We start from the raw sequence: 55,879 nt of genomic DNA, 5'->3' as shown, positions 1-55,879 counted from the left end.
GCAGAACCTGTACATCGCCACCTGGATGAAGACCAACGGCAAGGACGTCAAGTACGACCAGGAAAACACCGGCTACGGCTGGCGGCTCGATAAACGCATCGACGCGTATGTCGCCAACCAGCCGACCTCGTGCCAGATGAAACGGCCCAGCCTGTAAGCGAGGGCGCCGGCGGCGTTGAAAATCAAGCCAAGGCACAGCGCCGGGGTCGGACCTTCTCGCCTTGGCGCGACGGTTTGCCCCCGGGTTGCCCCCCTTGGTTTTGATTGCCTCAACGCCGAAGCCGCTCGCGCATTGATCTATTTTCTACTCGGATCGGCCTTCCAATGGAATTCATCCTGTTTACCCTGCTCAACGGGGTCAGCTATGGACTGCTGCTGTTCATGCTGTCCTCCGGCCTGACCCTGATTTTCAGCATGATGGGCGTGCTCAACTTCGCCCACGCCAGCTTCTATATGTTGGGCGCGTATCTGGCCTACACCATCAGCGCCAGCATCGGCTTCTGGCCGGCGCTGGTGCTGGCCCCGTGCGCGGTCGGCCTGCTGGGCGCGCTGGTCGAACGCTACGGCTTGCGCCCGCTGCACAAGTACGGCCACATCCCCGAGTTGCTATTCACCTTCGGCCTGTCCTATCTGGTGGTCGAACTGGTGCAACTGATATGGGGCCGCGCCGCGGTCGCCTATCCGATCCCGAAAGAGCTGGACGGCCCGCTGTTCACGCTGTTTTCCACCAGCTTCCCGATCTACCGCGGCTTCATGATGCTGGTCGCGCTGGCGATGTTGGCGTCGATCTGGCTGGTGCTCACGCGCACCCGCGCCGGCCTGGTGATCCAGGCGGCGCTGACGCATCCCGAAGCGGCCGAGGCGCTCGGCCACAACGTGCCGCGGCTGTTCATGTGGGTGTTCGGCGGCGGCTGCGCGCTGGCCGGTCTTGCCGGCGTCATCGGCGGCAACGCCTTCGTCACCGAGCCGGCCATGGCGGCCACCGTCGGCAGCATCATTTTCGTGGTGGTGGTGGTCGGCGGCATGGGGTCGCTGGCCGGCGCCTTCCTCGCCTCGCTGCTGATCGGCGTGCTGCAAACCTACGCCGTGGCGCTCGACTATTCGCTGCTGAGCCTGCTCAAGCTGCTGGGCGCCGCGCCGGGTCCCGCCACGCCCGGCTACGCGGTGCTGAAGGTGACGATCGCCCAAAGCGCCGCCATCCTGCCGTACCTGCTGCTGGTGCTGGTGCTGATATTTCGTCCGAAGGGTTTGATGGGGACACGCGAATGAAAACGCTCAGCTCGATTAGTTTTGCGCCGATGAACCTGCCGCGTTACCTGGTCTGGGGCGGCTACGCGCTGGCCCTGGCCGTGGCGCCGCTGCTGTTCAGCAAGGGCGGCGCGCTGTCCCTGCTGTGCCAGATGGGCACCATGATGCTACTCGGCCTGTCCTATAACATGCTGCTGGGGCAGGGCGGCATGTTGTCGTTCGGCCACGCGGTGTACGCCGGGCTCGGCGCGTTCTGCGCGATCCACGCGATGAACCTGACGGCGGCCGGCGGCCCGGGCCTGCCGACCAGTCTGATTCCGCTGCTCGGCGGCGTCGCCGGCATGTTCTTCGGCATGCTGTTCGGCTACGTGACGACCAAGAAGTCCGGCACCACCTTCGCCATGATCACGCTCGGCCTGGTGGAACTGGTGTTCGCCGCCTCGCTGATGTTCCCCGACTTTTTCGGCGGCGAGGGCGGCGTCACCACCAACCGCGTCATCGGCGCGCCGGTGCTGGGCATCAGCTACGGCCCGCAGATCCAGGTGTACTACCTGATCGCGTTCTGGTTGTTCCTGGGCACCGTCGCCATGTTCGCCTTCACGCACACGCCGCTGGGGCGCATGCTCAACGCGGTGCGCGACAATCCCGAGCGGGTCGGCTTCATCGGTTACGACACCCAGTGGGTGCGTTACCTGACCTTGATCCTGTCGTCCTTCTTCGCCGGCGTCGCCGGCGGCCTGTCGGCGATCAACTTCGAGATCGTTAGCGCCGAGAACGTCAGCGCTGCGCGTTCCGGCGCCATCCTGCTATTCACCTTCATCGGCGGCATCGGCTTCTTCTTCGGGCCGCTGCTGGGCGCCATCGTCGGCGTGCTGTTCTCGGTGCTGCTGTCGGACTTCAGCCACGCCTGGCAACTCTACCTGGGCCTGTTTTTCATCGTCATGGTGCGCTACGCCCCGGCCGGACTGGCCAGCCTGCTGCTGATGCTGATGCGGGTGGCCTCGGCCGGCCGGTTCGGCCTGGTCGGGCCGCGCCTGCTGGGGCTGGTGGCGGTGACGCTGGCCGGCGTGCTCGGCTTGGTGGCCGGCATCGAAATGCTGTACCACCTGACGCTGGAATCGGCCAACGGCAGCGTCATGCCGCTGTTTGGCTTCCAGCCGGACACCCGGGCGGCGCTGCCGTGGCTGGTCGCCGGCGCCCTGCTGCTATTCGGCGTGCTGGGCTACCGCCGCCTGCAGCCGGGTTTTTACACGCTCTGGAGCGACGTCAACGCCGATATTGCGGCGCAACAGAAAGGGGCAGGCCGATGAGCGCGCCATACGCACTGGAATTGCGCGACGTGCGCAAGAGTTTCGGCAAATCCGACATCATCCGCGGCGCTAACCTGGCCGTGGCCAAGGGCGAGCGCGTGGCCGTGATCGGCCCCAACGGCGCCGGCAAATCGACGCTGTTCAACCTGGTATCGGGACGTTTTCCGATCAGCGGCGGCGACATCGTGCTCAACGGCGCCAGCATCAGCCGGCTCAAAACGTATCAAATCAACCGGCTGGGGCTGGCGCGCAGCTTCCAGATCAGCAACCTGTTCGACAAGCTGACGGTGTACGAAAACCTGCGCTGCGCGGTGCTGTGGTCGCTCGGCTACCGCTATTCGTTCTGGCAGCGCTTGAACGGCCTGCGCGACGCCCACGAACGCGCCGAGCAAGTACTCGAAGTGATCGGCCTGCAACGCCAGCGCGGCGTGCCGGCCGGCGTGCTGACCTACGCCGAGCAGCGCGCGCTGGAAATCGGCATCACCATCGCCGGCGGCGCCGACGTCATCCTGCTCGACGAACCGACCGCCGGCATGAGCCGCTCCGAGTCCGACGCCGCCGTCGAGCTGATCCGCAAAGTCAGCGTCGGCAAGACGCTGCTGATGGTCGAGCACGACATGAGCGTGGTCTTCGGCCTGGCCGACAGGATCGCCGTGCTGGTGTATGGCGAAGTGATCGCCTGCGACACGCCGGCCAACATCCGCGCCAACGCGGCGGTGCAGGCCGCCTACCTGGGCGGCGACACGGAGCATGCGGCATGAGCGCGATCCTCGATATTCAAAATTTGCACGCCTACTACGGCAAAAGCCACGTCTTGCACGGCGTCGACCTGCAGGTCGGCCGGGGCGAAATCGTCAGCCTGCTGGGACGCAACGGCGTCGGCCGCTCGACGCTGGTGAAGGCGGCGATGGGGCAGGTGACGGCGAGCGGCGCGGTGCGCTTCAAGGGCGAGGACATCCTCGGCCTGAAGGCGTTCCAGATCGCCCACAGGGGATTGGGTTACGTACCGGAAAATCGCGACATCTTCCCGACGCTGACGGTCGAACAAAACCTGATTCTGGGGCGCAAGAAGAATGTGCAGTCGGGGCGTTGGAGCCTGGACGATATGTACCGGATGTTCCCGCGCCTGCAGGAACGGCGCCAGGTGGCCGCCGGGGTATTATCGGGTGGCGAGCAGCAGATGCTGACCTTGTGCCGCACGCTGATGGGCGACCCGGATTTGATCATGATCGACGAGCCAACCGAGGGGCTGGCGCCGAAGATCGTCGCGCTGGTGGCGCGCTATCTGCTGGCGCTGAAGGAACGGGGCGTGTCGGTCTTGCTGGTGGAGCAGAAACTGGCGATCGCGCTGGACATCTCGCAGCGCGTCTACGTGATGGGCCGCGGCGCCATGGTTTTCGAGGGCACGCCGGAACAATTGCGCGCCGACGCGGGCGTGCGCAGGGAGTGGCTGGAGGTGTAGCGCGCAGCGCACGCATCCCCGCCGTTGAATTTGCGGGATATCAACATTAACGCCCTCCGTAAATAAATAATACGACCGTGCTTTTTGCGGTATAGTGAGACACTGCGTTTACCGAATTGAAGTTTTCACTAAAAGGAAGAGACATGAGCGCCGAATACCACGTCACCGGCTCCGTTGCCGTTATTACCTTAGCCAATCCGCCGGTCAACGGCCTGGGCCTGGCGACCCGCACCGCCGCGGTCGACGGCATCAAGAAGGCGCTGGCCGACGAGGCCGTCAAGGCCATCGTCATCACCGGCGCCGGCAAAGCCTTCTCCGGCGGCGCCGACATCAAGGAATTCAATTCGCCGAAAGCGCTGGCCGAACCCAGCCTGCACACGCTGATCCGCACCGTGGAAGACGCGACCAAGCCGGTGGTGGCGGCGATCCACAGCGTCTGCATGGGCGGCGGCCTGGAGCTGGCGCTCGGTTGCAACTACCGCGTCGCCGCGCCGGGCGCGCAGATGGCTTTGCCGGAAGTCAAACTCGGCCTGTTGCCGGGCGCCGGCGGCACGCAGCGCCTGCCGCGCGTGCTGGGCCTGGAAATGGCGCTCAACATGATCGTCTCCGGCACCCCGGTGGCGTCGGAAAAGCTGGCCAACACCGCGCTGTTCGACGAAGTGACCGCCCCCGGCGCCGACCTGATGGACGCCGCGATCGCCTTCGCCAACAAGGTCGCCGACGCGCGCCCGCTGCCGAAGGTGCGCGAGCGCAAGGTTGACTACCCGAACCACGAAGCCTTCCTGCAATTCTCGCGCAACACCGTCAAAGCCATGTCCGGCCCGTTCCCGGCGCCGCTGCAATGCGTGGAAACCGTGGCCGCCTCGGTGACGATGAAATTCGAGGACGGCCTGAAGTTCGAGCGCGAGCGCTTCATGCAACTGATCCAGTCGAACGAGTCGAAAGCGCTGCGCCACGCCTTCTTCGCCGAGCGCGTCGCCAGCAAAGTGCCGGACGTAGCGGCCGACACGCCGACCCGCGCCATCAATCAGGCCGCCGTCATTGGCGCCGGCACCATGGGCGGCGGCATCGCGATGAACTTCGTCAACGCCGGCATTCCGGTGATCCTGCTGGAAACCAAGCAAGAGGCGCTCGACAAGGGCCTGGCGACGATCCGCAAAAACTACGAAAACACCCTGAAAAAAGGCAAGCTGACGCAGGAGAAGTTCGACCAGCGCCTGGCGCTGATCAGCGGCACGCTGTCGTACCACGACATCGGCCAGGCCGACATCGTCGTTGAAGCGGTGTTCGAGGAGATGGGTGTCAAGGAAGCCGTCTTCAAGAAACTCGATGAAGTAATGAAACCCGGCGCGATCTTGGCGTCGAACACCTCGACGCTGGACCTGAACCAGATCGCCAACTTCACCAAGCGCCCGCAAGACGTCGTCGGCACGCACTTCTTCAGCCCGGCCAACGTTATGAAGTTGCTGGAAATCGTGCGCGGCGCCGCCACCGGCAAGGACGTGCTGGCGACCACGCTGGCGCTGTCGAAAAAGCTGAAAAAGACCGGCGTCGTCTCGGGCGTGTGCGACGGCTTCATCGGCAACCGCATGATCGAGCAATACAGCCGCCAGGCCGGCTTCCTGCTGGAAGAGGGCTGCCTGCCGGAGCAGGTCGACAAGGCGCTTGAAAAATTCGGCTTCGCAATGGGGCCGTTCCGCATGGGCGACCTGGCCGGCAACGACATCGGCTGGTACATCCGCAAGCGCCGCTACGTCGAATCGCCGGGCATCACCTACTCGAAAACCGCCGACCTGCTGTGCGAGCTGGGCCGCTTCGGCCAGAAAACCGGCGCCGGCTGGTACGACTACAAGGCGGGCGACCGCAAAGCCTACGCCTCGGACATCGTCAACGCGATGATCGTCAAGCACTCGGCCGACAGCGGCGTCGAGCGGCGCAAAATCAGCGACCAGGAAATCGTCGAGCGGCTGGTGTACTCGCTGGTCAACGAGGCGGCGCGGATACTCGAAGAGGGAATCGCCCTGCGCGCCTCCGACATCGACATGGTCTACCTGACCGGCTACGGCTTCCCGCTGTACCGCGGCGGCCCGATGTTCTACGCCGACACCGTCGGCTTGCCGAACGTGCTCAGCGCCATGGAGAAATACGCGAAGGGTCGCCACGGCGACGCCTGGACCCCGGCGCCGCTGCTGGTGAAACTGGCCGCCGAAGGCAAAACCTTCAACGGTTAAACTGGCGCACACATGGAAACGGCCCCGCGAAGCGATTCGCGGGGCCGTTTTGTTATGCGCGACCGGTTGCCGCCGTGTTTGGCGGTATTAGCTTGGGCGGTCGAAGCGAGCGGACGCCTTGCCTTCTTGAACCCACCACACAAGCAACACGATCCAGCCGATGATCGGAAGGAACCACAGCAATTGCCACCAGCCGCTGTGGTCCGTGTCGTGCAGCCGGCGCGCGGCGACGGCAATCGCTGGCAGCAGCGTGGCGATGGAGAAAACGGCCGACAACTTATCGCTGACCACGCTCAGGGCCGCCGACGTCAGGAAAGTGAACAAAAACCACCACCAGAACTCCGAGCGCGAGGCACGGCCGGTGAAGTCGGCGTATTTCGTAAAACATGTGCGAATGGATTCGGAAAGAGTCATGGACGTCCTTGTTTTTCTGGTTAAGTTGCAAATATGAATCATAAGCCACAATCCGAGGAAAAGGGACGGTTAAACGCGGCCAATTCGACCGGCGATTCTCCCTCTCGACCGTCTGCGTCGGCGAGCACCGGGCGGCGCGAATCCGCGGCCGTCGCTGCACCACCCCCCCCAAGAAAAGAAATTGTATTTTGATGAATCCATTGTTGTGTAAACAACGTACATCTGTATGATGCTTTTTTTCGTCATATTGATTAACGATTGGATTAGATATGCCTCTTCACGCTACGCGCAAGCCATTGGCTATGGCGCTCGCTTTCCTGTTCAGTGCGCCGGTATTAGCGACCGATACCGCGTTGGTCGCGCCTATCGTTGTTGTGGAGGGATCGCGTCCGACCCAGCTTGGCGTAGCCGAATCGGCCAGCGCCGGAGTGGTAACCCAAAAGCAGCTCGAAGCGCGCACGGTATATCGTCCGGGCGAATTATTGGAGGTTATGCCAGGTCTGCTCGTCAGCCAGCACAGTGGCGAAGGCAAGGCGAACCAGTTCTATTTGCGGGGCCTGAACCTGGACCATGGCACCGATTTGCGGACAAGCGTCGACGGCATGCTGGTCAACCAACGCACCCATGCGCACGGACAAGGCTGGACCGACGTTAATTTTTTGATTCCGGAACTGACGTCTTATCTTGAGTACGTGAAGGGGCCCTACAGTGCCGAGCAAGGCGACTTCGCCTCGGCCGGCGCGGTCAGTGTGAATTACGCGAATACCCTGGCACAAGGAATCGCCAGTATCGGCATCGGTCAAAACGGCTATGCGCGCACATTGATCGCGGACTCGCCGAGTGTCGGCAAGGGCAATCTGCTTTATGCGATGGAACTTTTGCGCAACGACGGCCCATTCGTCAACAAGGACGGCTACCGGAAACTCAACGGCGTGCTCCGGTATAGCGAAGGAAGCGAGACGAATGGCTTTAACGTCACGTTGATGGGCTACAAGGCCCACTGGAATGCGACCGACCAGATACCGCAACGTGCTATCGACAGCGGACTGCTGCAGAGCCGCTTCGATACCATCGATCCGACGGACGGTGGCAAAGCGCAGCGTTTTAGCCTGTCGGGTGCGTGGGTGCGCACCGGCGACGGCGACGCGACCAGGGTTAACGCTTATCTGATCCATAATCAGCTGGACCTGTACTCGAATTTCACCTACTTTTTGGACCATCCTGAAACGGGGGACCAGTTCAGCCAGCCGGACCGACGCAGCACGCTTGGTCTCAATGCCAGCCATTCTTGGCGGCATTCGGCACTGGGCCGCCCATCCGAGACGACCGTGGGCTTGCAATTGCAAGCCGATGATATTCATAATGGCCTGTACGACACGCAAGCACGGGTGCGGCTGGCGACGACGCGCCAAGACCATGTGCGCGAACGTAGCGCCGGCATTTACGTGCAAAACGCCGTCAAATGGAATCCGTGGCTGCGCAGCGTTATCGGCGTGCGAGGGGATTATTATCGCAATGCTGTCGACAGCAACCTCGCTATCAATACCGGCACGGCGAGCGGCAGTCAGGCAAGTCCGAAGCTTAGCTTGATTTTAGGCCCTTGGGAAAAGACGGAATTCTATGTCAACCTCGGCCGCGGCTTTCATAGCAATGACGCGCGCGGCACCACCATTCGCGTCGATCCAAAGAATCCGGACACCCCGGCGGTCCAGGAAGCGCCGCTTGTGCAATCGCGCGGCATGGAACTCGGTGCGCGGACTGAATTTGTAAAGGGCTTGCAGACCAACTTGGCTCTGTATCAGCTCAACTACGATTCCGAATTGCTTTTCGCAGGCGATGCCGGCTCAACCGCGGACACCGGCCGACCTAGCCGGCGGAATGGCTTCGAACTGTCCAATTATTACAAGCTCGCTTCATGGCTGACCGTTGACGCGGACATTGCATACGCACGCACGCGTTACCGCGATGCCGATCCGGCCGGTCAACATATTCCCGGCTCGATTGAAGGGGTGGCTTCGCTCGCGCTCGCAGTCGATAACCTCGGTCCGTGGTTCGGCGCTGTGCAACTGCGCTACTTTGGCCCTCGGCCGCTGATCGAAGACGATAGCGTGCGCTCAAAAGCGACCGGCACCGTCAACGCCCGTATTGGCTACAAGTTCTCGCCGAAACTGCGGTTTACCGTTGAAGTGTACAACCTGACCAACCGGCGAGATTCGGCGATTGACTATGCTTACGCATCGCGACTGCCGGGTGAAGCCGCGGAAGGGAAGTTCGACGTGCATTTTCATCCAGTCGAATCGCGATCACTTCGCGCGAATCTGATCGCCAATTTCTAATCCAGGTGCCCGAGTAAAGGAAAAATGTCCGACGCTCGCGGTAATTATGCTGGTTTGCGGCTAAGCGCGGCGTGATCGGCGTACTCGCCAATCCAGTATAACAACGCCAGCCCGGGGAACGCCATGCCGGTCAGCAGCGCCGCGTGCCAACCGTAGCTGGCGAAGACCCAGCCGCCCAGGGCCGAACCTAAGGCGCCGCTGGCAATGAATAGCGCAAAGTAGATGCCGTTAAGGCGGCTGCGTACTTCGGCGCCCAAGCTAAAGATTGCACGTTGGCCAAGCACCAAGTTGGCGGCCACGCCATATCAAAAACAATCGAGGCCGCAACGAGCAGAGCCAAGGCGAGATTGCGCGAATCCTTCACGTACATCGGCAACGCGAAGACGGCGACGCCCAGAATCAGCGCGGCAGCCGTTGCAATCAGCGTGTGGCCGGAGTCAGCCAGGCGGCCGGCGATTGGCGAGGCGATCGTACCGGCCATACCCACCGAGGCGAAGATGGCAATGCCGGTTTGCGACAGGTGGAACCGCGGGCCGGCAAGCATCATCGGGGTAACGGTCCAGAACAGGCTGAAAGCGCCGAACAGGCCGGCATGGTAAGCGGCATGGCGACGCAGTACTGGCGTGGTGGTGAACAAGGTCCACAGCGAACCCATCAGCTTTGGATACGACATTGGCGCGGTAGGAACACGGACCGGCAGATTGACCCGCAGAACCACCGCCAGAATCACGATGACAGCGGAGGCGCCGCCAAAGACGACGTGCCAGTTGGTGTAGTCGGCAAGCAGCGAGGCGACAGGGCGTGCCAGCATAGTACCCAGCAGCAGGCCGCTCACGACCTTGCCGACTGTTTGCCCGCGTGTCGATTCTTTGGAAAGGTGGGCTGCAAACGGTACCAGGATCTGCGCCGCTACCGAACCCAAGCCGATTGCCAGCGCGGCGGCCAGGAAGAGCCAGGCGCTGGTGCTCAACGCCGCAATTAGCATAGCCATGGAGGTGAAAACAAGCGCGCTGACAATCAGGCGGCGGTTTTCAAGCAGGTCGCCCAGCGGAACAATGAACAGCAAGCCAATGGTGTAGCCGATTTGGGTCAGCGTGACCATCAAGCCGGCCGCCTGTGCCGACAGGCCAGTGGCGGCACTGATGGGACCGACCAGGGTTTGCGCGTAATACAAGTTCGCGACGATCAGCCCGGAGGCCACTGCCAGGAGCAGTACCATGCCTGGCGAAATATCGGCTTCAAGATCGGTAGTTTTGCTAATTTCAAATTCCTCGGAGAGTAGAGATAGGTGAATTGAGGTAATTGTAGGCAAAACACATCCAAAGATAATTAGTGCATAATCCTCCCATACATTTCATATTTAATGAACAATCGATCCGGGGGGGGCAAGGTCAAAGCAATGCAGACTTTTGTGCGCATCGTAGAGGCGAATAGCTTCTCGAAGGCGGCGGAAACCTTGAACCTGCCGTGTGCGTCGCTAACTGCCACGATAAAGAATTTGGAGGCTTTCCTTGGCACCCAACTGCTTCAGCGGACTACGCGCCGTCTGTCCTTAACCCCGGACGGCGCCGAATACTTCAAAAGCTGTCTGGAGATACTCAACGTGATCGACGCGTCGGAACTCTCGTTTCGTGGCCCGGATTCTAAAAAACCCAAGGGAAAACTGCGCGTTGACCTGCCTGGTACAGTCGGGCGAAAGCTGGTGATTCCCCACATCTCGCAGTTCCACGAGCTTTATCCTGAGATCGAATTGACCATCAGTCTTACCGATCGTCTGGTGGATATCACCCAAGAAGACATAGACTGCGCGCTGAGGCTAAGGCGTCTGCAAGACTCCGCCTTAATCGGTCGCCAGGTAGGCAATATGCGCTTCGTCACCTGCGCGGCGCCGTCCTATTTACTGAATTCGGCACACCGGCGACGATAGCGGACCTTCAGTCGCACCAGGGTATTCTCCACTTCTCGAGTCGAACCAATCGCGCCGTCGATTGGGACTTCGTCATCGGCAAAGAGGTCGTCAAAGTCGAAATGAACGGCCCTTTTGCCGTCAACGACGCCGACGCAAACCTGTGCTGCGCGTTACAGGGCTTGGGGTTGGCACAGTGCGCTGTTTACCAGGTCCGACAGCACTTGGAAAGCGGCGCGCTGGTGCAGGTCTTGGCGGACTAGCCGCCCACGGCGATGCCGATCTCCCTGCTGTACCCGCAGGGCCGGATGGCATCACCCAAAGTCAAGGTCTTCGCCAGCTGGGTGGCAGCGCTGTTTGCCGACGATGTAGATCTGCACGAATAATGGCGCCTGTCTTTCGCAACGGCCAGCCTTTTTTGGGAGGGGATACTTCGGCCAAGTTTTTTATGTTCGCCTATTTTGAGGAAAACCATGTCTGCAATTCGAAACCCGATTGATCGAGCATTGTCGCTCGCGCTCGTCGCACTACTATCAGCTTGTGCAAGCCATCCGGAGATTCCGTCGCCGACCGTCGCCGTGCCGCCAACGTCGGATCAGATGTTCAGGAACGTCAAAATGGGGCCACCGCAAAAGGCCTGGCAATGGGATGAAAACCGCTGGTTCACGGCGGAGCTGGACTATGAATGCCACGGAACGCTGAGATTTGTCGACCAGAAAAACGGGATTAATAGTTTCGTCGCCTATAACAATCTGCCACATATCATATTCGGAAGCGACGATCCAGATGTCGTACTTGGTGCCGTGGCCGGTGGCTTCTTGAGACTGGTATTTTCGATTGATGGCGGCAGGAACTTTTTGCAGGAGGTCAGGGGGCTTCCGGGACGCGAAACTATTAAATTCGTCATCGCCCGGCAGGGCCATATCTATGTCGGACTGAGTCTATACGGCAGCAACGCGGACGGCTATTTCAAATGGCAGCAAGCACGTGTTCGTCGCGAGGCCAAGGATGACAGGCGCCAGGAAATTGAAGAGCTTCAATTGGTCATTATTCACGCTCCACTCGACAAAGCGAAGGGTCGTATTGGCTGGTATTCGGTGCTGGCCCCTACTAGTTATCAATTTCGTAGTCCCTACGCTGAGGCGGAGGACGTCAAACGCATCGATAATTTCGACTCCCTCGGTTTGCCGCACGTTGGTGGCGCTGTGCCGTCGGCCGCCTGCTGGACGACACTCACCCCGCCACTGCCCCCGAAAAAATAAATACTACAAATAGCGCACCCAGCCTAGCGTGCTGCGGCGCTTGTACCCGGCGAACCATCGGCACGGATAGTACAGCAGCGGTATCAGCGCCAGGGCGATCAGCCACAATTGCCCGACGTGCGAGGCGGAAGCGCGCTGGCCGGGGCCGAGGTCTAGCCATTTTTCCAGTCCCACGCGCAGCGCCAGCAGCACATACAGGTGCAGCAGATAATAAAACATTGGCGCGCCGCCGAAGGTGGCGATGACGCGGGTATAACGGCCGTCGGCCGATTCCAGCCACGCCAATGCCAGTAAACCAACGCCCAGTGTCATCAGCACAAAATCCAGCGAAGGCGGGTACTTGGTAAAATTGAGAAACGACATCACCGTCTGCAAGTCGGTGGCGCCGTGGTGCCAGGGCAGGGGCTCGCCGTACACATTGCTTCCGCGCAGCAGCGCCAGCGCCAGCAACGCGGCCACGCCGGCGCCGCGCAACACCACCCGCCTGCGCTGGGCCGGCACGGCGGGGGCGTACAGCGGGCCGCTGACGTAGCCGAGCAGAATGACGCCTATCCACGGTAGCAGCGGATAGCTGATTTTTACCATGACGGCGCCGTCGGCCAGCAGAGAGCCGCGCTGTTTCAGTACGGTCCAACACATGTGCGCCGCGCCGCCCGGCGCAAAGTGGTGGCCGTCGAGGGCGTTGTGCGCGGCCACGATCAACACTGCCAGCGCCGCCAGCAACGCCGGCGGCAGCCGGTGCAGCAGCGCCAGCGCGAGCATGGACAGGCCGATCACCCAGATGACCTGCAAGTACAGTATGTGCGGCGGGAACTGCCCCGACCAGGCGAAATTCACCGGCCCCAGTTCCAGCGCCACCAGCAGCAAGCCGCGTTTCAGCAGGAAAGCGGTGGCGCTGCGCGGCCCGGCGGCGGGGTGGGCGTACAACCACGCCGACAGGCCGCTCAGGAAGACGAATATCGGCGCGCAGAAATGCGCCAGCAGGCGCGTGAAGAACAGCGCCGGCTGCGTGCCCGCGACGTCCATCGGGTCGCTGACCTGCATGTGCAGGAAAAAGGTCTCGCGCACGTGGTCGATCAGCATCAGCAGCATGACGAAACCGCGCATGGCGTCGATGGCGGCGATGCGCCCGCGCAGCGTGGCCGCTGCCGTAGTCGGCGGCGCCGCGCCGTAGTTTATTGTTTGCATGGCGCTGCGCCCGTCCCGGTTGCGCCTAGAATTTTTGGCTGATCGATAGCATAACATTGCGCTCTGCGCCGGGCGCCACCCACAATTGGCTGTAGGAGCTGGCGTAAAAGCTTCGATTGAACAGATTGTCGACGTTCAAGGCGATACGCAGGCGCGGGTTCGGCGCATACGAGGAGAGCAGCCTCGCGGTGGTGTAGGCCGGCAGCCTGAATGCGCTGGACACGGCGACGTCGCCGACGCGCTCGCCGACGTAATTGAAACCGGCGCCGATGCTCGCCGTTCCCGCGCCCAGGCGAAACGACGGCACCAGCAGCACGCTGGCGCTATGCCTGGCGACGTTGGGCAGGCGGCTGCCTGTGACGATGGCGTGGTCGCCCTTGGTGACGCAGGCGTCGGTGTAGGCGTAGGCGGCGGACAGGCGCCAGCCGCGCGCCACTTCGCCCGCGACGTCCAGTTCGACGCCCTTGCTGCCGACTTGGCCCGCCGGGATGGAGAAGTCGGTGTTGGCCGGGTTGGTGGTCAGCACGTTCTTCTTGCGGATCCGGTACAGCGCCATGGTGCCGCTCAGCTTGGCGTCGGCCGTTTCAAGCTTGGCGCCGGCTTCGTAGGAGCTGCTGCGTTCGGCCGGGAAGGCGCGGTTGTCGACGCTGACGCCGCTGTTCGGACGAAAGCCGCCGGCCGCGCCGGCGTATAGCGAAACGCTGGGGGCCGGCTGGTAGACCAAGCCCAGGCGTGGGCTGGCGGCGCCCAGGCTTTCCGTCGTCGAGACGGCCTGGCGGCGGTTGGCGACGCTTTGCTCATACGTATCGTAGCGTACGCCGGCCAGCGCCTTCCATTGCGACCCCAGGTCGACCTGGTCTTGCAGGTAAACGCCGCGGGCGCGCTGGTTTTCCCGCGTGTCGACGGATGGCGCCAGCGCGGCGGCGACGGCGCCGTAGACCGGTTGCAGCAAGTCGATCGCGTAGGGGTTGGCCGCCGACGGATTGCGGCGCAGCTGGACGCGGCGGTCGTCGAAGCGATACGCGTCGACGCCGAACAGCGTGTGGTGGGTCAGCGCGCCGCTGGCGAATGTGCCCAGCAACTCGATGCGCGCCGACTTGTCGGTGGCGGAGAAATCGCGGTGGCGGCGTTGTCGGCGCAGCGTGCGGCCGTCCGCCAGCACATTGTTGGCCTCGGTCGAAAAGCCCGCCAGCTCGCTGTCGCGGTGGGACAAGCCAGCTTGCAACTTCCAGTCCTGGCCCAGCTCGTGTTGCGCGAACAATTGCTGGCCGAGCGAGCTGACGCGAATGTCGCCGTCGCCCGGCTCGCCCAGGAAGCGCGAATTGGGCAGCGCGCCGAGCCTGCCGTTGACCGCCGGCACGCCGCGGTCGAGCGGCGCGCGCTGCCGGCTCGCCTCGACTTCATAGGACAGCGTGGTGTGCTCGCCGATCAGCCACAGCAGCGACGGCGACACGAAGCTGCGCTCGCTCTGCAAGGTGTCGCGGAAGCTGTCGGCGCGCTGGTGCGACGCGTTCAGGCGAAACGCCACGGTAACGCCGAGCGGGCCGGTCAGGTCGACCGCGCCGCGCCGGCTGCGCTGGTTGCCGAGCGAGAACTCGGCGGCGTGGGCTGGCGCGAAGCGCGGTTTCTTGGTGCTAATGTTGACGGTGCCGCCGGGTTCCCCGCGGCCGTACAGGGCTGAGCCCGGCCCCTTCAACACCTCGACGCTGTTGGTGCCGGCGATGTCGCGCAGGCCGTTGTAGCCGCGGCTGCTGCTAAAGCCGTTGACCAGGTAATCGGAGCCGAAATTCGGGTCGCCGGTGAAGCCGCGCATGGCGTAGCTGTCCCATAGTCCGCCCAGGTCGCTTTGTCGGGAGATGCCGCTGGCCAGCTCCAGCGCGCCGGCCAGGCTGGTGACGCCGACGTCTTGCAGCAGGTCGGCGGTCAACACGCGTACACTTTGCGGCAAGTCCTTGAGCAAGGTGTCGGTCTTGGTGGCAGCGGTTGCCGACAAGCCGCGGTAATGTTGCCGTTGGCTGGTGATGTTCACTACCTGGTCCGCCTGCTCGCCTTGCCGCGGCGCCTGTTGCGCCGATGCGGCCGCGGCGGTCATGGTGGCCGCGACGGAACAGCTGGCAAGCGGAAGCAGCGCCAGAGCGCGCTGGATTTGGGGCAAATAAATAATGTTCTCCTGATGGCCGCACCAGCGCGGCGATGCACTCTCCAGCGCCGCGGGCGGCGGCACGGTACTGTTGCTCTTATTGCAGATATCTTGCAATAGCGATAGATTAACGCAAATCTATTGCATTTACAATGGCGGAGATGGCCAAGCGGTGCCGGCTGGTGCGCTGCCGCGATTGGGTTGACGCAGCGGCCGCCCTGCATATCAATGAGGCTAGTTGAGGCACTGGCGGCGCCGCCGTCCACCGGAAAACGCCGTCGGCGTTTCAGGGCGCGCGGTGGCAGACCGCTTCGATGCGGTTGCCGTCCGGGTCGAGCAGGAAGGCGGCGTAGTAGGACGGATGGTAGTCGCGCAAGCCGGGCGCGCCGTTGTCGGCGCCGCCGTGCGCGAGGCCGGCGCGCCAAAACGCCTCGACCGCGGCGCGGCTGGGCGCCTTGAAGCAGTAGTGGCGCCGTGGCGCGTCGTCCGGCGGCGGGCCGTGGCGCACCGAAAAATAGCTGCGCTGCGGATGGTCGGCGTCGCAGCGCTCGCCGTAGCCGATCCAGGCTGCGGCGTGGTCCGAGCCGACCTTGACGACGCCGAGCGCGGCGAAGACGGCGTCGTAGAAGCGTTCGGCCCTGTCCAGGTTGGCAACGGTCACGGATACATGGTCAAGCATGGACATTCCCCCGCTCAATGTGGCATGGCAAGTATAAGGCCGCGCGGCCTCCCGCGTGCGCTTACACCTTGGTGTCGCGGCGCGGAAAGCGCCGCAGCAGGCGCTGGCTCAAGCCGTTCACCTTGGGCGCGAACAACATCACCGCGAAAAAGGCGACCGGCCACGCCGCCACGAAAGCATGGCGCCAGCGGGCCAGGAAATCGGGATGGAAACCGATGTTGAGCCAGGTGACCCACATGCTCATCAGCACCGTCATCAGCAAGGACATAAAAAACGCAAAGGTAATACGCAGGCGTATGGCGTCCGACATGATGCATTCCCGGTCAAAAGTTGTTATAAGCATAGCCTAACAAATTGCAAAGTTCTATACTAGGGCGATATCTTTAATCTCAAATTCCACAAATGACATCATGCTGGACGATCTAGCCCTGTTTGTCGCCATTGTCGAGGCGGGCAGCCTGAGCGCCGCAGCCGAAAAGGAGGCGGTGCCCGCTGCCACCGTCACCCGGCGCCTGCAAAAGCTGGAACGCAAGCTGGGCTACCAGTTGCTTAACCGCAGCGCCCGGCGCATGCAGCCGACCGCCGAGGGCTGGCAATATTACGAGCAGTGTCGTCCGCTGGTGCATGCGCTGCGCCAGGCCACGCAGCGCCTCGATGCCAGCCTGGGCGCGCTGTCGGGCAACATCCGTCTGCTGGCGCCGGTCAACTTCGCCAGCGGTTTGCTGACGCCGGCGCTGATCAGTTTCATGCGCCTGTACCCGGAGATCAACCTGGAAATGGAACTGTCGAACCAGATCCAGGACCTGGTCGGCAGCGGCGCCGACCTGGCCATCCGCATCGGCGCGCTGCACGATTCGACGCTGATGCGGCGCCGCCTCGGCAACGCCGGGCTGGTACTGGTGGCGTCGCCGGCGTATCTGGCGCAGGCCGGCGCGCCGGACGACGTCGCAGCCCTGCACGGGCACGCGTTGCTGGTGGCCGAGCCGCTGCGCCATTGGCGCCTGCGCAACCCGGCCAGCGGCGCCGAGGAGGTGATCGAGCCGCAGGCCCGTCTGCGCGTCAACGAAATGCGGCTGGTGGTGGAGATGGCCGAGGCCGGCTTCGGCATTACGTTGTGTCCGCTATTGCAGTGCCGCGACCTCATCGTTGCCGGCACGCTGGTGCGCCTGTTGCCGCAATGGATGCCGGAGCCGCGCAACGTCTACGCCGTGTGGGCGCAGCAGCGCTACATGCCGGCCCGGGTGCGGGCTTTCCTCGACCATTTGGTGGAATTTGCCGCCAACAATCCTTTACTCAATGATTGATGTCGTTGAGTTTCTTTTAGTGCAATAGCCCGCGCGGGGTCCCCGAGCGGATACCATGGTGGTTCAAACAACGCCACCGCGCCCGACATGATCGAGACCAAGCTCCCCGAATTACTCATCCTGGAACGCCTGATCGAAGAGGGCGGGGCGCAGGTGGAGGTGAGCACCAGTTGCGCGGTGCGGGTCGGAGCGCACGAGTTGCCGGTCTACACGGTGGCGCTGGGCAACCCCAGCCTGGACGTGCCGGCCGTCGGCTTTTTCGGCGGCATCCACGGCCTGGAACGGATCGGCACGCAGGTGCTGCTGGCCTTCCTGCAAAGCCTGCTGGCGCGGCTGCGCTGGGACCACGTGTTGCACCAGCAATTGCAGGCGGTGCGGCTGGTGTTCATGCCGCTGATTAATCCCGGCGGCATGTGGTGCTCGACCCGCTGCAATCCACACGGCGTCGACCTGATGCGCAACGCCCCGGTCGACTCGCTTGAAACCGTGCCGTTCCTACTCGGCGGGCAACGCTACAGCCCGCGCCTGCCGTGGTATCGCGGGCCGCTCGGCGCGCCGATGGAGGCGGAAAGCCGCGCCGTCTGCCGCGTCGTCGAGCGGGAGCTGTTGCCGCGCGAGTTCAGCCTGGCGCTCGACTGCCACTCCGGTTTCGGCTTGCGCGACCGCATCTGGTTTCCGCACGCCCACACGGCCGCGCCGATCGCGCATCTGGCCGACATCGGCGCGCTGGAGCAGTTGTTTAGCCAAAGCCACCCGAACCATAACTATGTGTTCGAGCCGCAAAGCCGGCAGTACCGCACCCATGGCGACTTGTGGGACTACCTGTACCTGAACGCGGTGCGCGACAGCGAACGGGTGTTCCTGCCGCTGACGCTGGAAATGGGGTCCTGGCTGTGGGTCAAGAAAAATCCGCGCCAGTTGTTCAGCCGCCTGGGCATGTTCAATCCGAAGCCGGAACACCGCTTGCAGCGGGTCTTGCGCAGCCACACCGTCTGGCTCGACTTCCTGGCGCGCGCCGCCTGCGGCTACCGGCGCTGGCTGCCCGAAGGGTTGGTGCGGCAGGCCCGCGAGGCCGACGCGATGGCGCGCTGGTACGCCCACCAGCACCAGCGATGAGCACCTGGGTATTCCTGCGCGGCCTGATGCGCGAGCAACGCCACTGGGACGCCTTTCCCGCGCAGTTCGGGCAGGCTGTGCCGCAGGCGCGCATCGTCACGCCCGATTTGCCGGGCAACGGCACGCGCCACCGCATGGCGAGCGCGTCGCGGGTTGCCGACATGGTCGAGTTTTGCCGCGGCGAGCTGGCCGCGCAGGGTTGCGCCGCACCCTACCACGTGCTGGCGCTGTCGCTGGGCGGCATGGTGGCGGTCGAATGGGCGGCGCGCTATCCGGACGAAATCGCCGCGTTGGTCCTGATCAACACCAGCATGCGCCCGTTCAGTCCGTTCTACCGGCGCCTGCGCTGGCAGAACTACTGCGCGCTGGCGGCACTGGCGCTGCTGGGCGGCGCGGCGCGCCAGGAACGGCTGATCCTGCGCCTGACCAGCGCCGACGGCGCCGGCCGCGCCAGCTTGCTGCCTCGCTGGATCGGCTACCAGCGCGACTACCCGGTGGCGCGCGCCAACGCATTGCGCCAACTGCTGTCGGCGGCGCGCTACCGGGCGCCGCCGCGGCGGCCGGCGGCGGCCACGCTGGTGCTGGCCAGCAGCAACGACCGCTTGGTCGACGCGCGCTGTTCGCTGCGCCTGGCCGAGCACTGGGGCGCGCCGTGCCGGCTGCACCCCAGCGCCGGCCACGACTTGCCGCTTGACGACGGCGCCTGGGTCGCGCAACAGGTGCGGCGCTGGCTAGATTCCCTGCGCGGCGAATAAACATTCAAATAAACAAAGCGTTTTAGTTAAACATTGAAAAAGCGCCGGCGCGCATGGTAGACTAATTTCACCGGTTTATACTTATCCGATACCCCGAGCGAAGCTGCCACTACCATGTACCCAGCTTTATTTTATTTTCCGACCCCGTCAATAATTTACGTTCGCTATGAAGAAATCCATCAAGTTGCTGTTATTTTTCGCCGTCATAGCTAACTCAGGTTGCAGTGTGCTTTACGATATCAACCAAGACCGCGTCGGCGCGTATTGCGACAGCCTGCTTAGCGAGACCGACCGCTATTCGTGCAAACAACGCAACCGCACCAGTTACGAGGACTATGAGCGGGACCGCCAGAAAGTCAAGAACGGCTCCGTCCAAAAGTAAGAACTATCCCGGCCAGCCCGGTGGAAACGCAAAAAGCCCGTTTGTCGCAGACGGGCTTTTTGCTATGGGAGCGCTTTTTTCAGCGTCGCCGGGGGCGATCGACACCACCGATTTCCAGCATAGGCGGCCCGCCGACTTCACGCAACGATCAATTAACAGGCGAAGCCGAAGTCGTAATGCTTGGCGACGGCGATGGCGGCGTCGCGGAAGTCGTGCATTAACTCCGAGCGGATACTACCGCCCGGATAAGCGAGCACGTATTCATAACTGATGTTCGCCGAAAACGGGCGCACCACCACGCCGTGGCCGCGCCATATTTTCGCGGCGAACGGTTCCACGATCGACAGCCCGAGCCCGTTGGCCACCATCGCGTAACGGGTGTGCGAGGTGTGGGTCTTGATCACGTGGCGCACGCGGGTGCCGGCCTGGTTCAACGTGGCTTGCTCCATGCCGTAATGCTGGGCCGCCACCGGAATCCAGCCGATCATGTTTTCCCCCTCCAGGTCTTGCGGGCTGATGATCTCCTGCGACGCCAATCTGTGGTTTTCCGGCATCGCGCACATCACTTTTACCCGCATCAGCGGTTCGACTTCGATGCCTGCCAGCGGCGGGAACGCCAGGCAGATCGCCATGTCGACCTTCATGTCCTGCAGCCGCATCAGGATTTCGGCGCCGCCGCAACTGTCCACGGTCACCGGCACGTTCGGGTGGTACTTCAAGAATTCGCGCAAGATCAGCGGCAGGATCGTGGTCGAGAGCACCGGCAGGCAGGCAATCGTGATGCCCTCGGGCGTCTCGTTGCGGATGCTGGCGGCAACCTGGCTCAGGCGCTCCAGCCCGAGGAAGTTCTCCTCCACGGCGCGGTAGAAGCGCACGCCGGCGGTGGTCGGCTCCAGGCGCCCCTTGGCGCGGTTGAACAGCCGCAGGCTCAGCGTGTCTTCCAGGTCGGCGATCAGGCGGCTGACGGCGGGCTGCGTAATGTTCATCTTGCGGGCGGCGCCGATGCTGGTACCGGATGTCATCAGGCAACGAAATGCCTCGATTTGTCGAAACTGAAGCACGTTTGCTTACTCCTTGCTGAGGCGGGATGGGAGGGATCGCTTGACCCTATAACAAAACCACATGGTATATGCGAAATTGTGAGTGGACATTATATGACAACTTTGAAATACTGTAATTCCTGACTGCAAACGAATGCCAAACATACTGGCATCGTCGGCGGTCAGGATTATGGCTAGTTCCGCTCATGAGCGTGTATCGCACAGCGGAGTGAGCGGTGGAATGCAGGCCCAGCAACCATACACCCAAACAGTAACAACTCACCGTGAATCGGTCGCCCACAAGGGGGCGGGTTCGCGCTGACGTACGTGTTGATACAGGCCTTTTTACGCGGTGGGGATCATATGCAAGCACTCGGCAACATCAGAATCCACGGTATGAACGAAAAGTTCGACCACGGCACCGGCTTCACCAAATCCCAGGTCAATCACAGGTACGAAGGCGACATTGAAGCGGAAGCGCGGTTCGAGTGCATCACCTACGCTCCCGGCGCCGCCCTGGCCAAATTCGTCGGACTTGAATTTCTCTCCGGCCGCGTCGGCGACCGTACCGGCGGCTTCATTTTGCAGCACGTGGGTTCGATCGACGCGGGCCGCTCCGAGAGCGTGCTGAACGTGTTGTCGGGTTCCGGCACCGGCGAATTGACCGGCATCAAGGGCCACGGCCGCTCGACTTCCAGCGGCGCCGACGGCCAGTCCGCGCACATGTTGCTGGAATATAGTTTCGACGACACGCCGCCGGCGCCCGAGGCGCAGCGCAACACGCCTTAATCTGTCGCCAAGGCGCGCCGCGTCGTTTAGAAGATGGAGCGGGCCGTCAGTGTGGTGAAGCGTTCCAGCGCGTAGGTACCCGCCAGCGAGTTGCCGGTGGCGTCCAGCCCTGGCGACCATACCGCCACCGCCAGTTCCCCCGGCACCAATGCCAATATCCCGCCGCCGACGCCGCTTTTCGCCGGCAAACCCACCCGATACGCAAAATCGCCGGCCGCATCATAGGTGCCGCAGGTGAGCATCAGCGCGTTCAGCCGTTTGGCGGAACTGGCGTCGAGAATCCGCGTCCCGCTCCACGGCACCGTGCCGTGGTTAGCCAGGAAGGCGCCGGCCTTGGCCAGTTCGGCGCACGTCATGGTGATCGAGCACTGGCGGCAATAGCTGTCGATCACGCTCTTGACCGGATTGTGCAGATTGCCGAAGTCTTTCATCAGGTGGGCGATGGCGTAGTTGCGGTCGGCGGTCGCGCGCTCGGACTGCGCCACCAGCAGGTCGAAGTCGACGTGGGGCTGGTCGGCGATCAGGCGGGCGAATTGCAGGATGGCGATATCGGACTGCACGAAGCGGCTCGACAGGATGTCGTTGATGACCAGCGCGCCGGCGTTGATGAAGGGATTGCGCGGTTTGCCGCGTTCGTACTCCAGTTGCACCAGCGAATTGAACGGGTTGCCGGATGGCTCGCGCCCGACCCGCGCCCAGATCGCGTCGCCTTCGCGCGAGAACGCCAGCGCCAGCGCGAACAGCTTCGTCACGCTCTGCAGCGAAAACTTGTGTTCGGCGTCGCCGACGCAATAAGTGCTGCCGTCCAGACAATACACGGCCATGCCGAAGTGCCGCGGCGAGACGGTCGACAACTGCGGTATATACGAAGCCACCTTGCCATGCGCCAACAGCGGCTGCACGTCGGCGTGGATGGTTGCCAGGATGGCGTGGTAATCAAGGGTGGCGGGCATGGGCGGATCGCGGAGTCGGCGGGTCCACAGGGTAGCCCAGAAGTGTGTTTTCGCAAAGTGTGTCGCTTTCCGACAACATTTTCACTTTATTTTCCGATGTCAAATTTGGCATCTTTTAGCAATTAATTATTATTGGACTGGTATCGGTCCGCCCATCTACTATCGCTATATAACAACTTCAGCGCGTCTTTCCAGGCGCCAACGGCTCCCGGCACCGTCATTTGCCGGGGATAACGATGGAGACAAAAATAATGAACCCAGGCAAAAAAATTCTGCTCGCCGTGCTGTTGGCCGCGGGCGCCATGGCGCCGGCGCTGGCGGCCGATAAGAAGCTCGTGCTCGGCTTCGCCCAGGTCGGCGCCGAAAGCGAATGGCGCACCGCCAACACGCAGTCGATCAAGAGCACCGCGCAAAAAGAGGGCGTCACGCTGAAGTTCTCCGACGCCCAGCAGAAGCAGGAAAACCAGATCAAGGCGATCCGTTCCTATATTGCCCAAAAAGTCGATGTGATCGCCTTCTCGCCGGTGGTGGAGTCGGGTTGGGACACGGTCTTGAAGGAGGCCAAGGCGGCCAAGATCCCGGTCATCCTGACCGACCGCAGCGTCGACAGCAAGGACGATTCGCTGTATGTGACGATGATCGGCTCCGACTTCACCGAGGAGGGGCGCAAGGCCGGCCGCTGGCTGGTCGAGAAATACAAGGGCAACAGCGGCGTGGTGAATATCGTCGAGCTGCAGGGCACGGTTGGCTCGGCGCCGGCGATCGACCGCAAGAAAGGTTTCGAGGAGATCGTCGGCAAGCAAGCCAACTTTAAGATTATCCGCTCGCAGACCGGCGACTTCACCCGCACCAAGGGCAAGGAAGTCATGGAAGCGTTCTTGAAGGCTGAGGGCAAGAAGATCAATGTGCTGTACGCGCACAACGACGACATGGCCATCGGCGCGATCCAGGCGATCGAGGAGGCAGGGCTGAAGCCGGCCAAGGATATCGTGGTGGTGTCGATTGACGGCGTCAAGGGCGCGTTCGAGGCGATGATCGCCGGCAAACTGAACGTCACGGTCGAGTGCAGCCCGCTGCTGGGTCCGCAATTGATGTCGACCGCCCGCGATGTGTTGGCCGGCAAGTCCGTGCCGAAGCGCATCGTCACCGAAGAAGGCATCTTCCCAATGGAAGTGGCGGCCAAGGAATTTCCGAATCGCAAGTATTGATTCGCGGCTAATACAACGGCACCGCTAGCAAAGTTGACACCCACGGCGAAGAGCCGGGGCCAGACCCTTGGGGTCCGACCCCAGACGTCTGCCCTTGGTTAGTTGACATCCCGGCCCCTTGGCCGCGAGCTGGCGGCTCGGCCATCCCCCCTGAAAGGCAAGCATGCACTCCATTCCGCCATGCGCGGCTCACGCCACCACTACGCCTGTACTGGCGGTGAGCGGCATCGTGAAATCCTACCCCGGCGTGCGCGCCCTGGCCGACGTCGCCCTGCGGCTGTTCCCCGGCGAGGTCCATGTTCTGATGGGCCAGAACGGCGCCGGCAAGTCGACCCTGATCAAGGTGCTGACCGGCGTCGAAAAGCCGGACGCCGGCCGCATCGAATTGAACGGCGAGGCCATCCGCCCAAGCTCGGTGCAACAGGCCCAGGCCCTGGGCATCAGCACGGTCTACCAGGAACTCAACCTGTGTCCGAACTTGTCGGTGGCCGAAAACATTTACATCGGCCGCTTTCCGATGCGCGGCGCGGCCATCGACTGGCGCACGCTGGAGCGGCAGGCGCGCCTGGCGCTGCACACGCTGAACATCGACGTCGACGTCGGCGAGCCGCTGTCGCACTTTCCGGTGGCGATCCAGCAAATGGTGGCGATCGCCCGCGCCGTCAGCGCCGAGGCCCGGATCCTGATCCTCGACGAGCCGACCTCGTCGCTCGACGACGGCGAGGTCGAACGCCTGTTCGGCGTGATGCGGCAGTTGCGCGCCAAGGGCATGGCGATCCTGTTCGTCACGCATTTCCTCGACCAGACCTACGCCGTGGCCGACCGCATCACCGTGCTGCGCAACGGCGCGCGCGAGGGTGAATACCTGGCCGCCGATTTGCCGCGCCTGGCCCTGATCAACAAGATGGTCGGACGCGACCTGGCGCAGACGCCGCGGGCGGCCAGGGCGGCGCCCAGCCCCGCCGCCGTGCCATTCCTGCAAGCGCGCGGGCTGGCGCGGACCGGCTCGGTGCAAGCCTTCGACCTCGACCTGTACCCCGGCCAGGTGCTGGGGCTGGGCGGCTTGCTCGGTTCCGGGCGCAGCGAGATCGCCCGCCTGCTGTTCGGCATCGACCGCGCCGACGCCGGCGGGCTGCACGTCGGCGGCAGCGGCGCGCGCTTCGCCTCGCCGCGCGACGCGGTACGCCACGGCATCGCCCTGTGCCCGGAGGAGCGCAAGACCGACGGCATCATCGCCGAGCTGTCCATCCGCGAAAACATCGTCCTGGCGCTGCAGGCCAAGCGCGGCATGTTCCGCTACCTGCCGATGAAGCGGCAACAGGAGCTGGCCGACGGCTACATCGCCGCGCTCGGCATCCGCACGCCGGACGCCGAGAAACCGATCGGGCAGCTGTCGGGCGGCAACCAGCAAAAGGCGCTGCTGGCGCGCTGGCTGGCCACCGCGCCGAAGCTGCTGATACTGGACGAACCAACGCGCGGCATCGACATCGCCGCCAAACAGGAGATTATGGAATTGATTACCGCCGAATGCAGGAAAGGCCTGGCGATCCTGTTCATTTCGTCCGAAATGAGCGAGGTACTGCGCATCAGCGACCGCGTCGCGGTGCTGCGCGACCGCAGTAAGATCGCCGAGCTCGACGTCGGCGACACGGACGAGCAGGGCATTTACCAATTGATCGCGGGAGGACGGGCATGATGGCGAACCTGCCGAGCGCCGGCACGGTCCAGGCCGAGGCCAACGGCGTCAAGGCGCTGGCCGCGGCGGCCTTGCGACACCGCCTGTTCTGGCCCTGCGTGACGCTGTTCCTGCTGGCGATGGTGAACGTGGCGTTCAACCCCAACTTCTTCCACCTGGAAATTAAGTCCGGCCACCTGTACGGCAGCGTGGTCGACATTCTGAACCGCGCCGCGCCGCTGATGCTGGTGGCAATGGGCATGACGCTGGTGATCGCCACCCGCGGCATCGACATCTCGGTCGGCGCGGTGGTGGCCATCAGCGGCGCCGTCGCCGCCAGCCTGATCGGCGGCGCGCTGGAAATGCAGAACGGCGTCCAAGTCTACGCCAGCAAGACGCCGCTGTTGCTGGCGCTGGCGGCGGCGCTCGGCGTGTCCCTGCTGTGCGGCCTGTGGAACGGCGTGCTGGTGGCCGGCGCCGGCATGCAGGCCATCATCGCCACGCTGATCCTGATGGTGGCCGGGCGCGGCGTCGCCCAGCTCATCAGCGACGGCCAGATCATCACGATTTATTACGAACCGTTCTTTTTCATCGGCGGCGGCTTCCTGTTCGGGCTGCCGTTCGCGCTGTTCATCGTGCTCGGCGTGTTTCTGCTGTTGTTGGTGCTGATGCGGCACACCGCGCTGGGCCTGTTCATCCAGGCGGTCGGCATCAATCTGGCGGCGGCGCGGTTCGCCGGCCTGAACGCGCGCGCGCTGATCCTGTGCGTGTACGCGTTTTGCGGCTTGTGCGCCGGCATCGCCGGCCTGGTCATCGCCTCCAACGTCAAGGGCGCCGACGGCAACAACGCCGGCATGCTGCTGGAACTGGACGCCATCCTGGCGGTGACGCTGGGCGGCACCTCGCTGGCGGGCGGCAAGTTCAGCCTGCTCGGCAGCCTGATCGGCGCGCTGATCATCCAGACGCTGACGTATGCGATCTATTCGATGGGCGTGGCGCCGGAGGTCAACCTGGTCGTCAAGGCGGCGGTGGTCTTCACGGTGTGCCTGATCCAGTCCGACACCACCCGCGCCGTGCTGGTCGATTTACTGCGGCGCGCGCGCCGGAAAGGAGTGCAGCCATGATGCGCCTGCCAACCCTGCATGCCCGCAACGTGCCGCTGGCCGTCACCAGCGGTCTGTTTTGCCTGATGTTCGCCTACGGCTCGATCAGTTACAAGGGATTCTTTTCGCTACAGGTGTTCCTCAACCTGCTGATTGACAACGCCTTCCTGATCGTCGCGGCGGTCGGCATGACCTTCGTCATCCTGTCCGGCGGCATCGACTTGTCGATTGGCGCGGTGGCGGCGCTGACGACGATGGTGTCGGCCATGCTGGTGCAGCAACACCATTGGAGCCTGTGGGCGGCCACGCCGCTGGTGCTGGGCATCGGCACGCTGTTCGGCCTGGTGATGGGCGTGCTGATCCATGTGTTCAAGCTGCAACCGTTCATCGTCACGCTGGGTGGCATGTTCCTGGCGCGCGGCCTGTGCTATGTGCTCAGCATCGACTCGATTTCGATCACCGACCCCTTGTATACGGCGCTGTCGCAGCACAAGATCATGCTGGGCGCCGACGCCTTCATCTCCGTTAACGTGGTGATCGCGCTGCTGGTGCTGGCGGCGGCGGTGTTCATCGCCCATTACAGCCGCTTCGGGCGCACCATTTACGCCATGGGCGGCAATGAACGTTCGGCTTCGCTGATGGGCCTGCCGGTCGGGCGCAGCAAGATATTGGTGTACACCTTGAGCGGTTTTTGCTCCGCGCTGTGCGGCGTGATGCTGACGTTCTATATGTTGTCCGGCTACGGCTTGCATGCGCAGGGGATGGAGCTGGACGCCATCGCCGCGGTGGTGATCGGCGGCACCTTGTTGACCGGTGGCAGCGGGTACGTCGCCGGCACGCTGGTCGGCGTGCTGATATTGGGCATTATTCAGTCCTTGATCATGTTCGACGGCGGCTTCAGCTCGTGGTGGACGCGCATCGCCGTGGGCGCTTTGCTATGCCTGTTCTGCATCATGCAGGGCGCGCTGAAGCGCAAGAAGGGCGTCGCCGGCGCTTGATCGGCCGGTGCGGCAGCGTGGCACCCGTAAAAAAAGCCCATCTGGTCCAGATGGGCTTTTTCGCAGGGATGTGGCCGGTTCAGCTTACCAGGCAGCCTTCAGCGTGTATTTGCCGTTGGTGGCGCCGGTGCCGCCCGAGTAGTGCGACACTTTACCGTACACCAGCAGCGCGCTCGCGCCGCTATTGGTGTAGGTGACGGTATCCGCCGCGCCGGTGCCGTTGGCGCTGGAACCGAGCTTGGTGCCGGCGCCGTTGACCAGGTCCAGATCGTAGTCCGAGCTGGCGTTTGGCGTCAGCGTCAGCGTCAGCGCCTTGCCTGCGGGCAGGCTGATCTTGAAGTAATCAAGGTCGGCGTGCGCGCTCAGGTTGCCGCTGACGGTGGTGTTGGCGGTGGCGACGGCATTGGCGGTGGCAATGCTGTCGTTGCTTTCCGCTTCAAGCTGGGTTGGGCCGGGTGGCACCACCACGCCGAGGATCTTCTGCGCTTCGAACTTGGCGCGGAAGGTGTTGGCGTAGATCGGGTCGCCCGGATACAGCGTGGCCGCGGCGTTGACGATGGCCGTGGCCATCGCCGGCATTTTGATGTTCGAGCCCAGGCCGAAATGCGCCTCCAGGATGATCTTGTCGATGTTGGCGCGCGGCTTGCCGGCGGCAATCAAGGACACCATCGACTCGTACAGCGGCGCCGACCACAGCTCGTCCGACTGGAACGTGACGCCGTTTTCGGTGACGTTGACGTGCGCGCCGTACGTCTTGGTGCTGTTGTACATCGCGTTGGTGCGGTTGGTCAGGCGGCCGCCCCAGCAAGCGCCGTGGCCGTCCCAGCTGAACGCCCATTCCGGGTGGTAGGTCTTGCCGTTGGCGGTGCTGTAGGAATACGACGCGGCCCAGTAGTCGCCGAAGCCTTCGCCCATGGCGCCGGTGTCGCCGCCGCTCCAGTTCGAATTGATGTTGGCCTGGATGCCATGGCCGTATTCGTGCAGGATCACGTCGGCGTCTTCCGAGTCGTTGACGCAACCATGGCCGAACGCCAGATAGTCGTTGCTGCCGCCGTGGCTGTAGTGGGAATTGTCGTCGCCGTTGACGCCGTCGGTGTCGACGTCCAGTGGGCGGTTGATGATGCCCTTGGTGCCGGTGAAGCCGAGCGACTGGATGTAGCGCTGGCTTTGATCGAGGTGGAAGTAAACGTTGCTGTCGTCGAAGGCGTTGTTGCCGCGCTTGGCGGTCCAGACGCCGTTGGTGGTGGTGCTCGGCGCGGTGTTCGGCGATTCGAGGTTGGTGATGTTGACGTAGGGGCCGGTCAGCTTGTAGACGCCGCCGCTGACGGTCAGGTCGGGCAGCGACTTGTTCGAGTAGGCGGCGTCGAAGGCCGATGCCGGCGAGGTGTCGGTCAGGGCGTCGTTGGCCAGCGCGGTGCGCGGGTCCGGATCGAAGACCAGGCCCATGCCGTTGATGCCGGAAGCGGCCACGGCAACGGCTGCGGTTCCGGCCGCCACCTTGCCGCCCGAGAGCGACTGCGCCTTGGCCGCCGGCAGCGCTTGGGCCGCCTGGGTTGCGGCGACGCGGTCCAGCTGCGTGCCGGCCAGGCGGCCGCGCGCGGCGATGCTGCGCTCGCCGCCTTTATTGGTGCGCGGCAGCGACGTCGAGTAGGAGTCGATCAGCTCGCCGTTGTGCGCGTTCAGGTATTGGACGAAGCCGCCGGTCGGCATCTGCGCCTCGATCTGCACCTTGCGGGCCAGCTGGACGCCGTCCTTGGTTGCCACCCACACCAGTTCCGCGCTAGGCGTGGACACCAGCGGATGCTGCACCTTCATGTTGTTCCAGCCCTTGTCCAAGGCCTTGTCGGCGGAGATTTGGCTTTGCACATACAGCTGGTTGACGGCGTTCGCGTCGACCGTCGCCGAAATGTGCTTGGTTTCGTTGAAGATCTTGTTCAGCTGGCCGTCGTTGCGGATCGAGACGATGATCTCGGCCCGGTCGAGCGGCAGGCCGCGCAGCATTTGCTGGTAGTGGTAATGCTTGCCGGTCAGCGATTCCTGCACCTTGGTCAACACCAGGTTACCCAGGTCGGCCGGTAGGCCATAGGTGCCCGCGTGGCGCAGCAATACCGTCTGGGCGGAACCGGCACGGGTGTTCGAGAACACCGTGAGGTTTTCCGTGGTGATGCTCTCGGCCTGGGCCAAGCCCGCGTAAGCGAGGACAATCAAAGAAGCCAAAATAGAACGTGAGTGATGCCGCATATATACTCTCCAAATCGTTTTTTAGGATATGCGTCGTTTGACTGTCATGGGGGTGCCGTGTAGCCCCTTATTCACCAAGCAACGTGAATAAAGTATATGGCCGGTACTGTTGGAGTTTGGCAAATATTTCCAGAATGTGACAACTACGCAACATTGCACAGGCGGTATTACACAGGCGTAAAAAATGGCATATGATCAGGAGCCCAGTACCTATGTGAAGAGGGTCCAGATGCGTCTTTCCTACGCCGTCGTGATGGTGGCCACCTTGTACGCCGGCTGCGCAGTGGCCGAACGGCCGGCGCAGACTAGCGCGCCGGTGGCGCCGGTCGGACAGCCCCTGCCGCCGAAGCCGATTCCCGACCAAGAGCCGGAGGTGACGCAAGCGGTGCGCCAGGTTTTGCTGGACGCCGCCGAGGGCAAGGTGGCGCCGCAGCAGTTCACCGAACGCGCTCGCGCCGCCATGTTTCCGGATGAGGCCAAGGCGCTGGGCGCGAGCCTGCGCGGTTACGGCGCCCTCGATTCGCTGCAATTGTTGGAGCGCAAGGTCGACGGCGAAGACCGCCTGTACCGCTACCGCGCGGCGTATGCGAAGGCGAGTGTGCTGGTCGACATTACCTACAACAAGGGCGGGCGCATCGGCCTGCTGCAAGCGCGCCCGGAATAGGGCGACCAGGCTGCGCAGTCGCGCTTCCCGCCAACGAAAAAAGCCGCTATTGCTAGCGGCTTTTTACATCCTGGGCGAAAGCGTTTGCCTAGAAGGCCGGTTTTGGCCCGTCGGTTTCATACGTCAACATCTCTGCCCCGACTTCGGCGCGCCACGGCACACCAAATTCGGTCAGCAGTTCGCTTCCCACGCGCATGGTTTCCCAATCGCTGCGCGATCCCATAACAATCGCCACTGTCGCATTCATTGAAGTCATCCTTTTAGTAAAAATAGTGAACCCAGCGTTGATACACCGGTATGCCGATCAATACGTTGACGGGGAACGTCACACCCAGCGCAGCCAAGATCGCCAGGCCGACATTTGCCCCGGGAATTGCGGCGCGGATCGCAGCCGGTGCCGCGATGTAGGACGCACTTGCCGCTAGCGCCGCCAGCACGAGGGTGCTGCCCTCCGGTAGATTGAACAGCAACGCCAATCCAATTCCCGACCAAGCCAGCGCGAACGGGGCGAGCGCCGCGAACACGATCAGGCGCCAGTGCTTCCACGGTAGCGGCGAGCAAAAGCGCGCCGTGCACAGCCCCATCTCCAACAGGAAGATCGATAGCATCGTCTTGAAGCCACCTATCAGCACGGTCTGCAATGGCTCGAGGCCGGGCGGTCCGTACAGATAGCCGATCAATACGCCGCCACCTAGCAGCAGCACACCGCGGCTTGTCAGCGCTTCATGCAGTACGCCGCCTTGCGCGTTTTGGCCGCTGGTGCGGCGCTGCCAGAGCAGCATCACGACGATGGCCGGCAACTCCAGCATGACCAGATACAGCGTGGTTTGCGGGCTGACGGGTAGACCGGCACGCTCGACCAGGGTGAGCACCACGGCGAACGTCCCGGCGCTCACCGAGCCGTAATGGGCGGCAACGCTGGCGGCGTTGTCTGGCGATAGCCGCACCATTCTGCGCAGCACCGGGTAACACACGATAGGCAGGAGCACACCGAGTCCCGCAACTGCGAGCAGCTCGGGCAACATCGATGATTGAAACTTACCGTGCAGCGCCATCCCTCCCTTCAGACCCAGCACCAGCATCAACAAAATGGCCAGGGTGTCATAAAACGAGGCTGGCACTTTCAAGTCCGACTTCATCAGCCCCGCGAACAGTCCGAGCGCAAAAAACGCAATCACGATATCTGGCATGCAGCACTTTCGTTGTTGAGAAAGTGGCGATTTTGGCGGACTCCAGGGTATATTGGGTAATAAATTAATCCATGCAAAGGTATAGAAAATTATCTATGAATATCCGCCACCTTAGTTTTCGCCTGCTGCAGGTGTATGTACAGGTCATACGTTTAGGCACGATTTCGGCCGCTGCAAGGGCTCTGCATCTAACCCAGCCAACCGTGTCGCTACAACTGAAGCGCTTGACGGAAGCGGTCGGCGAGCCGCTGGTTGAAAGCCGCGATGGCAAAACGGTCGCTACCCATGTGGGTGAACAGTTGTATGGCGCCGCCTGCGATGTGCTGGGGCGGTTCGATGACTTCAACGGCGTGCTTGAGCAAGCCAGGGGGGGGAACTTGGGCCATGTGCGAATCGGTGTCGTGACCACGGCCAAATATGTTTTGCCGCGTTTATTGGGTCCGTTTTGCGAACAATTTCCCCAGGTCGGTGTGACGCTCAATGTAGGGAATCGGGCCAATGTACTAGAGCGCTTTGAGCGCCAGGAGGACGACATCTACCTTTTCAGTCATCCGCCAAGCGGACCAACGGTACATGCAACGCGGATACTGAAAAATCCGCTGCAGCTCATTGCGCCCGCCGGGCACTGGGCGGTAGGGCGAAAAAAGTTACCTTTTTTCGAATTAAGGCAGGAACGCTTCCTGGTGCGCGAGCCTGGTTCGGCGACACGCATGATGTTCGAGTCTTGGCTCAGCGGGCACGGCATGGAGTTGGGCAATACGATGCAGATCGCTAGCAATGAGGCGATACGCTTGAGTGTTGCTTCGGGCCTGGGACTGTCGGTTATTTCCGCGCACACTCTGCAGGAAGGCCGGGAGCGACTGGCGCTACTCGACGTGCATGGTTTTCCGCTTGAAAGCAATTGGTATCTGGTGGCGCGCAAAGACCGCCGCCTGCCCTACGCGGCCCGCGAACTGGTACGCTTCATCGGCGCGCATGCGGACGAATTCATCGAGTCAGACTGGATCTATCCGGACATACGGGAATTGACCGAGCAATTTGTCAGCACCAAACCTGATTCGTGGTCTGACCGCTGATGCTTCCCGAGTATTCCACCATGTTGTCGCCACACGGCCTCACGGCGATGCAACAGCGTCGCTTGGTTCGCTGTGCCCGGCTTGCGGGAGGACTTGCGCCACCGGGACGCCGATGCCGTGGGTATCAAAAAAGCCGCTATCGCTAGCGGCTTGCAACAACTAAGGGCGCACCGCGGGGGCGGCGCGCCTGGCATACCGCTTAGTCGGCGGCGTAGATGTCGTTGTCCTTGGTTTCCTTGACGAACAGGGTACCGATGACCACGGTCGCCAAGGCGATCACGATCGGATACCACAGGCCGTAGTAGATGTCGCCCTTGAAGGCCACCAGCGCGAAGGCGGTGGTCGGCAGCAGGCCGCCGAACCAGCCGTTGCCGATGTGGTAGGGCAGCGACATTGAGGTGTAGCGGATGCGGGTCGGGAACATTTCAACGAGCATCGCGGCGATCGGGCCGTACACCATCGTTACGTACAGCACCAGGATGAACAGCAGCAAGACCACCATCGGCTTGTTGATCTGGTCCGGATCGGCCTTGGCGGGATAACCCGCGGCCTTGATGGCGGCGCCGGCTTCTTTCTTGAAGTCGGCTTCTTTCGCCTTGCTGGCGGCGTCGAAGTTCAGATTGTCCGGCGTCATGCTCGCGGTGAAGGAGCTGACTTCCTTGTCGCCGATCTTGATTTTGGCAATGCTACCGGCCGGTGCGTCTTCCTTGGTGTAGTTGACCGAGCTGGCCGACAGCACCTGGGTGGCGATGTCGCACGAGGATGGGAACTTCTTGGTGCCGGTCAGGTTGAACTGGAAGTGGCAGGAGGCCGGGTCGGCGACGACCACCACCGGCGAGTTCTTCAGCGCGGTTTCCAACGCCGGGTTGGCGTAGTGGGTCAGGCCGGCGAAGATCGGGAAGTAGGTCAGCGCGGCGACCAGGCAACCGCCGAGGATGATGTATTTGCGGCCGATGCGGTCCGACAAGGTGCCGAAGAAGATGAAGAACGGCGTCGCCAGCAGCAGCGCGATGGCGATCAGGATGTTGGCCGTGGCCAGGTCCACTTTCAGGGTCTGGATCATGAAGAACAGCGCGTAGAACTGGCCGGTGTACCACACCACCGCTTGGCCGGCGGTCAGGCCGATCAACGCCAGGATGACGATCTTCAGGTTTTTCCATTTACCGAAGGCTTCGCTCAGCGGCGCTTTCGAGGTTTTGCCCTCGGCTTTCATTTTGGCGAAGGCCGGCGATTCGCTCATCGACAGGCGGATCCAGACGGAAATGCCGAGCAGCAGCACCGACACCAGGAACGGCACGCGCCAGCCCCAGGCGGAGAATGCTTCTTCGCCGACGGCCAGGCGGGTGCCCAGGATCACCATCAGCGACAGGAAGAAGCCCAGCGTCGCGGTGGTCTGGATCCAGGCGGTGAAGGCGCCGCGCTTGCCTTCCGGCGCGTGCTCGGCAACGTAGGTGGCCGCGCCGCCGTATTCGCCGCCCAGCGCCAGGCCTTGCAGGATGCGCAGCGTGACCAGGATGATAGGGGCGGCGATGCCGATCGAGGCGTAACCCGGCAGCAGGCCGACGATGAAGGTCGACGCGCCCATGATCAGGATGGTGACCAGGAAGGTGTACTTACGCCCGATCATGTCGCCGAGGCGGCCGAACACCAGCGCGCCGAATGGGCGTACGATGAAGCCGGCGGCAAAGGCCAGCAGCGCGAAAATGAAGGTGGTGGTCGGGTCGCCGACGAAGAACTGTTTGGCGATGATGGAGGCGAGCGAACCGTACAGGTAAAAATCGTACCACTCGAATACGGTGCCCAGCGAGGACGCGAAGATGACCTTGCGCTCCTCGGGGGTGATCGGGGTGCCCTTGGTGCTGACTTTCCGCGTGTCCGCGGTGCCGGATGATAGTGCCATGTCTGTCTCCAATATAATTATTTGAACTACTTTTAGCAGATTTGTTATTACGCCATCAGCTGCACCGAGTCTGAGCGAGAAAACTTACGCCATGCTTGCGCCAAGCTTACGCCAAACTTACATAATGTGCCGCCGCGCGGACAAGTGGAGGCTTCTGATGACGACGTGATAAATTTGCGAACGACCGTACTAAAATGTGCTATTCTCGTTTTATCGATTCACGAACTTGCCGTTGGCAGAGCGTGCCGCAGTGCCGCCTGCCAGCTTAAAACCATCCTTTAGGAGACTCACATGATAGACGCCGTCATCGTTTCGACCGCCCGCACCGGTTTGGCCAAGTCCTGGAAGGGCGCGTTCAATATGACGCACGGCGCCACCCTTGGCGGCCACGTGCTGCAGGCGGCGATCCAGCGCGCCAACATCGAGGCCGGCGAAGTGGAAGACGTGCTGGTCGGCTGCGCCAATCCCGAAGGCGCCACCGGCGGCAACATCGCGCGGCAGATCGCCCTGCGCGGCGGCGCCCCGGTCACCACCGGCGGCATGACCATCAACCGCTTCTGTTCGTCGGGTTTGCAAGCCATCGCGCTGGCGGCCCAGCGCATCATCGCCGGCGAAGGCGACATCTACGCCGCCGGCGGCGTCGAATCCATTTCCTGCGTGCAGCAGGAGATGAATATGCATATGTATAAGGAGGTTTGGCTGTCGCAGAACAAGCCGGAGATTTACTGGCCGATGCTGCAGACGGCCGAGACCGTCGCCAAGCGCTATCACATCGGCCGCGAACGCCAGGACGAATACGGCGTGCAGAGCCAGCAGCGCGCCGCCGCGGCCCAGGCCGCCGGCCGCTTCGACGCCGAAATCGTCGCCATGACCACCACCATGGGCGTCGCCGACAAGGCCTCGGGCATGTTGCTGACGCGCGAAGTGACTATTTCCGCCGACGAGGGCATCCGCGCCGACACGACGCTGGAGGCGGTCTCGAAAATCCGCTCGGCGGTACCGGGCGGCGTCATCTCCGCGGGCAACGCCAGCCAGTTTTCGGACGGCGCCTCGATGGCCATCGTCATGAACAGCAAGGTTGCCGAAGCGAAGGGCTTGCAGCCGCTGGGCATCTTCCGCGGTTTCGCCGTGGCCGGCTGCGAGCCCGACGAAATGGGCATCGGCCCGGTCTTCGCGGTTCCGAAGTTGCTAAAAAAGGCCGGCCTGACGGTTGCCGACATCGGCCTGTGGGAGTTGAACGAGGCTTTCGCCGTGCAGGTGCTGTATTGCGCCGACACGCTGGGCATTCCGATGGACCGCTTGAACGTCAACGGCGGCGCGATCGCCGTCGGCCATCCTTACGGTGTGTCGGGCGCGCGCCTGGCCGGCCATGCGCTGATCGAGGGCAAGCGCCGCGGCGTCAAGTACGTCGTCGTGACGATGTGTATCGGCGGCGGACAGGGTGCGGCGGGCCTGTTTGAAGTAGTCTAAGTTTCATCCGGCGGGCGCTCACAGTAAGCGCCCGTTTTTTATTCCAGAGACAAACACCATGCAATCAACAATCCTTTCCCGGCGCGATCTCGATTTCCTGCTGTATGAATGGCTGGACGTGGCGGCGTTGACGGCGCGTCCGCGCTATGCCGACCACAACCGCGAGAGCTTCGACGCGGCGATCGACACGGCCGAGCGGATCGCCACCGATCTGTTCGCGCCGCACAATAAGAAGAGCGACCAGCAGGAGCCGCGCGCGGTCCCCGGCGACGGCTGCCTGGAGGTGCAACTGATTCCCGAGGTGAAGCTGGCGCTGGACGCATTCTGCGCCGCCGGCTTGATGGCCAGCGCACAGGACTACGCGTACGACGGCATGCAATTGCCGTCGGTGTTGGAGAAAACCCTGTCGGCCTACGTCACGGCGGCCAACGTCGGCACCGCCTCGTATATCTTCCTCACCGTCAGCAACGCCAACACCTTGCTCAAGTGTGGCACGGCGGAGCAGGTGCGGCGTTTCGTCCGGCCCATGTTCGAGGGTAGGTTTTTCGGCACCATGTGCCTGTCCGAGCCGCAGGCCGGCTCCAGCCTGTCCGACATCAGCACCCGCGCCGAGCCGGACCCGGTCGAGGGCGTCGAGGGCGAGCGCCAGTATCGCCTGACCGGCAACAAGATGTGGATCTCGGCCGGCGAACACAATCTCGCCGGCAATATCGTCCACCTGGTGCTGGCGAAGATCCCCGGCCCGGACGGGCGCCTGATCGCCGGCGTGCGCGGGATTTCGCTGTTCATCGTGCCGAAGTTCCTGGTCGGCGCCGACGGCGAGCCGGGCGCGCGCAACGACGTCGTGCTGGCGGGGCTGAACCACAAGATGGGCCACCGCGGCACCAGCAACTGCCTGCTCAACTTCGGCGAGGGCAAGTTCAAGCCGGACGGCAAGGCCGGCGCCATCGGCTACCTGGTCGGCCAGCCGCACCAGGGCCTGGCGAATATGTTCCATATGATGAACGAGGCGCGCATCGCCGTCGGCCTGGGGGCGGCCGTGCTCGGCTACACCGGTTACCTGCACGCGCTCGATTACGCCCGCAGCCGGCCGCAGGGACGCCATCCGGCCGCGAAGGACCCGGCCCAGCCGCAGATTCCCATCATCGGGCATACCGATGTGCGGCGCATGTTGCTGGCGCAGAAGTCTTACGTCGAGGGCGGGTTGGCGCTGGTGCTGTATAGCGCGCGCCTGGTGGACGAGGCGAATAGCGCCGAAACGCCGGCCGCGCGTGAGCACGCCAACCGCCTGCTCGACTTTTTGACGCCGATCACCAAGTCGTGGCCGTCGCAGTGGTGTCTGGAGGCAAACAACCTGGCGATCCAGGTGCATGGCGGCTATGGTTACACGCGCGAATATAATGTCGAGCAGTTCTACCGTGACAACCGCCTGAATGCGATCCATGAAGGCACGCACGGCATCCACCGGCTCGACTTATTGGGGCGCAAGGTGGCGCTGCAGGACGGCGCGCTGTTCCAGAGCTTCGGCGCGGAGCTGGCCAAGACCGTGGCCAAGGCGCGCGTGGTCGACGATGGCGGCTTCGCGTCCGACCTGAACGGCTACGCCGACGCGCTGGCCGCCACCTGGGTGCGCGTCGAACAGGTGACGCTGGCCTTGTACGCGGCCGGCGACATGAACAAGACGCTGGCCAACGCCAGCGCCTATCTGGAGGCGCTGGGCCACACGACGGTGGCCTGGATCTGGCTGGAACAGGCGCTGTTGGCGGCGAGCAAGCTGCCGGCGGCGCTGGCTGGCAATCCGGCCGACGCCGACTTTTATCGCGGCAAATTGCAGGCTTGCCGCTACTTCTACCATTGGGAATTGCCGAAGGCGCGGCAGCAGTTGGATGTACTCGAAAGCATCGACACCACGAGCCTTGATATGCAAGACGCGTGGTTTTAACCTCATTTATATAAAAAATATGATCAAGCACATCGTTTTCTGGAAGTTGAAGGACCACGCCGAGGGCGCCGACCGCGCCACCAACGCCGTCAAGATGAAGGCGCTGCTCGATTCCTGCGCCAATCTGGTGCCGGGCATGCTGAAGTTCGAAGCCGTGCTGGCCCAGCCGGGCCTGGAGGCGAGCTACGACGTGGTGCTGTACTCGGAATTCGCTAACAAGGCGGCGCTTGACGCATATCAGGATCATCCAGCGCATATCGCGATCAAACCATTCATCGGCGCCGTGCGCGAAGCGCGCCAGTGCATGGACTACGACATCTAAAAGAATAGAGGAAACACTATGCGTACGACACAAGAATTATTCAGCCTCGTCGGCAAAACCGCGCTGGTCACCGGCGGCTCGCGCGGGCTGGGCCTGCAAATGGCGCTGGCGCTGGGCGAGCAGGGCGCCACGGTCGTCATTGCCGCGCGCAAGCAAGCCGACCTGGACGAGGCGCTCGCCTTCCTGGCCGAGCGCAAGGTCAGCGCCTACGCCGTCGCCGTCGATTTGTCGAAGGACGAGGCCGCCACTGAACTGGTCGACGCCGCGCTGGAACGCCTGGGCCACATCGATATTCTGATCAACAACGCCGGCGCCAGCTGGGGCGCGCCGGCCGAGGATTATCCGCTGGAGGCCTGGGACAAGGTGATGAACCTGAACATCCGCAGCATCTTCCAGGTGTCGCAGGCGGTCGGCAAGCGCTCGATGATTCCGCGCCAGTCGGGCCGCATCATCAACATCGCCTCGATCGCCGGCTTGGCCGGCAACCCGCCCGGCCCGATGAAAACCATCGCCTACAACACGTCGAAGGCGGCGGTGATCAACTTTACCCGCACGCTGGCGGGCGAGTGGGGCGCCTACGGCATCAACGTCAACGCCATCGCGCCGGGTTTCTTCCCGTCCAAGATGACCAAGGGCTTGCTCGACAAGATAGGCGTCGACGAGCTGAAGAAGGACGTGCCGCTGCGCCGCATCGGCGACGACGAGGACTTGAAGGGCGTCACGCTGCTGTTCGCCTCCGACGCCGGCAAGCACATCACTGGCCAGACGCTGGCGGTTGACGGCGGCGTTTCGGCGGTTTGAAAGGAGACATCATGACTAGTTACCAACGCATCGTACTGGCCGCCCGGCCGCGCGGCGAGGTCAAGGCCAGCGACTTCCGCCTTGAAACGGTAGCCGCGCCCGAGCTCGCCGACGGCCAAGTGCTGGTGCGCAACGACTATTTGTCGCTGGACCCGTATATGCGCGGGCGCATGAGCGAGGCGAAAAGCTACGCCGCCCCGCAGGCGCTCAACGAAACGATGATAGGTGGCACCGCCGGCCAGGTGGTGGCGTCGCGCCACCCGAAATTTGCCGTCGGCGACGCAGTCGTCGGCGTGCTCGGCTGGGCCGAGATGGCGGTATCCGACGGCACCATGCTGCGCAAGGTCGACACCAGCCGCGTGCCCCTGTCGGCCTACCTGGGCGCGGTCGGCATGCCGGGCATGGCCGCGTGGTACGGCTTGAACCAGATCATGCACCCGAAGGCGGGCGAAACCGTGGTGGTCACGGCGGCCAGCGGCGCCGTCGGCAGCGTGGTCGGGCAACTGGCCAAGTTGCGCGGCTGCCGCGTGGTCGGCGTGGCCGGCGGGCCGCAGAAATGCGCCTACGTGGCCGACGAGCTGGGCTTCGACGCCTGCATCGACTACCAGGCCGGCAACGTCGCCGCCGACCTGGCCGCGGCGACGCCGCACGGCATCGACGCGATCTTTGAAAACGTCGGCGGGCCGATCTTCGACGCCGCGCTGCCGCGCACCAACGCCTTCGGCCGGGTCGCGCTGTGCGGCCTGATCGCCGGCTACAACGGCGCCGACATGTCGATCAAGAATTTCCGCTTCCTGCTGACGAGCCGGCTGACGCTGCGCGGCTTCATCGTCACCGAGCACATGGAATACTGGCCGCAGGGGCTCTCCGAGCTGGGCCTGCTGGTGGCCGGCGGCAAACTGCGCTACCGCGAAACCATCGCATCCGGTCTGGCGGCGGCGCCCGAGGCCTTCATCGGCCTGCTCCAAGGTAAAAACTTCGGTAAACAACTGGTGAAACTAGGCTAAATGAACAACTTCCAAAACAAAGTCGTCGTGATCACCGGCGGCGCCGCCGGCCTGGGCCGGGAATTCGCCAACGTCGCGGCGCGCCTGGGCATGAAACTGGTGCTCGCCGACGTACAGCAAAACGCGCTCGACGCGGCCCGGGCCGAACTCGAGGCGGGCGGCGCCGACGTGCTGGCGCTGCTGTGCGACGTGCGCAAGGGCGAGCAGGTGCAGGCGCTGGCCGACGCCAGCATGGCCAAGTACGGCGCCGTGCACCTGCTGTTCAACAACGCCGGCGTCGGCTCGGGCGGGCTGATCTGGGAAAACTCCGAGGCCGACTGGGAATGGGTGCTGGGCGTCAACCTCTGGGGCGTCATCCACGGCGTGCGCATCTTCACCAAGCTGATGCTTGAATGCGCCAAAGCCGACCCGGCCTACGAGGGACACATCGTCAACACCGCCTCGATGGCGGGGCTGCTGAACGCGCCGGCGATGGGCGTCTACAACGTTTCCAAGCACGCCGTCGTGTCGTTGGCCGAAACCCTGTACCACGACCTGAAGCTGGTCGAGGCGCCGATCGGCACCTCGGTGCTGTGCCCGTACTTCGTGCCGACCGGCATCAACGAATCGCACCGCAACCGCCCGGACGACGTGCGCATGACGGCGCGTCCGACGGCCAGCCAACTGGCCTCGCAGGCGGTGACGACCAAGGCCGTGACCTCGGGCAAGGTATCGGCGGCGCAAGTGGCCGACATCACCTTCGACGCCATCCGCGGCGGCCAGTTCTACATTTACTCGCACCCGAACGCGCTGGGCGGCGTGCAAGAGCAGATGGCTGCCATCGTCGCGCGGGAAAATCCGCCTGACCCGTACCGTGCCACGCCGCACGTCAGCGAAATGTTGCGTTCGAGTATGAAGATGGCCCAAGCTTGAGTCCGCGCATGCGACAATCAGCGTTTCCCCGACATTTATTCGACACATGAGCAAGCACAGCCTGCACACCATCCGATTTGGCGACTGGGACACCCTGCGCGCCGACGCCCGCCTGATCCGCTTTGAAGTCTTCGTCGACGAGCAGAAAGTGCCCGCCGAAATCGAACTCGACGACATGGACCCGTTGAGCCTGCACGCTGTCGCCTACGACGCTGCCGGCGTGCCGGTCGGCACCGGGCGCCTGCTGCCGGACGGCCACATCGGCCGCATGGCGGTGCGCAAGGCGGGGCGCGGCGGCGGCATCGGCGGCGCGCTGCTGCAAGCGCTGATGGGCAAGGCGCGCGAGCGCGGCGACGTGCGCGTCGTACTGAACGCGCAAACGCTGGCCGCGCCGTTCTACCAGGCGCACGGCTTCGCCATCAGCGGCCCCGAATTCGACGAAGCCGGCATCGCGCACGTGGAAATGGCGTTGGCATTCAATTAATCCCGAGCAGGCAAGCGCGCCAACAACCCGGGTCGCGTCGGGAGGCTTATTGGATGAAGAGTTCGTGCAATTCGCCGGGCGCCTCGGCGTAGAGTTTGACGACGGTCGAGCTGCGCGTGCCATAGCCCGGCGTTTCGATGCGCACCGCCGAGAGCACGCGTTCGAGGTCGAGTGGCACGCCGGTTTCGGGCAGGCGCAGGTCGGGCGCGCGCGCGGTGTCGGCGAGCATTTCGAAATAGGCTTCGTCGGGCGCGCCCTGGCACAGCAGGCTGGCGAATTGGGCTTTGGTTTTGAGCACTTTCGGCCACGGCGCGTCGAGCAGGGCGTTCGACAGGCCGTAGATGCCCGCCTCCAGCGGTTGGCCGTTGCGGGCGTCGTCCTGGCCGCGGTTGGAGTACCAGATCAGGGTGTCGCGGTCGCCCAGCACCAGGTTATAGCCGTTGTAGTCGGCGCCGCCGGCTTCGATGTCGGCGACGTATTGTTGCGCCGTCATGCTGCCGGCCAGGTAGTCGGCCACCAGCGCGCCGCGCGACGGCGCGTCGCTGCGCCGGTCTTGCGGGCTGCGGATGTTGGTGATGGCGGCGAAGCGCGAGCCGGCCCCGCCTTCGCGGGTGATGCCCATCCAGCTGCCGCCGGCTTGCAGGTCGCGCCCGGCGTAGACGTTCGGGTGTTCCGGCCAGACGCCGGCCGGCGCGCTGGCCCGTTCGTAGAATTCGTCGCGGTTGGCGGCGGCGATCAGCGGCACGCCGGGGATGACTTTCCAGGCAAAGACGATCAGGCACATGGGTTCAGGTCCATAAAGACTTCGGTGTGGCGCGCGCCCGCGGTCAGGGCGGCCACGCCGCTTTGCTGCGCTGCGGCGTCGAGCGCGGCCGCGAAGCCGGGCGCGGTGGCCGCGTAGATCTCCATCCAGGTTTGCAAGCCGTCCTTGCTGTCGGGTCGGCGCTTGAGTTGCGCGGCGACGCCGTGTTGCGCGCCCAGCCGCGCTTGCAGCGCCGTCACCAGCCCCAGCAGAGCGGCGGCGTCTTCTTCGCGTACCTGGTAATAAATGTAGAGGTCGTTCATCGCGGCTACAGGTCGAGCGCGTCCAGCACATAGGGCATCGCCAGGAAGCGCAGCGGCGCGCCGCCGGCCGAGCCGTGCCGCACCGAACCCGCGTCGGCCGTGCCTTGTTCGATCGCCGCCAGTTTCATTTCGACCAGCGCGTCGATGCCGCCGGCGCCGTTCGGCGCCGCGTTGACGACCATGCCGCACGGTTGCTCCGGGTCGGCCACGGCGAACACCTCGTCGCCGGCCTTGGCGCCGGCGTCGGCGATACTGACGAGCGTGGTGCGGCGCTTGAGCTTGCCCAGGTACTGGCTGCGCGCGACGATTTCCTGGCCCGGGTAGCAGCCTTTCTTGAAATTGACGCCGCCCAGCAGTTCGAAGTTGACCATTTGCGGCACGAATTTTTCCTGCGTGGCGGCGCCAATCTGCGGCACGCCGGCGTGCACTTCGGACAGGCGCCAGGCGTCGTTGCCGCCCTTGGCCAAGCCGGCGGCCAGCGCCGGCCAGACGGCTTGCGCGCTCTCGGCCGACAGCAGCCACTGGTAGCGCGGCGCGCCGAAGGCGTCGGCCACGCGGATCAGGGTGCCGTGCGGCTGTTGCTCCAGCTTGGCGTAGGGCGCGCTCGGCAGGGCCGCGAACCAGGTCTTCAGCAGGGCCTCGGCCTTGGCGCCGCCCAGTCCCAGGATAAGCTGGTTGGCGGCGTCGGCGCTGGCGTCGTGCAGCTTGGCCTTGGCGCGCATGACGAACATTTGCAGGCGTTTTTGCAGCGCCGGTTGAATATCGCGCGGCAGTTCGAGGAAAATCGACGTATCATTGCGCCACATCAAGAAAGTTGCCAATAAGCGACCCTTGGGCGTGCAATAGCCGGCCAGGCGCGCTTCGGCGGCGCCCAGGTGTTCGACGTCGTTGGTCAATTGGCTGTGCAGGAAGGTGGCGGCGTCGTCGCCGCTGATGCCGATCAGGCCGAGGTCGGTGATCGGGGCGACGAAACCGTCGGCCAGATCGGCGGCGCCCAGCGCCGCGCCGAAGTCGTCAAACAGCCCGTCGCTGCCGTGCGCGCCCTGCAGCACTAAAAATTGATTCCAGTTATTCATAATTTCCAATAGTTTGACGATTAAAGCATTATCATTACGGGCTCATTATAGTGATGTCGCGAAAAACGCGCCGAGTATCACCAAAAATCGCCCGCCGGCATCATTCACCACTTGAATCTAACAGATGGCTTTCATTAAAACAGTTTTCCTTAGCGCGATGGTGGCCGCAGCGGCCGCCGGTGTCGGTTTTGCCTACTGGGCGCAGCAGCCGATTACCGAACAGGAGCCGGCGATTGCGTTTACGATCACCCCCGGCAGCGGCGCCCACGCGGCGGGCCAGCAAATCGCCGAGGCCGGGGTGCCGATCGAGCCGCTGCTGTTCAACCTGCTGGCGCGCGTCAGCGCCAAGAGCGGCAAGCTGAAGGCCGGTTCCTACGAGTTGAAGCCGGGCACCACGCCGATGCGCCTGATTAACCAGTTGGCGCGCGGCGAATTCGCCCAGGAATCGCTGACCATCATCGAGGGCTGGACCTTCAAGCAGATGCGCCTGGCGATGGCAGCCCACGAGGGCTTGAAGCACGACACCGCGCAACTGAGCGACCAGGCGCTGATGGCCAGGATTACGCCCGAGTACAAATTGCCGGAGGGCTTGTTCTTTCCCGATACCTATCTGTTCGCCAAGGGCGCCAGCGACATGCAGGTGTTCAAGCAGGCGCACGCGATGCTGATGGAGCGCCTGCGCGAGGCGTGGGAGAAGCGCGACCCGGCCCTGCCGTACAAGAGCGCCTACGAGGCGCTGACGATGGCCTCCATCGTCGAGAAGGAAACCGGGCAAAAGTCCGAGCGTACCATGATCGCCGGCGTGTTCGTCAACCGCTTGAAGCTGGGCATGCTGCTGCAAACCGACCCGACCGTGATTTACGGCATGGGCGAGCGCTACGACGGTAAAATCCGCAAGCGCGACCTGGAAGGCGACAACCCGTACAATACCTACACCCGCGCCGGTTTGCCGCCGACGCCGATCGCCTTGCCGGGCGCGCAGTCGCTGACCGCGGCGCTGGCGCCGGCCAAGACCGACGCGCTGTATTTCGTCGCCCGCGGCGACGGCACCAGCCAATTTTCCGGCACCCTGCCCGACCACAACCGGGCAGTGAATCAATATCAACGATAGGCGTTTGCGTTTCATGACACAACAGAGTATTACCCCTGCGCGTTTCATCAGCTTCGAAGGCATCGACGGCGCAGGCAAATCGACACACATCGGTTTCGTGGCCGCATTCCTGCGCCTGCGCGGCGTCACGCTGGTGACGACGCGTGAGCCGGGCGGCACGGCGCTGGGCGAAAAGCTGCGCGACTTGCTGCTGCACGAGAAAATGCATTTGGAAACTGAAGCGCTGCTGATGTTCGCCAGCCGGCGCGAGCACATCGCCCAGGTGATCGCGCCGGCGCTGCAGCGCGGCGAGTGGGTGATCTCGGACCGGTTCACCGACGCCAGCTTCGCCTACCAGGGCGGCGGGCGCGGCCTCGACCGCGGCAAGATGGAGGCGCTGGAGCAATGGGTGCACCCGGCCTTGCAACCCGATCTGACCTTGCTGTTCGACGTGCCGCTGGAAGTGGCGCGGGCCCGGCTCGACGCCACCCGTTCGCTCGACAAGTTCGAACAGGAACAGGCCGACTTCTTCAGCGCCACCCGCGAGGAATACCTGCGCCGCGCCGCGCAGTTTCCGCAACGCTTCCGCGTGATCGACTCGACCCAGTCGATTGCCGCCATCGAAGGACAATTGGCGGCGATATTGCATGCCGTGCTCGATGTATCGACGCCCGGGCATTGACCGCGCGTGCGCAATACGGCGCCGGTAACACATTAAGAACGCTTTGCAGGCCGTTGTTTTAAAAAGAAAAATAGATATGAGTAGTCCACTTTATCCTTGGCAAGAGGCCGCCTGGCAACAGTTGCAACAGCTGCGCGCGCGCATGCCGCACGCGATCCTGTTCCACGGCGCGGCCGGCATCGGCAAGTCCGACTTTATCGAACGTTTCGCCCAGTCCTTGCTGTGCGAGGACGTGCGCGCCGACCACCACGCCTGCGGCAAATGCGCCTCCTGCGGCTGGTTCCTGCAGCACAACCATCCGGACTACCGCCGCGTGCGGCCGGAGGCGCTGGAGGACGAGGTCGACGGCGACGACCCGGAGGCCGACGGCGGCAAGAAAAGCAAGTCGACCAAGACGCCGTCGAAGGACATCAAGATCGAGCAGATCCGCGCGCTGGCCGACTTCATGAACATCTCGACCCACCGCCAGGGCTTGCGGGTGGTGGTGCTGTATCCGGCCGAGGCGCTCAACACGCCGGCCTCGAACGCCTTGCTGAAAACTTTGGAAGAGCCGCCGCCGGGGACCGTGTTCCTGTTGGCGTCGAACAGCCTGGACCGCTTGCTGCCGACAATTTTGTCGCGCTGCCGCAAGTTCGCGCTGCCGATGCCCAGCCACGAGCAGGCCTTGGCCTGGCTCAAGGTGCAGGGTTTGGGCGACGCCGACAGTTGGTTGCGCGAGCAGGGCGGGGCGCCGCTGGCGGCGCTGGCCAGGGCCGACACCGGCGGCGGCCGCGAGGAAACCGAGGCCTTGCTGCAACTGCTGGCCCATCCGAGCGTCGAAGGCGCGCTGAAAACGGCCGAGAAATTGCAGAAGGCGCCGCTCAATCTTTTGGTTTCTTGTTTGCAACGCTGGCTTTACGACGTTTTTTCGTACAAACTGGCGGGAAACATCCGTTACTATCCCCGCTACCAGAGGGAGTTGGAGGCGCTGGCCGGGAAAATCCACGTCAGCCGTTTGATGGGCGCGATCAAAAGCGCCAACGAACGGCGCGCGGTGGCCGAGCATCCGCTCTCGCCCAAGCTCTTTATCGAGGACATGCTGCTCGACTACACGGCCTGCTGTGCTTGAAAGGAAATGAATGACAGGCAGCCCAACTGACGTGACCGCCGTGCCGATAGGCCGGCCGACGGTGCTGTCGCTGGCGATCAAGGAAAAGGCCGCCCTGTACGCGGCTTACATGCCGTTCCTCAAGTACGGCGGCATGTTCGTGCCGACGCAGAAACCGTACAAGATCGGCGACGAGATCTACCTGATCCTGGCGCTGATGGACGACGCCAACAAATACCCGATTGCCGGCAAGGTCGCCTGGTTGACGCCGCCCGGCGCCAACAACAACAAGGCGCAAGGCATAGGCGTGCACTTTCCCGACGATGACAGCGGCCAGCGCGCCCGCCTGCGCATCGAGGAAATCCTCGGCGCCGCGCTGCGTTCGTCGCGCGCCACCCACACGCTGTAGCGGCCGCCCCGTCCGGCGGCGCCCTGGACCGGCGCCGGCGCGGTCCGGTCCCCGCGCTGGCGAGCGCCGCGCCGCTCGCGTACAATCGCGCCATGTATATCGATTCTCATTGCCATATCAATTTCCCCGAGCTGGCCGCTCGCATGCCCGAGATCCTCGCCAAGATGGCCGAGAACAAGGTCACCCACGCTTTGTGCGTGTCGGTCGACCTGCCGGACTTTCCACAGGTGCTAGCGCTGGCCGAACAGTATCCGCATATTTTCGCCTCGGTCGGCGTCCATCCCGACTACGAGGAAACGCCGGAGCCGTCGGTCGACGAGCTGGTGCGCCTGTCGGACCACCCGAAAATTATCGCCATCGGCGAGACCGGCCTGGACTATTTCCGCCTGACCGGCGACCTGGAGTGGCAGCGCGAGCGTTTCCGCACTCACATCAAAGCATCAAGAATCACCCGTAAGCCTTTGATTATCCACACCCGGGCCGCCAGCGAGGACACCATCGGCATCATGCGCGAGGAGGGCGCCGGCACCGACGCGGGCGGCGTCGCCGGCGTCATGCATTGCTTCACCGAATCGCTGGACGTGGCCAGGGCCGCCATCGACATGGGTTTCTACATCTCTTTTTCGGGCATCGTGACGTTCAAGAGCGCCAAGGATTTGCAGGCGGTGGCGCGCGAAGTGCCGCTGGAGCGCATCTTGATCGAAACCGACTCGCCCTACCTGGCGCCGGTGCCGTTCCGTGGCCGCATCAACGAGCCAGGCTACGTGGCCCATGTCGCCGAATACCTGTCCGCGCTAAAGGGCATTCCGCTGGCCGACGTCGCACGCCAGACGACGGATAATTTCTTCAATCTATTCAACGTAGTACGGTGACTTCCTCATGTTAAAGCTCTTCTCCCTGCGGCGCCGCGCCGGCGCGTTCGCGCTGGCCGCCGCGCTCGGCGCCGGCGTCTGCGCGCCGGCCGCGGCCGACGATGCCTACGATTTCTCCCGTTCGGCGCAGATCGACGACGCCCGCACCATGGGCAAGTTGCTGGCGGCCGGCGTCGACCCGAACCTGGCCGAGCCGCAGCGCGGCGACCCGGGCATGGTGCTGGCGTTGCGCGAAGGTTCCAACAAGGTGTTCAATTTGTTGCTGGCGCAGCCGCGCATCAATCTGGAGGCGCGCTCCGGCAACGGCGACACGGCCTTGATGATGGCCGCCTATAAGCGCAACATGCCGGCCGTGATGGCCTTGCTGGCCAAGGGCGCGAACGTCAACCAGACCGGTTGGACCGCCTTGCACTACGCCGCCTCGATCGGCGACGACGCCATCGTCCGCGTTCTGCTTGAACGCCACGCCTATATCGACGCCGAATCGCCGGCCAAGATCACGCCGCTGATGGTGGCCGCGCGCGACGGCAAGGACTACACCGTCAAACTATTGCTTGACGAGGGCGCCGACGCCACGCTGAAGAGCGCGCACGGCTGGACCGCCGTGCAGTTTGCCATGGCCACCGACAAGGTTTACGTCGCCGATATCATCAACGCCCACCTGAAGGCCAAGGCCGGAAAATAGTCCGCCCACTGCCTTGCCCCGCGCCGATTACGCGAACTGGCGCGGAATTGCCGCCCAGCTCACAGCTTTGCTTCCCGTCACTATTGGCGATAATGGTTTCGTCACATTAACGGAAGGAAAGAAACATGGGCAGTCATCATTCAAACCGACGCAGGCTGTATTGCCGCAAGCCGTCGCGCAGCCCGTGTGATTTCATCGCGTTCTGGAACGACAAGACCGATCGGCCCGCAGCGGCGGCCGTGGACCGACCATCCCAAAGGATCACTATGTTGAATGAACGAGAAATCGAAAGCTGCTACTTGGGACAATTCATTCCCGTCCATTACCACCACAATATGTTGATGGACCAAAACCGCATGCACGGCTTCAAGTCGGCAATCGATTACGCCGTCAAGCCGGGCATGAAGGTGCTGGAACTGGGCGGCGGCACCGGCGTGCTGTCGTGGTTCGCGGCGGCCAAGGCCGACAAGGTTTGGTGCGTGGAGTTCAACCCGGACATGGTCCAGCAAGCGCGCAAAATGCTGGCCCTCAACCCGAACGGCGAGAAGGTCGAGGTGGTGCACGCCGACGCCTTCGAATACTTGCCGCCGGAGCCGGTCGACGTCGTGATCTGCGAGATGATCCATGTCGGCATGCTGCGCGAAAAGCAGGTCGAGGTGATCGAGTCGTTCAAACGCCGCTATCTGCAGCGTTTCGGCGGCCCGCTGCCGGTGTTCCTGCCCGAGGCGGTCATCATGGCGGTGCAACCGATGCAGCAGGAATACGATTTCGAGGGCTTTTACGCGCCCATCGTGCAGTTCCAGGAAACCACGGCCGTGCACCCCGGCGTGCTGGAACTGGCGCCGCCGTCGGTGTACGGCATCGTCGACTTCACCCAGCCGACCGATTCGACCTTCAGTTTCAACGGCAAGTTCGTCATCGAGCGCAGCGGCATCTTGAACTCGCTGCGCTTCGTCACCAAGAACATCCTGGCCGTGATGGCGGAGCGCTCGACGACAATAGACTGGCTCAACCATTACATGAGCCTGCCGCTGGCCGCGCCGCTCCCGGTCTGCGCCGGCGACGTGTTGCAGGTGAGCTTCCAGTACCGCGCGGGCGGTTCGATCCCCTCGCTGGAGGCGGCGATCCAAGTGGCCGTCGTCTACCAGGCCGCGCACCAGCCGACGCAACGGCCCGCCGTCTACGCTTAAGGCCGGTAAAAAATGAAAAAACCCCACGCAGACGGACTGCGGCGGGGTATATTTCGTCTTTTACCACCTCAGACTACAAAGCTATATGGAACAGAACGACCAACGCTACCTCGTGCAGCAAAACAAAATCGGCGACGCGGAATCGAAGCCGCCCGTGTTTGCCAAGGTAATGCGCAGCAAAGAGGGCGCCTTTGAAGGCGTTTCCTTCATCAAGTCGAAAGACAAGGCCACCGTGATGACGATCGCCGACGCCAACCAGGTCATTGAATGGGCCGGCAAGAAGAAGGCGAACGCCCATGAATACCTGACTAAAATCATTTGCCTGGGACAATAACGGGCGCCGGACGGCATACGCATTTATTTCCCGCAACACCGTTCAACCCCGTTTTTCGCCCGCTGGTCGCGCCATATTGCAGTTCGTCGCACGGCGCTTGTCCGTATCGGCCCGCTTTTATATAGTGCGTGCAGTAGCGGGGCAAGCAAGGCTTGCCCCGCACATTTGTCTTACTGTGGCCCTCATTCTCTATCCCATCTTCTGGCTAGTCCTGCTGCCGTTCCTGCTGATCGGCGTTGGCGTCGACGCCGTGTCCGGGCTGCGCGCCATCGTCGTAACGCGTAATCCGACGCCGAGGCGCCGCCGACGCCAGTCGGGTTACGCCGTTCCGGCTAACCCGACCCACGAAAATTCTTAGAAATCGAGCATGAACCCGCCGCCCAGCGACTTCTGCGAGTAGTTATAGTCGATCAGGCTCTGGCCGTAGCCGGAGAATACTTGCGCGTAACCCTTCAGGTTGGCCGACACCGGGAAGGCCCAGCCGGCCTGAATCGAACCGTGGCCGGTATGGAAGTTGCGGCGCGCCGTCAGCGAGTATTCATGGCCCAGGTTGCGGTAGGTGGCGCGCACGTCGCCGTGGCCCATGAAGTCGGTGATGTCGATGTTGTCGTTGTCCGATTTGCTGTTGTCGAGGCGGCGCCAGAGCCGCGTCGCCAGCGCGAAGTTGCCGCGCTCCACGCCCAGCTCGGCGTAGATCCGGTTCCAGCTGCGCGACAGCGTCGACGTTTGGCCGTTCGACTGGTGCACCATGCCGAGGTTGACGTACTTGAAGTCGACGCCGCCGATGCTCTTGTTGATCGGCAGCACCGCCATGACCTCGGGCTGGTAGTTGGTTTCGCGGAACGGGCTGGAGGCGGCGCGGTTGTACGCCTGCCAGAAGCTTTGCTGGGTGTAGCCGAGCCAGATGTCGATCGGCGTGTTGAGCAGTTTTTCCGCCAGCTTCATCTTAAAGCTCAGCTGGTAGGTCAGCTCGACGTGCTGCGACTTGATGCCGCCGGGCGTGAATTCCTTGAACGGCTCGTCGTTGGAGGCGTTGCTGTAGTTGGCCAGCAGCAGGTAGTTGTCGCGGTGCGGGCGGAAGGCGAACACGCCGCGCTTGGATGCGTCGTCCAGTTCCCAGCGCTGGGTGGTGCGGGAAATCGCCGATTCAGGCGGCGCCGCCTTGGCCGTGGCCACCGCCGGCACGACCAGCGCCACTTCGGCGGTCGACTCGGCCACCGAGACGCCGGTGGCGACGGTGATCGCGGCGGCGGTCTTGGCCAGCACGTCGAAGCAGCCCAGACGGGCGCTGGCGTCGCCGATGACGGCGCAGCGCAGCATTTGCTGTTCGAGTTCGGCGGCTTGCGCCAGGACGGGGGAGATCAACAACGACGACAGCAAGATGCTTTTCATCTGCATTTTTACCTGCGGTTTCATAGAGACTTTTTCAATGCGTGGATGGGGAACTGCGACGCCCGCGCAGACACGGCGGCGGGCATTGTTTGTCATTTGTCGGATTGGCTTTGATGCCGGCCAAAGTATATAGGAATATCAATTAACAACGCGCAACTCTGCGGTGCGCCGTCGCGCCAACGGAACAATTGGAAAGCTGCGCCAGTCCAAACCCGGTAAAACGTTGTCTGTTACACTTTTAGAACCACCACACCGATCCGTGCCGTGGCCTCCAAGGAGATTGTGATGACACGCAAGACACCTATTGAGCGATACCGCAACATTGGCATCAGCGCCCACATTGACGCCGGCAAAACCACCACCACCGAGCGCATTCTGTTTTACACCGGGGTCAGCCACAAAATCGGCGAGGTGCACAACGGCGCGGCAACGATGGACTGGATGGAGCAGGAGCAGGAGCGCGGCATCACCATCACGTCGGCGGCGACGACGGCGTTCTGGAAGGGCATGGCCGGCGACCTGGGCGAGCACCGCATCAACATCATCGACACGCCCGGGCACGTTGACTTCACCATCGAGGTGGAGCGCTCGATGCGGGTGCTCGACGGCGCCGTGATGGTCTACGACGCGGTCGGCGGCGTGCAGCCGCAGTCGGAGACGGTATGGCGCCAGGCCAACAAGTACGGCGTGCCGCGGCTGGCCTTCATCAACAAGATGGACCGGGTCGGCGCCGATTTCTTCCGCGTGCGCCAGCAGATCGGCGAGCGTTTGAAGGGCACCGCCGTGCCGATCCAGATCCCGCTGGGCGTCGAGGAGCATTTCCAGGGCGTCGTCGACCTGGTGCGGATGCGCGCGATCGTCTGGGACGAGGCCAGCCAGGGCGTGCAGTTTAGCTACGCGGAAATTCCGCCGACGCTGCTGCCGCTGGCCCGGCAGTGGCGCGACAACATGGTCGAGCAGGCGGCCGAGGGCACGCCCGAGCTGACCGAGAAGTACCTGAACGGCGAGGCGCTGAGCGAGGCCGAGATCAAGCTCGGCCTGCGCCTGCGCACGATCCGCAATGAAATCGTACCGATGTTGTGCGGCAGCGCATTCAAGAACAAGGGCGTGCAGGCGATGCTCGACGCCGTCGTCGAGTACCTGCCGTCGCCGCTGGAGGTGCCGCCGATTGTCGGCCACGACGAGCACGACCAGGAAGTCGAGCGCCATGCGGCCGACGACGAGCATTTCGCGGCGCTGGCGTTCAAGATCATGAGCGACCCGTTTGTCGGCCAGTTGACGTTTTTCCGCGTCTATTCCGGCTCGGTGCATTCGGGCGACATGGTGTACAACCCGACCAAGCAGCAAAAAGAGCGGCTCGGGCGCATCCTGCAGATGCACGCCAACGAGCGCAAGGAAATCAAGGACGTCTACGCCGGCGACATCGCCGCGGCCGTCGGGCTGAAGGCGGTGACCACCGGCGACACGCTGTGCGCGCCCGACCACGTTATCGTATTGGAGAGGATGATTTTTCCGGAACCGGTGATTTCGCAGGCGGTCGAGCCGAAGACCAAGCCGGACCAGGAGAAGATGGGCATGGCGCTGAACCGGCTGGCCCAGGAAGACCCGTCGTTCCGCGTCCACACCGACGAGGAGTCGGGGCAGACCATCATGTCGGGCATGGGCGAATTGCACCTGGAAATACTGGTCGACCGGATGCGCCGCGAGTTCGGCGTCGAGGCCAACGTCGGCAAGCCGCAGGTGGCCTACCGCGAAACGCTGACGCGCGCGGTCGACGAGGTCGAGGGCAAGTTCATCAAACAGTCGGGCGGACGCGGCCAATACGGCCACGTCGTCCTCAAGCTCGAACCGCTGGAACCGGGCACCGGCTACCAGTTCGTCGACGCGGTCAAGGGCGGGGTGGTGCCGCGGGAGTTCATCCCGGCGGTCGACAAGGGCGTCCAGGAAACGCTGAAATCGGGCGTGCTGGCCGGCTACCCGGTGGTCGACGTCAAGGTGACGCTGACGTTCGGCTCCTACCACGACGTCGACTCGAACGAAAACGCCTTCCGCATGGCCGGGTCGATCGCCTTCAAGGATGGCATGCGCCGCGCCGCGCCGGTGCTGCTGGAGCCGGTGATGCAGGTCGAGGTGGAAACGCCGGAGGAGTTCATGGGCAACGTGATGGGCGACCTGACGACGCGCCGCGGCATGGTGCAGGGCGTCGACGACATCCCGGGCGGCGCCGGGCGGATCGTGCGCGCGCTGGTGCCGCTGGCCGAAATGTTCGGCTATTCGACCACCTTGCGCTCGCTGACCCAGGGCCGCGCCACTTACACGATGGAGTTCAAGCACTACGCCGCCGTGCCCAAGCACGTACTCGACCAGGTGGCGGCGCCGGCGCGCGCCGAGCACCGCTGACGCGAAGCGGGGTCGGACCTTCAGGTCCGACCCCAGCCCTCGCCCTTGGTTATAATCCGCCCCGCTCCAAGCCAACATTGCCGGTCACGCCCTCGCGGGCTAACCCGAGGAACATCAAAGCGCCAACCCCAGCGCCTTGCGAATTTCCGGCAAAATCAAATTCCACGACGGCGAACTGGCCGCCACCTCGTCGTAATGGCTGGCGCCCGGCAAGATCAGCGTCGCCACCTTATCGCCGGCCTTGCGCGCGCGCTGCGCGTAGTCGTGGGCGATGCGCGGCGGCGACACGGTGTCGAGTTCCCCCGTAATCAGCACGGTGGTGCTGCCGTTGGGCATCAGCTCGGCGGCGTTGGTGTCGGCAAACACGTCCGGTCGCATGGCGCTGGCGACGCCGGTCAGTTGCACCATATCGCGGTCGCAATTGCTCTTGATTAAGTCGCGCTCGTTGCGCAGGTCGGCCAGGCCGCCCAGGCTGATAATCTGGCGGATCGGCAGGTAGTTGGCCCGAAACATCGGGCTGGACGGCGGCAACTTGCCGCGCCCGGCGATCCATTGCACCAACTGGCCGCCGGCCGAGTGGCCCACCGCCACCACCCGGGCGGTGTCGAGCTGGTAGGCGGCGGCGTCGGCTTCCAGCTTGTCGATGGCCATGTTCATGTCCAGGTAGGTGCCGGGATACCCGCCGCCGTCCTCGTCGACGCGGCGGTATTCGACGCTCCAGACGGCAATCCCCTGCGCGGCGAGCGCGCCGGCGACGTTGTGCATTTGCTCGATACCGCCGAATTTCACGGTCCAGCAGCCGCCGTGTACCAGCAGCACGACGGGGAAGGGGCCGGCGCCGACGGGCCGGAACAGCTCGACGAATTGCGAGGGCGCGCTGCCGTAGGCGATGCGGGCGGTCGGTGGCGGCCCGCTCAGCGCCAGATAGTCGTCCAATGTCATTGGCGCCGCCACCGCCGTCAACGTGCTCATGCACAGTGTGGCGGCGACGGTCTTGCTCAGGCTTGCGGTCATGGTGGCGGATCCGTAAATGTTGAAGTTTTCCCGGAGGACTTTACCCGCAACATCGGTAGTTGCGCAAGTGTCATCCACCTCCGGCGCCGCGCCCCCACCTTTGCCGCGCGCGCCCCGCGGTTTATTGCAACTCGAATTCCGCCGGTGGAATCCCCAGTTCCTTGCAAATTTTGATCGCCACAAATTTTTCGCTGGCGTCAAAATTACCGTCCGCGGAAGCGATGGCAATCACCATGCGCACCAGCAAGCGCGACGCCTCGGCATTCGATTTCATTTTGCCCAGCGCCTGGTAGGCCTTCGATTCGCCGATATCCTTGTCGAACTCAAGCTGGCCGACATACTCCTGGAACGCCTTAATCACGTCGTTGGTCGTGAAGACCGACAGCGCGTCGTGGGTTTCGATGAACTTCACCATCTTTTGCTTCTCGTCCGAGGTAATGTTGCCGTCCGCCATGGCAATCAGGGCCGAGCCGGCCATGGCCGCGTTCATGAAGTCCTTGTTCTTGAATTTCAGTACATCCGTTTTCAGTTCGCCGGCTTTGGTTTTCAGGCGAGTCAGAAAATTGTCGAAACTCATTATGTTCTCCGGTATGTCCAGTTGATAAGAACGGCAATTCTACTCCGCTTTTCCATATTGCTATGCGGATAAGCGCACCGCTTAAGCCACCCTTAACTATCGCCACGATAGAATCGTGGCCGGCTGGCGTGCCGTGGTCTGGCCCTTGCTTGAGTGGCGCCGGCAATATCCGTGGCGCCGTATACTTTAGGGCGAGACCGCGCCTAGACGGGACTTGCTTTTTCGGGGCTTTTTACGCAATTGCACACAGGAAACAAATATCGTTCTATAATTCTGCCGGAAATCATGTTTTTGTAGAAACATGTACTATCCCGCCATTAAACACTTGCCCCAAAGATATTGTGCACGCAAACAAAATCATTTCCTTGCTCGACGCGGAGCACGCGGCCAACGCCAGCGTTGCCGGCGGCGCCACGCTGGCCCGCGCTTTGGAGCAGATTATCCGGGCGCTTGAAACCCAGTCCGATGACGCCATGCTTGCCTGCATTCTGCTGCTGG

Annotated in this window: 54 protein-coding genes and 1 pseudogene (2 of these 55 running past the window's edge); 37 read left to right on the top strand and 18 right to left on the bottom strand. The window is 63.3% G+C overall.

Translation table 11 applies throughout. From position 1 onward, the window contains the following. The 6 genes from JANGC3_RS0106280 to JANGC3_RS0106255 form a co-directional block, all read left to right on the top strand. Positions 1-157: the 3' portion of a branched-chain amino acid ABC transporter substrate-binding protein gene (locus tag JANGC3_RS0106280; protein WP_026132630.1), read on the top strand. The gene continues 1,091 nt to the left of window position 1, outside the view; 157 of the gene's 1,248 nt are visible here — the last part of the coding sequence; its start codon lies off the left edge, out of view; the stop codon is at positions 155-157. A gap of 167 nt (positions 158-324) precedes the next feature. Beyond that, positions 325-1,269 carry a branched-chain amino acid ABC transporter permease gene (locus tag JANGC3_RS0106275; protein WP_017875635.1) on the top strand — a complete coding sequence of 315 codons (945 nt, stop codon included), beginning with the start codon at positions 325-327 and terminating at the stop codon, positions 1,267-1,269. Beyond that, positions 1,266-2,558: a branched-chain amino acid ABC transporter permease gene (locus tag JANGC3_RS0106270; RefSeq protein WP_017875634.1), complete on the top strand. Its 1,293-nt coding sequence runs from the start codon at positions 1,266-1,268 to the stop codon at positions 2,556-2,558. Before JANGC3_RS0106275 ends, JANGC3_RS0106270 begins: the two co-directional genes overlap by 4 nt. Then, the gene (locus tag JANGC3_RS0106265; protein WP_017875633.1) at positions 2,555-3,319 is read left to right on the top strand and encodes an ABC transporter ATP-binding protein; all 765 of its coding nucleotides are present in this window, start codon (positions 2,555-2,557) and stop codon (positions 3,317-3,319) included. Before JANGC3_RS0106270 ends, JANGC3_RS0106265 begins: the two co-directional genes overlap by 4 nt. Then, a complete protein-coding gene (locus JANGC3_RS0106260; RefSeq protein WP_035787551.1) occupies positions 3,316-4,020 on the top strand; it encodes an ABC transporter ATP-binding protein in 705 nt (234 codons plus the stop codon). The genes JANGC3_RS0106265 and JANGC3_RS0106260 overlap by 4 nt, the downstream gene beginning before the upstream one ends. A 143-nt stretch (positions 4,021-4,163) precedes the next feature. After that, a complete protein-coding gene (locus tag JANGC3_RS0106255; protein ID WP_017875631.1) occupies positions 4,164-6,251 on the top strand; it encodes a 3-hydroxyacyl-CoA dehydrogenase NAD-binding domain-containing protein in 2,088 nt (695 codons plus the stop codon). Positions 6,252-6,338: 87 nt separating this feature from the next. Here the strand turns inward: JANGC3_RS0106255 and JANGC3_RS0106250 are convergent, their stop codons facing one another. Beyond that, entirely contained in the window at positions 6,339-6,665 is a 327-nt protein-coding gene (locus JANGC3_RS0106250) for a DUF805 domain-containing protein (RefSeq protein ID WP_017875630.1), read from the bottom strand. Between the two features lie 269 nt (positions 6,666-6,934). On the opposite strand from JANGC3_RS0106250, the gene JANGC3_RS0106245 reads away from it, so the two are divergent. After that, entirely contained in the window at positions 6,935-9,001 is a 2,067-nt protein-coding gene (locus JANGC3_RS0106245) for a TonB-dependent receptor (RefSeq protein WP_017875629.1), read from the top strand. 44 nt (positions 9,002-9,045) lie between these two features. Here the strand turns inward: JANGC3_RS0106245 and JANGC3_RS28540 are convergent. Further along, positions 9,046-10,220, bottom strand: a pseudogene (locus JANGC3_RS28540) (MFS transporter). A 144-nt stretch (positions 10,221-10,364) separates the two neighbouring features. Between JANGC3_RS28540 and JANGC3_RS33540 the strand changes: the two are divergent. Both JANGC3_RS33540 and JANGC3_RS0106230 read left to right on the top strand, forming a co-directional pair. Further along, the gene (locus JANGC3_RS33540; RefSeq protein ID WP_017875628.1) at positions 10,365-10,928 is read left to right on the top strand and encodes a LysR family transcriptional regulator; all 564 of its coding nucleotides are present in this window, start codon (positions 10,365-10,367) and stop codon (positions 10,926-10,928) included. Positions 10,929-11,380: 452 nt separating this feature from the next. Further along, positions 11,381-12,169: a T6SS immunity protein Tli3 family protein gene (locus tag JANGC3_RS0106230; protein ID WP_157406482.1), complete on the top strand. Its 789-nt coding sequence runs from the start codon at positions 11,381-11,383 to the stop codon at positions 12,167-12,169. 3 nt (positions 12,170-12,172) lie between these two features. Here the strand turns inward: JANGC3_RS0106230 and JANGC3_RS0106225 are convergent, their stop codons facing one another. The 4 genes from JANGC3_RS0106225 to JANGC3_RS0106210 form a co-directional block, all read right to left on the bottom strand. Continuing rightward, complete coding sequence (locus tag JANGC3_RS0106225) at positions 12,173-13,357, bottom strand: DUF1624 domain-containing protein (RefSeq protein WP_017875624.1); 1,185 nt, start codon at positions 13,355-13,357, stop codon at positions 12,173-12,175. Between the two features lie 25 nt (positions 13,358-13,382). Next, positions 13,383-15,449 (bottom strand): TonB-dependent siderophore receptor, encoded by a 2,067-nt coding sequence (locus JANGC3_RS0106220; protein ID WP_157406481.1) that lies wholly within the window; start codon positions 15,447-15,449, stop codon positions 13,383-13,385. Between the two features lie 334 nt (positions 15,450-15,783). Then, positions 15,784-16,182 (bottom strand): VOC family protein, encoded by a 399-nt coding sequence (locus JANGC3_RS0106215; RefSeq protein WP_198291997.1) that lies wholly within the window; start codon positions 16,180-16,182, stop codon positions 15,784-15,786. Between the two features lie 55 nt (positions 16,183-16,237). Continuing rightward, positions 16,238-16,486, bottom strand: a complete 249-nt coding sequence (locus JANGC3_RS0106210; protein WP_017875621.1) for a DUF2798 domain-containing protein — start codon at positions 16,484-16,486, stop codon at positions 16,238-16,240. Between the two features lie 100 nt (positions 16,487-16,586). Here JANGC3_RS0106210 and JANGC3_RS0106205 point away from each other — a divergent pair, with 100 nt between their 5' ends. From JANGC3_RS0106205 to JANGC3_RS0106190, 4 genes are all read left to right on the top strand, one after another. Beyond that, a complete protein-coding gene (locus JANGC3_RS0106205; RefSeq protein ID WP_017875620.1) occupies positions 16,587-17,480 on the top strand; it encodes a LysR family transcriptional regulator in 894 nt (297 codons plus the stop codon). Positions 17,481-17,567: 87 nt separating this feature from the next. Continuing rightward, a complete protein-coding gene (locus tag JANGC3_RS0106200) occupies positions 17,568-18,596 on the top strand; it encodes a M14 family zinc carboxypeptidase (protein WP_017875619.1) in 1,029 nt (342 codons plus the stop codon). After that, positions 18,593-19,351, top strand: a complete 759-nt coding sequence (locus JANGC3_RS0106195; protein WP_017875618.1) for an alpha/beta fold hydrolase — start codon at positions 18,593-18,595, stop codon at positions 19,349-19,351. The genes JANGC3_RS0106200 and JANGC3_RS0106195 overlap by 4 nt, the downstream gene beginning before the upstream one ends. Before the next feature lie 166 nt (positions 19,352-19,517). After that, positions 19,518-19,733, top strand: a complete 216-nt coding sequence (locus tag JANGC3_RS0106190) for a hypothetical protein (RefSeq protein ID WP_017875617.1) — start codon at positions 19,518-19,520, stop codon at positions 19,731-19,733. A gap of 152 nt (positions 19,734-19,885) precedes the next feature. Here the strand turns inward: JANGC3_RS0106190 and JANGC3_RS0106185 are convergent, their stop codons facing one another. Then, the gene (locus JANGC3_RS0106185; RefSeq protein WP_026132626.1) at positions 19,886-20,794 is read right to left on the bottom strand and encodes a LysR substrate-binding domain-containing protein; all 909 of its coding nucleotides are present in this window, start codon (positions 20,792-20,794) and stop codon (positions 19,886-19,888) included. A gap of 375 nt (positions 20,795-21,169) precedes the next feature. Here JANGC3_RS0106185 and JANGC3_RS30660 point away from each other — a divergent pair, with 375 nt between their 5' ends. Then, positions 21,170-21,562: a DUF3224 domain-containing protein gene (locus tag JANGC3_RS30660; protein WP_157406480.1), complete on the top strand. Its 393-nt coding sequence runs from the start codon at positions 21,170-21,172 to the stop codon at positions 21,560-21,562. Between the two features lie 26 nt (positions 21,563-21,588). Here JANGC3_RS30660 and JANGC3_RS0106175 read toward each other — a convergent pair whose 3' ends face one another. Further along, positions 21,589-22,515: a glutaminase gene (locus tag JANGC3_RS0106175; RefSeq protein WP_017875614.1), complete on the bottom strand. Its 927-nt coding sequence runs from the start codon at positions 22,513-22,515 to the stop codon at positions 21,589-21,591. A 251-nt stretch (positions 22,516-22,766) separates the two neighbouring features. Between JANGC3_RS0106175 and JANGC3_RS0106170 the strand changes: the two genes are divergently transcribed. The 4 genes from JANGC3_RS0106170 (at position 22,767) to yjfF (ending at position 27,499) form a co-directional block, all read left to right on the top strand. Continuing rightward, positions 22,767-23,723 carry an ABC transporter substrate-binding protein gene (locus JANGC3_RS0106170; protein WP_017875613.1) on the top strand — a complete coding sequence of 319 codons (957 nt, stop codon included), beginning with the start codon at positions 22,767-22,769 and terminating at the stop codon, positions 23,721-23,723. Between the two features lie 163 nt (positions 23,724-23,886). Further along, entirely contained in the window at positions 23,887-25,419 is a 1,533-nt protein-coding gene (locus tag JANGC3_RS0106165) for a sugar ABC transporter ATP-binding protein (protein WP_051068233.1), read from the top strand. Then, the gene (locus JANGC3_RS0106160; protein ID WP_017875611.1) at positions 25,416-26,522 is read left to right on the top strand and encodes an ABC transporter permease subunit; all 1,107 of its coding nucleotides are present in this window, start codon (positions 25,416-25,418) and stop codon (positions 26,520-26,522) included. Before JANGC3_RS0106165 ends, JANGC3_RS0106160 begins: the two co-directional genes overlap by 4 nt. Continuing rightward, positions 26,519-27,499: a galactofuranose ABC transporter, permease protein YjfF gene (gene yjfF, locus JANGC3_RS0106155; protein ID WP_017875610.1), complete on the top strand. Its 981-nt coding sequence runs from the start codon at positions 26,519-26,521 to the stop codon at positions 27,497-27,499. The genes JANGC3_RS0106160 and yjfF overlap by 4 nt, the downstream gene beginning before the upstream one ends. Before the next feature lie 84 nt (positions 27,500-27,583). Here the strand turns inward: yjfF and JANGC3_RS0106150 are convergent, their stop codons facing one another. Beyond that, positions 27,584-29,707 (bottom strand): M36 family metallopeptidase, encoded by a 2,124-nt coding sequence (locus JANGC3_RS0106150; protein ID WP_232429665.1) that lies wholly within the window; start codon positions 29,705-29,707, stop codon positions 27,584-27,586. A 262-nt stretch (positions 29,708-29,969) separates the two neighbouring features. Between JANGC3_RS0106150 and JANGC3_RS30655 the strand changes: the two genes are divergently transcribed. Further along, positions 29,970-30,404 (top strand): hypothetical protein, encoded by a 435-nt coding sequence (locus tag JANGC3_RS30655; protein WP_017875608.1) that lies wholly within the window; start codon positions 29,970-29,972, stop codon positions 30,402-30,404. Between the two features lie 88 nt (positions 30,405-30,492). On the opposite strand, the gene JANGC3_RS33165 is transcribed toward JANGC3_RS30655, so the two are convergent. Together JANGC3_RS33165 and JANGC3_RS0106135 are read right to left on the bottom strand one after the other, a co-directional pair. Further along, entirely contained in the window at positions 30,493-30,651 is a 159-nt protein-coding gene (locus JANGC3_RS33165; RefSeq protein WP_198291996.1) for an AIR carboxylase family protein, read from the bottom strand. 13 nt (positions 30,652-30,664) lie between these two features. After that, positions 30,665-31,594: a sodium-dependent bicarbonate transport family permease gene (locus tag JANGC3_RS0106135; protein WP_017875606.1), complete on the bottom strand. Its 930-nt coding sequence runs from the start codon at positions 31,592-31,594 to the stop codon at positions 30,665-30,667. 95 nt (positions 31,595-31,689) lie between these two features. Between JANGC3_RS0106135 and JANGC3_RS0106130 the strand changes: the two genes are divergently transcribed. Beyond that, positions 31,690-32,670, top strand: coding sequence for a LysR family transcriptional regulator (locus tag JANGC3_RS0106130; RefSeq protein ID WP_017875605.1), 981 nt, complete (start codon positions 31,690-31,692; stop codon positions 32,668-32,670). A 199-nt stretch (positions 32,671-32,869) separates the two neighbouring features. On the opposite strand, the gene JANGC3_RS0106125 is transcribed toward JANGC3_RS0106130, so the two are convergent. Further along, a complete protein-coding gene (locus JANGC3_RS0106125) occupies positions 32,870-34,570 on the bottom strand; it encodes an MFS transporter (RefSeq protein ID WP_017875604.1) in 1,701 nt (566 codons plus the stop codon). Between the two features lie 291 nt (positions 34,571-34,861). Here JANGC3_RS0106125 and JANGC3_RS0106120 point away from each other — a divergent pair, with 291 nt between their 5' ends. From JANGC3_RS0106120 to JANGC3_RS0106090, 7 genes are read left to right on the top strand one after another with little or no spacing between them, the layout of a single operon-like run. Further along, positions 34,862-36,040, top strand: a complete 1,179-nt coding sequence (locus JANGC3_RS0106120) for an acetyl-CoA C-acyltransferase (protein WP_017875603.1) — start codon at positions 34,862-34,864, stop codon at positions 36,038-36,040. A gap of 58 nt (positions 36,041-36,098) precedes the next feature. Then, positions 36,099-37,982, top strand: coding sequence for an acyl-CoA dehydrogenase (locus JANGC3_RS0106115; RefSeq protein ID WP_017875602.1), 1,884 nt, complete (start codon positions 36,099-36,101; stop codon positions 37,980-37,982). Positions 37,983-38,001: 19 nt separating this feature from the next. Next, positions 38,002-38,304, top strand: coding sequence for a Dabb family protein (locus tag JANGC3_RS0106110; protein WP_017875601.1), 303 nt, complete (start codon positions 38,002-38,004; stop codon positions 38,302-38,304). Between the two features lie 18 nt (positions 38,305-38,322). After that, positions 38,323-39,105, top strand: a complete 783-nt coding sequence (locus JANGC3_RS0106105; protein ID WP_017875600.1) for an SDR family oxidoreductase — start codon at positions 38,323-38,325, stop codon at positions 39,103-39,105. An 11-nt stretch (positions 39,106-39,116) separates the two neighbouring features. After that, positions 39,117-40,112: an NADP-dependent oxidoreductase gene (locus JANGC3_RS0106100; RefSeq protein WP_017875599.1), complete on the top strand. Its 996-nt coding sequence runs from the start codon at positions 39,117-39,119 to the stop codon at positions 40,110-40,112. Continuing rightward, the gene (locus tag JANGC3_RS0106095; protein ID WP_017875598.1) at positions 40,113-41,024 is read left to right on the top strand and encodes an SDR family oxidoreductase; all 912 of its coding nucleotides are present in this window, start codon (positions 40,113-40,115) and stop codon (positions 41,022-41,024) included. 46 nt (positions 41,025-41,070) lie between these two features. Then, positions 41,071-41,508 (top strand): GNAT family N-acetyltransferase, encoded by a 438-nt coding sequence (locus JANGC3_RS0106090; RefSeq protein WP_017875597.1) that lies wholly within the window; start codon positions 41,071-41,073, stop codon positions 41,506-41,508. A 46-nt stretch (positions 41,509-41,554) separates the two neighbouring features. Here the strand turns inward: JANGC3_RS0106090 and JANGC3_RS0106085 are convergent, their stop codons facing one another. From JANGC3_RS0106085 to ygfZ, 3 genes are read right to left on the bottom strand one after another with little or no spacing between them, the layout of a single operon-like run. Further along, the gene (locus JANGC3_RS0106085) at positions 41,555-42,292 is read right to left on the bottom strand and encodes an NRDE family protein (protein WP_017875596.1); all 738 of its coding nucleotides are present in this window, start codon (positions 42,290-42,292) and stop codon (positions 41,555-41,557) included. Further along, on the bottom strand, positions 42,283-42,573 hold the full coding sequence (locus JANGC3_RS0106080) for a DUF4936 family protein (RefSeq protein WP_017875595.1): 291 nt from the start codon (positions 42,571-42,573) through the stop codon (positions 42,283-42,285). Before JANGC3_RS0106080 ends, JANGC3_RS0106085 begins: the two co-directional genes overlap by 10 nt. Before the next feature lie 5 nt (positions 42,574-42,578). Then, positions 42,579-43,649: a CAF17-like 4Fe-4S cluster assembly/insertion protein YgfZ gene (gene ygfZ, locus JANGC3_RS0106075; RefSeq protein WP_035788282.1), complete on the bottom strand. Its 1,071-nt coding sequence runs from the start codon at positions 43,647-43,649 to the stop codon at positions 42,579-42,581. A gap of 124 nt (positions 43,650-43,773) precedes the next feature. Between ygfZ and mltG the strand changes: the two genes are divergently transcribed. From mltG to JANGC3_RS0106035, 8 genes are all read left to right on the top strand, one after another. Further along, positions 43,774-44,760: an endolytic transglycosylase MltG gene (gene mltG / locus JANGC3_RS0106070; protein ID WP_198291995.1), complete on the top strand. Its 987-nt coding sequence runs from the start codon at positions 43,774-43,776 to the stop codon at positions 44,758-44,760. Between the two features lie 13 nt (positions 44,761-44,773). Continuing rightward, positions 44,774-45,421 (top strand): dTMP kinase, encoded by a 648-nt coding sequence (gene tmk, locus JANGC3_RS0106065; protein WP_035787550.1) that lies wholly within the window; start codon positions 44,774-44,776, stop codon positions 45,419-45,421. A gap of 76 nt (positions 45,422-45,497) precedes the next feature. Continuing rightward, positions 45,498-46,529, top strand: a complete 1,032-nt coding sequence (locus JANGC3_RS0106060; protein ID WP_026132621.1) for a DNA polymerase III subunit delta' — start codon at positions 45,498-45,500, stop codon at positions 46,527-46,529. A gap of 10 nt (positions 46,530-46,539) precedes the next feature. Then, a complete protein-coding gene (locus tag JANGC3_RS0106055; protein ID WP_026132620.1) occupies positions 46,540-46,917 on the top strand; it encodes a PilZ domain-containing protein in 378 nt (125 codons plus the stop codon). Between the two features lie 92 nt (positions 46,918-47,009). Then, positions 47,010-47,789 carry a TatD family hydrolase gene (locus JANGC3_RS0106050; RefSeq protein WP_026132619.1) on the top strand — a complete coding sequence of 260 codons (780 nt, stop codon included), beginning with the start codon at positions 47,010-47,012 and terminating at the stop codon, positions 47,787-47,789. A 7-nt stretch (positions 47,790-47,796) separates the two neighbouring features. Beyond that, positions 47,797-48,474, top strand: coding sequence for an ankyrin repeat domain-containing protein (locus JANGC3_RS0106045; protein ID WP_017875588.1), 678 nt, complete (start codon positions 47,797-47,799; stop codon positions 48,472-48,474). A 266-nt stretch (positions 48,475-48,740) separates the two neighbouring features. Then, complete coding sequence (locus JANGC3_RS0106040) at positions 48,741-49,664, top strand: methyltransferase domain-containing protein (protein WP_026132618.1); 924 nt, start codon at positions 48,741-48,743, stop codon at positions 49,662-49,664. An 85-nt stretch (positions 49,665-49,749) separates the two neighbouring features. Next, positions 49,750-49,998: a hypothetical protein gene (locus tag JANGC3_RS0106035; RefSeq protein WP_017875586.1), complete on the top strand. Its 249-nt coding sequence runs from the start codon at positions 49,750-49,752 to the stop codon at positions 49,996-49,998. A gap of 354 nt (positions 49,999-50,352) precedes the next feature. On the opposite strand, the gene JANGC3_RS0106030 is transcribed toward JANGC3_RS0106035, so the two are convergent. Next, entirely contained in the window at positions 50,353-51,414 is a 1,062-nt protein-coding gene (locus tag JANGC3_RS0106030; protein ID WP_017875585.1) for a phospholipase A, read from the bottom strand. A 261-nt stretch (positions 51,415-51,675) separates the two neighbouring features. Here JANGC3_RS0106030 and fusA point away from each other — a divergent pair, with 261 nt between their 5' ends. Next, complete coding sequence (fusA, locus tag JANGC3_RS0106025; RefSeq protein ID WP_026132616.1) at positions 51,676-53,790, top strand: elongation factor G; 2,115 nt, start codon at positions 51,676-51,678, stop codon at positions 53,788-53,790. A 114-nt stretch (positions 53,791-53,904) separates the two neighbouring features. Here the strand turns inward: fusA and JANGC3_RS0106020 are convergent, their stop codons facing one another. Both JANGC3_RS0106020 and JANGC3_RS0106015 read right to left on the bottom strand, forming a co-directional pair. Next, positions 53,905-54,804: an alpha/beta hydrolase gene (locus tag JANGC3_RS0106020; protein ID WP_017875583.1), complete on the bottom strand. Its 900-nt coding sequence runs from the start codon at positions 54,802-54,804 to the stop codon at positions 53,905-53,907. Positions 54,805-54,925: 121 nt separating this feature from the next. Then, a complete protein-coding gene (locus JANGC3_RS0106015) occupies positions 54,926-55,381 on the bottom strand; it encodes a tellurite resistance TerB family protein (RefSeq protein ID WP_017875582.1) in 456 nt (151 codons plus the stop codon). Positions 55,382-55,722: 341 nt separating this feature from the next. Between JANGC3_RS0106015 and JANGC3_RS0106010 the strand changes: the two genes are divergently transcribed. Beyond that, on the top strand, positions 55,723-55,879 hold the 5' portion of the coding sequence (locus tag JANGC3_RS0106010) for a PAS domain-containing protein (RefSeq protein ID WP_017875581.1). 2,693 nt of this gene lie beyond the right edge of the window; the window shows 157 of its 2,850 coding nt (coding positions 1-157); its start codon is at positions 55,723-55,725; its stop codon lies beyond the right edge, outside the window.

The organism is Janthinobacterium sp. CG3 (assembly GCF_000344615.1).
GTDB lineage: Bacteria > Pseudomonadota > Gammaproteobacteria > Burkholderiales > Burkholderiaceae_D > Janthinobacterium.
The sequence above is the reverse complement of the archived record's forward strand: the minus strand, read 5'-3'. Positions and strand labels throughout refer to the sequence as shown.

Bases quoted from the DNA above. Each gene is read 5' to 3' on its own strand.
- JANGC3_RS0106275 (WP_017875635.1), top strand. From the start codon at position 325: ATGGAATTCATCCTGTTTACCCTGCTCAACGGGGTCAGCTATGGACTG.
- JANGC3_RS0106270 (WP_017875634.1), top strand. From the start codon at position 1,266: ATGAAAACGCTCAGCTCGATTAGTTTTGCGCCGATGAACCTGCCGCGT.
- JANGC3_RS0106265 (WP_017875633.1), top strand. From the start codon at position 2,555: ATGAGCGCGCCATACGCACTGGAATTGCGCGACGTGCGCAAGAGTTTC.
- JANGC3_RS0106260 (WP_035787551.1), top strand. From the start codon at position 3,316: ATGAGCGCGATCCTCGATATTCAAAATTTGCACGCCTACTACGGCAAA.
- JANGC3_RS0106255 (WP_017875631.1), top strand. From the start codon at position 4,164: ATGAGCGCCGAATACCACGTCACCGGCTCCGTTGCCGTTATTACCTTA.
- JANGC3_RS0106250 (WP_017875630.1), bottom strand. From the start codon at position 6,665: ATGACTCTTTCCGAATCCATTCGCACATGTTTTACGAAATACGCCGAC.
- JANGC3_RS0106245 (WP_017875629.1), top strand. From the start codon at position 6,935: ATGCCTCTTCACGCTACGCGCAAGCCATTGGCTATGGCGCTCGCTTTC.
- JANGC3_RS33540 (WP_017875628.1), top strand. From the start codon at position 10,365: ATGAACAATCGATCCGGGGGGGGCAAGGTCAAAGCAATGCAGACTTTT.
- JANGC3_RS0106230 (WP_157406482.1), top strand. From the start codon at position 11,381: ATGTCTGCAATTCGAAACCCGATTGATCGAGCATTGTCGCTCGCGCTC.
- JANGC3_RS0106225 (WP_017875624.1), bottom strand. From the start codon at position 13,357: ATGCAAACAATAAACTACGGCGCGGCGCCGCCGACTACGGCAGCGGCC.
- JANGC3_RS0106220 (WP_157406481.1), bottom strand. From the start codon at position 15,449: ATGACCGCCGCGGCCGCATCGGCGCAACAGGCGCCGCGGCAAGGCGAG.
- JANGC3_RS0106215 (WP_198291997.1), bottom strand. From the start codon at position 16,182: ATGTCCATGCTTGACCATGTATCCGTGACCGTTGCCAACCTGGACAGG.
- JANGC3_RS0106210 (WP_017875621.1), bottom strand. From the start codon at position 16,486: ATGTCGGACGCCATACGCCTGCGTATTACCTTTGCGTTTTTTATGTCC.
- JANGC3_RS0106205 (WP_017875620.1), top strand. From the start codon at position 16,587: ATGCTGGACGATCTAGCCCTGTTTGTCGCCATTGTCGAGGCGGGCAGC.
- JANGC3_RS0106200 (WP_017875619.1), top strand. From the start codon at position 17,568: ATGATCGAGACCAAGCTCCCCGAATTACTCATCCTGGAACGCCTGATC.
- JANGC3_RS0106195 (WP_017875618.1), top strand. From the start codon at position 18,593: ATGAGCACCTGGGTATTCCTGCGCGGCCTGATGCGCGAGCAACGCCAC.
- JANGC3_RS0106190 (WP_017875617.1), top strand. From the start codon at position 19,518: ATGAAGAAATCCATCAAGTTGCTGTTATTTTTCGCCGTCATAGCTAAC.
- JANGC3_RS30660 (WP_157406480.1), top strand. From the start codon at position 21,170: ATGAACGAAAAGTTCGACCACGGCACCGGCTTCACCAAATCCCAGGTC.
- JANGC3_RS0106175 (WP_017875614.1), bottom strand. From the start codon at position 22,515: ATGCCCGCCACCCTTGATTACCACGCCATCCTGGCAACCATCCACGCC.
- JANGC3_RS0106170 (WP_017875613.1), top strand. From the start codon at position 22,767: ATGAACCCAGGCAAAAAAATTCTGCTCGCCGTGCTGTTGGCCGCGGGC.
- JANGC3_RS0106165 (WP_051068233.1), top strand. From the start codon at position 23,887: ATGCACTCCATTCCGCCATGCGCGGCTCACGCCACCACTACGCCTGTA.
- JANGC3_RS0106160 (WP_017875611.1), top strand. From the start codon at position 25,416: ATGATGGCGAACCTGCCGAGCGCCGGCACGGTCCAGGCCGAGGCCAAC.
- yjfF (WP_017875610.1), top strand. From the start codon at position 26,519: ATGATGCGCCTGCCAACCCTGCATGCCCGCAACGTGCCGCTGGCCGTC.
- JANGC3_RS30655 (WP_017875608.1), top strand. From the start codon at position 29,970: ATGCGTCTTTCCTACGCCGTCGTGATGGTGGCCACCTTGTACGCCGGC.
- JANGC3_RS33165 (WP_198291996.1), bottom strand. From the start codon at position 30,651: ATGAATGCGACAGTGGCGATTGTTATGGGATCGCGCAGCGATTGGGAA.
- JANGC3_RS0106135 (WP_017875606.1), bottom strand. From the start codon at position 31,594: ATGCCAGATATCGTGATTGCGTTTTTTGCGCTCGGACTGTTCGCGGGG.
- JANGC3_RS0106130 (WP_017875605.1), top strand. From the start codon at position 31,690: ATGAATATCCGCCACCTTAGTTTTCGCCTGCTGCAGGTGTATGTACAG.
- JANGC3_RS0106125 (WP_017875604.1), bottom strand. From the start codon at position 34,570: ATGGCACTATCATCCGGCACCGCGGACACGCGGAAAGTCAGCACCAAG.
- JANGC3_RS0106120 (WP_017875603.1), top strand. From the start codon at position 34,862: ATGATAGACGCCGTCATCGTTTCGACCGCCCGCACCGGTTTGGCCAAG.
- JANGC3_RS0106115 (WP_017875602.1), top strand. From the start codon at position 36,099: ATGCAATCAACAATCCTTTCCCGGCGCGATCTCGATTTCCTGCTGTAT.
- JANGC3_RS0106110 (WP_017875601.1), top strand. From the start codon at position 38,002: ATGATCAAGCACATCGTTTTCTGGAAGTTGAAGGACCACGCCGAGGGC.
- JANGC3_RS0106105 (WP_017875600.1), top strand. From the start codon at position 38,323: ATGCGTACGACACAAGAATTATTCAGCCTCGTCGGCAAAACCGCGCTG.
- JANGC3_RS0106100 (WP_017875599.1), top strand. From the start codon at position 39,117: ATGACTAGTTACCAACGCATCGTACTGGCCGCCCGGCCGCGCGGCGAG.
- JANGC3_RS0106095 (WP_017875598.1), top strand. From the start codon at position 40,113: ATGAACAACTTCCAAAACAAAGTCGTCGTGATCACCGGCGGCGCCGCC.
- JANGC3_RS0106090 (WP_017875597.1), top strand. From the start codon at position 41,071: ATGAGCAAGCACAGCCTGCACACCATCCGATTTGGCGACTGGGACACC.
- JANGC3_RS0106085 (WP_017875596.1), bottom strand. From the start codon at position 42,292: ATGTGCCTGATCGTCTTTGCCTGGAAAGTCATCCCCGGCGTGCCGCTG.
- JANGC3_RS0106080 (WP_017875595.1), bottom strand. From the start codon at position 42,573: ATGAACGACCTCTACATTTATTACCAGGTACGCGAAGAAGACGCCGCC.
- ygfZ (WP_035788282.1), bottom strand. From the start codon at position 43,649: ATGAATAACTGGAATCAATTTTTAGTGCTGCAGGGCGCGCACGGCAGC.
- mltG (WP_198291995.1), top strand. From the start codon at position 43,774: ATGGCTTTCATTAAAACAGTTTTCCTTAGCGCGATGGTGGCCGCAGCG.
- tmk (WP_035787550.1), top strand. From the start codon at position 44,774: ATGACACAACAGAGTATTACCCCTGCGCGTTTCATCAGCTTCGAAGGC.
- JANGC3_RS0106060 (WP_026132621.1), top strand. From the start codon at position 45,498: ATGAGTAGTCCACTTTATCCTTGGCAAGAGGCCGCCTGGCAACAGTTG.
- JANGC3_RS0106055 (WP_026132620.1), top strand. From the start codon at position 46,540: ATGACAGGCAGCCCAACTGACGTGACCGCCGTGCCGATAGGCCGGCCG.
- JANGC3_RS0106050 (WP_026132619.1), top strand. From the start codon at position 47,010: ATGTATATCGATTCTCATTGCCATATCAATTTCCCCGAGCTGGCCGCT.
- JANGC3_RS0106045 (WP_017875588.1), top strand. From the start codon at position 47,797: ATGTTAAAGCTCTTCTCCCTGCGGCGCCGCGCCGGCGCGTTCGCGCTG.
- JANGC3_RS0106040 (WP_026132618.1), top strand. From the start codon at position 48,741: ATGTTGAATGAACGAGAAATCGAAAGCTGCTACTTGGGACAATTCATT.
- JANGC3_RS0106035 (WP_017875586.1), top strand. From the start codon at position 49,750: ATGGAACAGAACGACCAACGCTACCTCGTGCAGCAAAACAAAATCGGC.
- JANGC3_RS0106030 (WP_017875585.1), bottom strand. From the start codon at position 51,414: ATGAAACCGCAGGTAAAAATGCAGATGAAAAGCATCTTGCTGTCGTCG.
- fusA (WP_026132616.1), top strand. From the start codon at position 51,676: ATGACACGCAAGACACCTATTGAGCGATACCGCAACATTGGCATCAGC.
- JANGC3_RS0106020 (WP_017875583.1), bottom strand. From the start codon at position 54,804: ATGACCGCAAGCCTGAGCAAGACCGTCGCCGCCACACTGTGCATGAGC.
- JANGC3_RS0106015 (WP_017875582.1), bottom strand. From the start codon at position 55,381: ATGAGTTTCGACAATTTTCTGACTCGCCTGAAAACCAAAGCCGGCGAA.